We start from the raw sequence: 56488 nt of genomic DNA, 5'->3' as shown, positions 1-56488 counted from the left end.
GCTGGTTGCGGCATCGGCTATGACTTCTCGACCCTGCGCCCGCGCGGTGCCTTTGTCTCCGGTGCCGGTGCCTACACCTCCGGCCCGCTCTCCTTCATGGATATCTATGACAAGATGTGTTTCACCGTCTCGTCAGCCGGTGGCCGTCGCGGCGCCCAGATGGGCACCATGGATATCCGCCATCCCGATGTGATCGAGTTTATTCAGGCCAAGCGTGAAGATGGCCGCCTGCGTCAGTTCAACCTCTCCCTGCTTATCACCGAAGATTTCGTCAAGGCGGTGAAAGAGGATGCCCCCTGGTCGCTGATCTTCCCCTACACTGCCAAAGAGGTGGAGCAGGATGGTATTGCGCTGGACGATCCCGCTCAGGTGCTCTGGGCCGACTGGCCCAACAAGGAGGGGGTTGTCTTTAACGAGTTGGGGCAGGTCGCCTGCAAGGTCTACAAGACCCTGCCAGCCCGCAAGCTGTGGAATGTCATCATGACCTCCACCTATGACTATGCAGAGCCCGGTTTCATCCTGATCGACAAGGTCAACCAGATGAACAACAACTGGTTCTGTGAAGAGATCCGCGCGACCAACCCCTGTGGCGAGCAGCCGTTACCGCCTTACGGTGCCTGTCTGCTGGGTTCGGTCAATCTGACCAAGTTTGTGCGCGACCCGTTTACTGAAAACGCGGCGTTCGATTGGCAGGCGTTTCGCAAGGTGGTGGCCATCTTCACCCGCATGCTCGACAACGTGGTGGAGATCAACCAGCTGCCGCTGGCCAAGCAGCGCGAGGAGATTACAGCCAAGCGCCGTCACGGCATGGGTTTCCTGGGACTTGGTTCGACCCTGACCATGCTGCAGATCAAGTACGGTTCTGCCGCGTCCGTCGCTTTTACCGAGCAGGTATCCCAGGAGCTGGCGATGACCGGCTGGCAGGAGTCCCTGCGTCTGGCCAAGGAGAAAGGCTCTGCCCCCATCATGGAGCAGGAGTTTGAAGTGACTGGCAAGATGCTGCGTCTGCGCCCGGAAATGGCGGCTGATGGCATCAAGGTGGGTGACAAGGTGAAGGGCAAGGTGCTGCATGCGCGTTATAGCCGCTATATGCAGCAGGTTGCCGAAGTGGATCCTGCGCTGGTCGCCGAGCTGGCCGAAGTGGGTGGGCGTTTCACTCACCACAGCAGTATTGCGCCTACCGGCACCATCTCGCTGTCACTGGCCAACAACGCCAGCAACGGCATCGAGCCGAGCTTTGCTCACCACTACAGCCGCAACGTCATCAAGCCGGGCAAGAAGAGCAAGGAGAGCGTGGATGTCTACTCCTTCGAGCTGCTGGCCTATCGCGAGCTGGTGAATCCATCCGCCATGCCCTATGCCGATGATGAGGCGAGTCGTCTGCCGGACTACTTCATTACTGCTGATGACATCACCCCGGCGCAACATGTGGACATTCAGGCGGCGGCCCAGCGCTGGATCGACTCCTCCATCTCCAAGACTGCCAACGTGCCGACTGATTTCCCGTTCGAGCAGTTCAAGGACATCTACATCTATGCCTCGGACTCCGGCCTCAAGGGCTGCACCACCTTCCGCTTCAATCCGGAGGCCTTCCAGGGCGTGCTGGTGAAGGAGAAGGATCTGGAGAACACCCTGTACGATTTCACCCTGGAGGATGGCTCCGTCATCTCCGTCAAGGGGAACGAAGAGATTGAATACGATGGTGAGCTGCACACTGCCGCCAACCTCTACGACGCCTTGAAAGAAGGCTATTACGGTAAATTCTGAGAACGACATTATGGTCAAGAAGATCGACAAGAAAATCGTCGCCTACAAGGTGCGTACCAAGGATGAGCCGCAAGAAGAGCTGGCCCCGCAGGATGACGTGGTGCACATGCACGAAACCGTGTTGCGTCCGGAGCGACTGATGGGCACCACCTACAAGCTGAAGACGCCGGAACATGTCTCCGAGCACTCGCTGTTCATCACCATCAACGACATCATTCTCAACGAGGGCACGGTGCACGAAACCCGCCGTCCGTTCGAGATCTTCATCAACTCAAAGAGCCTGGAACACTACCAGTGGATCGTGGCGCTGACCCGCATTATCTCCGCCGTATTCCGCAAGGGTGGGGATGTCACTTTCCTGGTGGAGGAGCTGCGCTCGGTGTTTGATCCCAAGGGCGGATACTGGAACAAGGGCAAGTACGTTCCATCGCTGATCGCCGAAATTGGCAACGTGATCGAGAGCCATCTCACCGAGATAGGCATGCTCAAGGCGCCGGGGTTGGACGAGCATCAGCAGGCGTTTCTGGCCGAGAAGCAGGCCGAGTTGAAGGCGGCTCAGGAGGCTGAAGAGCAACAGACTGGCAGTGGTTTCCCGGCCAATGCCGCGCTCTGCTACAAGTGCCACACCAAGGCGCTGGTGCTGAAGGATGGCTGCATGACCTGCCTCAACTGTGGCGACTCCAAGTGCGGCTGACAAACATGCTCAAGTAGTTGAACGATAGAAAAAAGACCGGCCACAGTGCCGGTCTTTGTATTGCTGTTTTTATGCGCAATCAAATTAGGCGGCCAAGTGATTTGTTGCGCGATAGTAAAATCGGGCGTAGCGTTGAGGGTAATAAAACTGTCACGGCCGTGTGGTTTCAATGACATCTGAGATTCACACACGTGGCCCTTCAGTGCCAAGGAGGATGCTTATGGACAATACGGACCGAAAGCTGTTTATCCTGGATACCAACGTTCTGCTTCACGAACCCCTCGCTATCTACTCCTTCAAAGAGCACGACGTGCTCATCCCCATGACGGTGCTGGAAGAGCTCGATAACATCAAGGATCGCAACAAGGATGTCAGCCGCGACGCGCGGGTGGCCATTCGTGCGCTGGAAGATGTCTTCCGCGATGCAACCCCGGATCAGATCACCCAGGGCGTGCCGCTGGCTGGCGAAGCGAGCGGCAATATCTGCATCTTCAGCGATCACCATCTGCCGCAGGATGCCGAGGTGTTTACCGACAAGGAGGCCGACAACCGTATCATCAACGCGGCCCTCTATCTGCAAAAGCACGAGTTGAAGCGTCAGGTGGTGCTGGTCACCAAAGACATCAACATGCGCCTCAAAGCCAAAGGGGCCGGGCTTGCTCACGTTGAAGATTACCGTAGTGACCAGTTGATCGATGATATCCGCCTGCTGGCCAAGGGCTTTCAGGTGGTGCCCGGCAGCTTCTGGGAGCGGGTTGGGGAGTGCGAGAGCGAGACCCATGGCCGCGACACCATCCATGTGATCGATGCCAATCTGCTGGAAGGGGTTCACGTAAACCAGTATCTGGTGGATGAAGAGAATTTCTTCGCCGCCCGGGTGCTCAGCCATGATGGCAACAAGATCCGCATCAAGGATCTGGGGCGCGAGCGGCTGATGTCCCGCAAGGCGTGGGGTGTACATCCCAAGAACGTCTATCAGGGGATGGCGCTGGATGCTCTGCTGGATCCGCACATCGATCTGGTGATCCTGACTGGCCCGGCGGGTTGCGGCAAGACCTTGCTGGCCATGGCGGCGGCTTTGGAGCTGGTGATTGAGAAGGGCATTTACGAGAAGGTGATCGTCACTCGAAATACCCCGGAAATTGCCGAAAGCATCGGCTTCCTGCCCGGTACAGAGGAGGAGAAGATGATGCCCTGGCTGGCGGCGGTAACCGATACTCTGGAGGTGCTGCACAAGCAGGACGAGAACATGAGTGGCTCGCTCAGTTACATCATGGAGAAGGCCAATATCCAGTTCAAATCGGTCAACTTCATGCGCGGGCGCAGCATCCAGAACACCTTTGTGCTACTGGATGAGTGCCAGAACCTGACGGCTTCCCAGATCAAGACCATCATTACCCGTTGCGGGGAGGGCACCAAGATCGTCTGCTCTGGCAACCTGGCCCAAATCGACTCCAACTACCTGAGCCCGGTGACCTCGGGTCTCACCTACATCGTCGAGCGTTTCAAGGATTTCGACGGCAGTGCCAACATCTTCCTCAACGGGGTGGTGCGCAGCCGGTTGGCCTCCTTTGCCGAGGAGAACCTCTGATTTCATCCGATATGTTTGCATTAAAAGGGGAAGCCAATCGGCTTCCCCTTTTTGATCCCGGCGCAGTCTTGGGCCAAGGGCTATTGACCCAGATAGCGCAGCAGCCCCGGGTGGTTGCTGTTTTGCAGAATATCCGGCTTTCCCTGCAGGGCGATGCGCCCCTCGTCGACAAACAGCACCTGATCGGCAATCAGCTGGGCATCTTCCGGATTGTGAGAGACCATCAGTACGGTAATGCCCTGCTCGCAGGCGAGGCGGGCCACTTCCGTCAGCATCTCCCGACGCAGGGCGGGATCGAGGGCCGAGAAGGGTTCATCCAGCAGCAGCAGCGGTTTGCCCCGCACCAGCGCACGGGCCAGCCCGACCCGCTGCTGCTGGCCGCCGGAGAGCTGCTCCGGCAGGCGGCTTAGCATCTCGCCGAGGCCAACCCGCGTGGCGGCATCGATCACTTGTGCCCGCTGGGCGGCACTCAGGCGCAGACCCGGGTGAAGGCCGATGGCGATGTTGTCGAACACCGACAGGTGCAGGAACAGGTTGTGATCCTGAAACAGGGTGGTGACTGGTCGCTCGGCCGGGCCCAGCGGCAGCAAATCTTCGCCATCGAAGCTGAGACGGCCTGACTCCACCGGCACGAAACCGGCGATCATCCCGAGCAGGGTCGACTTGCCTGCGCCGCTTGGGCCAATCAGCGCTGTGATCTCCCCCTTGGTCAGCTTCGCGCTGAAGCTGACGCGCCAGTCGGGGTAGCTGGTTACCAGCGTATCAATGTTCAGCATGTTTTCCTCCAAGTCCCCGTTCAACCAGCCAGAACAGGGATAAACAGAGTGTCAGCAGCAGCAGGGCGGTGGCGGCCGCCTCGGTCAGCCGGTAACTGCCGAGCTGCTGGTAGAGCAGCCAGGGCAGAGTGGTGAGCTCCTGACTGCCAAACATGGCGATGGCGCCAAGATCCCCCAATGAGAGGATCATCGACAGTGCCATCGCCAGCGCCAACGGACGGCGCAGCAGCGGCCACTCCACCAGCCGCAGGCGATGCAGGCCGCGTACCCCCAGACTGTCCGCCAGCCGGTCATACTGACGCACCACCAGCTGCATGGGAGCGGAGAGGGTGCGCAGCACATAAGGTAGCGCCATCAGGGCGTTGACCAGCACCACCAGCCAGGGGCCGAGGGCGAACACATCGGCGAACGGCATAAACAAGATAAATAGACCGGTAGAGAGCACTACGGCCGGGATCATCAGGATCACCGAACCGCTGGCCTCCCACAGAGCGGCAGCCCGTCGCTTGCGAGCCCGTATCCGCAGATGACGGCTAGTGAGCAGCAGTGCGCCACCGAGCAGGGTCGCCAAGGTACCGGCAGCCAGCGCAATCAGCAGCGACTGGCCACTTGCTTGCCACAGCTTGATGGAGGTGAGTGCTGTCAGCAGGCCGGGGTGAAGGCCAGCCACCACGATAGCCAGCAACGGTGGCAGAAAGATGGCGAGGCCGATACAGAGCGAGAAGAGATCCACCACAGCCGTGCCCGGCTGATGGCGATCTGGCCGCAGGCAGGGGCGACGTGGGGTTACCCTGCTGGCCGGGGTACTCTGCAACTTGTGCTGCAGGGCGAGCAGGGCGGCGGTCAGGATCAGCTGCACCAGCGCCAGTCCGCCCGCGGTGGCGAGATCGAAGTCAAAGCGTAGCGCCTGATAGACGGCTACCTCCAGTGTGGTCGATTTGGGGCCGCCGCCCAGCGCCAGCACGGTAGTGAAGCTGGTGAAGCAGAGCATGAAGATAAGGCTGGCCAGCCCGGGCAATATGCCGCGGATCAGTGGCCACTCCAGCAGCCGGAAGATATGGGATGAGCGCATGCCGAGCTGGCTGGCGAGGCGCCAGCTCGATTCGGGGATGCTCTCTATGCTCTGCAGCATCAGGCGGGCCGCCAGCGGCATGTTGAAGAAGACGTGGGCCAGCAGGATGCCGAACAGGCCGTAGAGGTAGTTGCCGGGATCCAGCCCCAGTGACCGTAGCAGTTGCGGTAGCCACCCCTGTTTGCCGTGTACCGCCACGATACCGAAGATGGCGATGATGACCGGTAGTACCAGCGAGAGGCCAAACAACTTGATCAGCAGGGTTCGGCCAATGAAGCGCCGCCGTGCCAGCGCGCGAGCCATCGGAATGGCGAGCCCCAGGCTCAGCAGGGTGGAGAGCAGTGCCTGCCCCAGACTGAAGCCCAGCACATGGCGCAGATAGGGGTCTGCCAGCAAAGTGCGCGGGGCCAGCGAACCGGCCTGCCACAACAGTGCCACCAGCGGCCCGAGGGATAACAGCAGGATCAACAGGGTGGCTGCACTGCCCGGCAACCACCAGAGGGGACGAGCCTGTGGTTTCAGATGAAGGCTCACTGGGTGACGGCTTGCAGCCACTCGCGGATCCATCCTTTGCGATTGGCTGCCACCTCATCGCTGCTGAAGGCGAGCGGCTTGGCTACGGTGATCATCTGCTCGAAGCCCTTGGGTAGCGGCGTGTCGATCACCGGATACATCCAGTTGCCGGTCGGGATTTCCTGCTGGAAGGCGGGGCTCACCATAAATTGCAGGAACTGGTCAGCCAGCTTCTCCTGTTTGGCGCTCTTCAGCTTGGCAGCCACTTCTACCTGACGGTAGTGACCCTCCTCAAACGCCGCAGCCTGATACTGGGGCTTGTTCTCGGCTATCAGGTGATAGGCCGGAGAGGTGGTGTAGGAGAGCACCATGTCCGCTTCGCCATCGAGGAACATGCCATAGGCCTCTGACCAGCCCTTGGTGACGGTGACCGTCTTCTTGGCAAGCTCGGCCCAGGCTGCAGGCGCCTTGTCGCCGTAGACAGACTTCATCCACAGCATCAACCCCTGCCCCGGGGTGGAGGTACGGGGATCCTGATAGATCACCTTGAGATCGGGGCGCTCCACCAGCTCTTTCAGGCTTTTGGGCGGGGTCTTGAGCTGGCTCTTGTCGTAGACGAAGGCGAAGTAGCCACAGTCGTAGGGGACAAAGGTGTCGTCCTGCCAGCCACCTGGCACCTTGATGCCATCCAGCTTGGCGGGATGGGGGGCGAACAGGCCGCTCTGCTTGGCTTCGCTGATGAGGGCATCGTCGAGCCCCAGTACCAGATCGGCCTTGCTGTGGTTGCCCTCCAGCCGCAACCGGTTGAGGATGGCTACCCCATCTTCGAGGGGAACCAGATTGAGGGTGCAGCCGCACTCTTTCTCGAAGGCCTGTTTGATCTTGGGCCCGGGTCCCCACTCGGCAGTGAAGGAGCTGTAGGTGTAGACGGTGAGAGTATCGGCGGCGAACACATTGGCCGACAGCAGGCCGGTGGTGACCAGCAGCAGGGTCTTCATGGGTGGCACTCCCTATTACTTGTTAATAACGAGGTGCCAGCGGGTGAGGGCGCAAAAAATGAGCGCCATGCCTCAAATTCCTCCGCCAGCATTATCTGGATCAGGTACACGGGTATAATCTCAGCGGTAAACCGCACCCCGTTTGAGAAACGAACCGCATTGTATTAACGTTCTTTTGGGTAGACCAGCACAATTGTGCAATACCCATGAGATGACGCCCACCCAACAGAGGATGTTTGCGTGCTTACCAATACCAAGGAAAGGCGTGCCTTTGCGCGCATGGTCATCAATGCTCCGGTCACCGTCTATCAGCAGCAGCTGGAGCTGGAGGGGATCTGCCGGGATCTCAGTGCCAACGGCATGGGGATTGCGGTCTCTGAACACCAGCTCGACATCAATCAGCCCATCCGGATCAGTCTTGCCACCAACAACAACCTGTTGCCCCCCTTTGAAGCACATGCGCGTATTATACGGGTACTGGAGGAGGAGAGCGGGTTGCTGCTGGCGGTAGAGTTTCTGCCTCAGGGTTAATCCTCTCTCCCCATCGGCAGAGGGAGGGGATTACCCTTTCTCCTGAACCGGCTGCACGCTCAACTGCTTGCTATCGACCAGCGTTTTGCTGGTCGATGCTATTTGCCCCGCAGGCAAGGTGGCGGGGCCTGTGGGTTCGAGCAGCAGGTAGTTTTGCCCCTGCCAGTTGAGGGTTGCATCCCCCGGCTTGGCGGGCAGATCAACGGCCAGCAGGGCATGGCCCGGGACGAACACCATCGCCTGTTTCAGCTCGGGAAAGAGCTGGGCCAGCATGGCGGCCATCAGAGTCACCTTGCTGTCGCAATCGCCGCGGTTCTGTTCCAGTACCTGGCGGGGAGTGAGAAACCCCTTGCCCTGCCGGCCGTTCAGGCTATCGAGTTGTTGGTAGGGGATGCTCTGGATAAAGGTGAGCATATGGGCCACGGTCTTTTGCCTAGCTTCCGGTTCGCTGTTCCCTTGCTGTTTGAGCTGTTCTGCCAGCGGGGCCAGGCTGGCACGGCTCTCCAGGGCGATGCGCACATGATCCTGCTTGACGGCAAGCTTGCCGTCCGGCGGGGTAAAGTACTGAAAATAGTGTTGGTCCAGCCACTCTTGCTCAGCCTTGCTGCGTTGTGACTCCAGCCAGGCCATCGCCTCGCGCGCTTTGTCCTGGTTGCGGCTTTTCAGATGCAGCTCCAGCGAGGGCCGGGCGAGGGTGAACTGCACCTCGGGGTAGTTCTGGCGCACCTCTCGCAGCAACACCTGCAATATCTCTTCCTGCATCCTGGCTGGACGGTAGGCAATGAGGGGCGGCAGCTTGCCCTGTTCGAGCCGGTAGGTGAGCTGCTGTGGCTTGCCTTCGCTATCCAGCCAGCCGACGTTGATCTGGCCGAGGCTGTTGCTGAAGCCGGTTTGGCTGGCCCCCGCAGGCAGGGCAAGCAGCAGGGCACAGAGCAGAGGAATTGCTGTCGGTCTCTTCATCATCCTTTCCTGTAACGCGGACCAGTTCCGGTGGCCCAAAGTGGGAAGCGTAGCGGACAGTAAAACAGGGAGGCGAAGCTCCCTGTTGATTCTACTCGTTTTTTTGCAACTGGCGTGTTAAATCCAGCTCGGTTGCTTCGCCTCAAAGGCGCTGATGGCGGCCTCGTGCTGCAGGGTCAGACCGATGGCATCCAACCCGTTGAGCAGGCAGTAACGGCGGAACTCGTCGATCTCGAAACCGAAGCTGAGCTCACCGGCGCGCACCTGATTGGCCTCCAGATCCACCTCGATCTCGATGCCCGGCTTGGCGGCCACCAGCTGGAACAGGGCATCGACCTCCTCCTCCTTCAGGCGTACCGGCACCATGCCGTTGTTGATGGCGTTGCCGTAGAAAATGTCGGCAAAGCTCGGGGCAATGATGGTTTTGAAGCCGTAGTCCGCCAGCGCCCAAGGGGCGTGCTCGCGGCTCGAGCCGCAGCCGAAGTTCTCGCGGGCCAGCAGAATGCTGGCACCGGCGAATTGCGGTTGGTTGAGCACGAACTCGGGGTTGGGCTGCTGGCCGGCATCGTCCAGGAAGCGCCAGTCGTGGAACAGGTGCTTGCCAAAACCGATGCGGTTTACTTTTTGCAAAAACTGTTTGGGAATGATGGCGTCGGTGTCGACGTTGGCGCTGTCGAGGGGGACGACGATCCCTTTATGCTGTTTGAATCCTGTCATCATTGGTTCCTCTTACAGTGCACGAATGTCGGCGAAGCGGCCGGTGACGGCGGCGGCGGCGGCCATGGCCGGGCTCACCAGATGGGTGCGGCCGGCGCGGCCCTGACGTCCTTCGAAGTTGCGGTTGCTGGTGGAGGCGCAGCGCTCCCCCGGTTGCAGCCGGTCGTTGTTCATTGCCAGACACATGGAGCAGCCGGGCAGGCGCCACTCAAAACCGGCCTCGATGAAGATCTTGTCGAGCCCCTCGGCTTCGGCTTGTGCCTTCACCTGCTCGGAGCCAGGCACCACCAGCGCCTGCACGCCAGCGGCCACCTTGCGACCGCGGGCGATGGCGGCGGCAGCACGCAGATCCTCGATGCGGCTGTTGGTGCACGATCCGATAAACACCTTGTCGATGGCGACGTCGGAGAGCTTCTGACCAGGCTGCAGATCCATGTAGGCGAGTGCCTTGCGGGCGGATTGCTGCTCCATCAGGTCGCTGAAGGATTCCGGCGCCGGAATGGGTTCATTGACGGCGATCACCTGACCCGGATTGGTGCCCCAGGTGACCTGCGGGGCGATGTCGGCGGCGTCGAGCACTACCTCGGCATCGAAGTGGGCACCTTCGTCGCTCTTGAGGCTCTGCCAGTAGGCGATGGCCTGTTCCAGCGCCTCGCCCTTGGGAGCGAACTCCTTGCCACGGATGTAGTCGATGGTGGTCTGGTCGGGGGCGATCATGCCGGCCTTGGCGCCAAGCTCGATGGCCATGTTGCACACCGTCATCCGCCCTTCCATGGTGAGGCCTTCGATGGCCTCGCCAGCGAATTCCACCACATAGCCGGTACCGCCGGCGTGGCCGACCCGGCCTATAATGGCCAGCACCACGTCCTTGGCGCTGATGCCCTCGGCCAGTTTGCCGTTAACCGAAATGCGCATGGTCTTGGCGCGGCCCTGTTTCAGGGTCTGGGTGGCCATCACATGCTCCACCTCGGAGGTGCCGATGCCGAACGCCAGCGAGCCGAAGGCGCCGTGGGTGGCAGTGTGGGAGTCACCGCAGACGATGGTAGTGCCGGGCAGGGTAATGCCGAGCTCGGGGCCCATCACATGGACGATCCCCTGATATTTGTGGTTGAGATCGTAGAGGCGAACCCCGAACTCTTTACAGTTGTCGGCCAGCGTCTCCATCTGGATGCGGGCCATCTCGCCGGAGGCGGCGATGTCCTTGGTGGTGGTGGAGACGTTGTGATCCATGGTAGCCCAAGTCAGATCCGGGCGGCGCAGCTGGCGATTCATGGCGCGCAGGCCGTCGAATGCCTGCGGGCTGGTCACTTCATGCACCAGATGGCGGTCGATGTAGATGAGGGGGGTCTCCCCTTCCACTTCCCGTACCACGTGGGCGTCGAATACTTTCTGATAGAGGGTCTTGGCCATTGCTTCTCTCTTCCTTGTTCTCTGTTATGCGGCTCAGATCCGGGCGGCGATCTGGCTACCCATCTCGGACGTGCTCTGCACCGGATGGCGGGCGCTGGCCTGATGCAGGTCGGCGGTGAAGTAACCCTCGGCCAGGGTCTGGGCCACGGCCTGCTCAATGGCCTGGGCGGCAGCCTCTTGACCCAGGCTGTAGCGCAGCATCAGGGCGGCGGAGAGGATCTGGGCGATGGGGTTGGCAATCCCTTTGCCGGCGATATCCGGGGCCGAACCACCGGCCGGTTCGAACAGGCCGAAACCCGATTCGTTGAGGCTGGCGGAGGGGAGAAGTCCCATGGAGCCGGTGATCATGGCGCACTCGTCGGAGAGGATGTCACCGAACAGGTTGGAGCAGAGCAGCACGTCGAACTGGGACGGATCCTTGATGAGCTGCATAGTGGCGTTGTCGATATACATATGGTTCAGTTCGACATCGGGATAATCCTTGGCAACTTGCGTCACCACCTCACGCCACAGAATGGAGGAGGCGAGCACGTTGGCCTTGTCGATGGAGGTGACCTTGGCCTTGCGCACGCGGGCGGATTCGAAGGCTATCTTGGCGATGCGCTCGATCTCGAAGCGATGGTATACCTCGGTGTCGAATGCCTTCTCGGTGGGGCCTTCCCCTTCACGCCCCTTGGGCTGACCGAAGTAGATGCCGCCGGTCAGCTCGCGCACGCAGGCGATGTCAAAACCGCGATCGGAGATGTCGGCACGCAGCGGGGAGAACTGTTCCAGACCGGTATAGATACGGGCCGGACGCAGGTTGCAGAACAGCTTGAAGTGGGCGCGCAGGGGCAGCAGGGCGCCACGCTCAGGCTGATCGTTGGGGGGCAGATGTTCCCATTTCGGGCCGCCCACCGAGCCGAACAGCACGGCGTCGGCCGCTTCACAGCCAGCGATGGTGCTCTGCGGCAGCGGGGTGCCGTGGTTGTCGATGGCGATGCCGCCCACGTCGTGGCGATCATATTCGAAGGCAAAGCCGAACCTGGCCTGCACCTTTTCCAGCACCTTGACGGCCTCGGCCATCACTTCCGGGCCAATGCCGTCACCCGGCAATACTGCGATCCGATAACTGCTCATACACTCTCCATCCTGATATTGTCTTTGAGATCCCTCTGCCCGTTTTTCCCGACGCTGCGCGCGGTTCCCGGTTCAGACGTTCCCCGTCCTGATGTTGTCATTCCATGCCGTCTGTGTGGCTGCGAGTCCTGCTCAGACGGTTTCCGATTTGATGCTGTCATTCCATTCCGTCTGTTTGGTATCGAGTTCGGCTCAGACGGTTTCTGATTTGATGCTGTTATTGCGTTCCATCTGCTCGGCCACCTGATCGGCGCGCCAGATGCTGTTGATCACATGGAGCAGGGCATGGGCCGAGGATTCGATGATGTCGGTAGCCAGCCCCATGCCGTGGAATTTGCGCCCTTTGTACTCGGCGACGATATCGACCTGACCGAGGGCATCTTCCCCTTCGCCCTTGCTCTTGAGGGCATATTTATCGATGCGGATCTCATAGCCGGTGATGCGGTTGATGCACTGGTAGACCGCATCCACCGGGCCGTTGCCGGTGGCCGCTTCGCAAATCAGATCCTGACCCACCTTCAATTTGACCGAGGCGGTGGCCAGTACCGAACTGCCGCTCTGGACCCCGAGGTACTCCAGCTTGAAGTGCTCCGGCTCTTCGTGGATCTGGCTGAAGAAGGCCAGCGCTTCGAGGTCGTAGTCGAACACCTGCCCCTTCTTGTCGGCCAGGGTCAGGAACTTGGCGTAGAGGTGGTCGAGGTCGTAGCTGCTCTCGGCATACCCCATGGACTCCATCCGGTGCTTGATAACGTGACGGCCGGAGCGGGAGGTCATGTTGAGGTTGTTCTGGGTCAGGCCAATGCTCTCGGGAGTGATGATTTCGTAGGTATTTTTCGCCTTGAGCACCCCATCCTGATGGATGCCGGAGCTGTGGGAGAAGGCGTTGGCCCCGACGATCGCCTTGTTGGGCTGCACCGGCATATTGCACAGCTGGCTGACCAGCGTGCTGGTACGATGAATTTCGTTGTGGCGGATATTGGTTTGCACCCCGAGCAGGTCGGCGCGGGTTTTGAGGATCATCGCCACCTCTTCCAGCGAGCAGTTGCCCGCCCGCTCGCCGATGCCGTTGATGGTGCACTCGATCTGGCGGGCACCCATTTGCACCGCGCCGATGGAGTTGGCCACCGAGAGCCCCAGATCGTCGTGGCAGTGGACCGAGATGATCGCCTTGTCGATATTGGGGACCCGGTTGAACAGGGTGTGGATGATGCCGGAGAACTCGGTCGGTACCGTGTAGCCCACGGTATCGGGGATATTGATGGTACGGGCCCCCGCCTTGATGGCGGCCTCCACCATGCGGCAGAGATTATCGATCGGCGTGCGGCCCGCATCCTCGCAGGAGAACTCCACATCATCGGTGTAGCGCAGGGCGTGCTTGATGGCGCCGATCCCCATCTCCAGCACATCCTCGAAGCTCTTTTTCAGCTTGCTCTCCACATGGATGGAGGAGGTGGAGATAAAGGTATGGATGCGAAACGCCTCGGCGACCCGCAAGGCTTCGCCGGCGGCGTCGATATCCTTGGGCAAGGCGCGGGCGAGGGCGCAGACCCGGCTGTTTTTGATGTGGCGGGCGATGGTCTGCACCGATTGAAAATCGCCGGGAGAGGAGACTGGGAAGCCCACCTCCATGACGTCGACACCGAGTCGCTCCAGTGCCTGGGCGATCTGCAGCTTCTCCTTGACTGTCAAACTGGCCGCCAGGGCCTGCTCACCATCACGCAAGGTGGTGTCGAATATGATGACCCGATCTGACATGTGACTCCCCTCTTCCTAAGTTCGGTAACGTGCATCCTGCGGCGGCATAAAAAAACCCGTGCAGGGTGCACGGGTTTTTGTAAATTCCGGCTATGCCTTAGCCCGGCTACAAGGATCCCGCGCGAGTTAACGCGATTAGGGAGATTAGTAGTAGCGGGGTGGCGATACGCATGACGTTGTTATTCCTTCCAGTCGATAACGCTTTTACCAATATCGAGATTTTTATGCTGTGTCAACACGGAAGGTCAGGGGCAATCTGCTGACGTATTTAATCGGATTGTAAAGGATTGCAAATTTCCTTGTCCCATATTCGGCCCATGACCGATTATCTGGTCATTCCTGCTGTGCTCTATTCTCTGCACAACCAGATCGACTTATCAGCATTGGCTGAATTATCTGAGGTGTTAAATGGAAAAACGTAGACCTGGTCGTCCGGTCGGACGTTCTGACATTCGTGACAAGTTGCTTGCTGCCGCCCGTGAGCGTTTTCTCAATACTCCCTATAGCAAGGTAACTACACGCGAAATCGCGGAGCTGGCTGGCTCCAACTTGGCGATGATCCACTACTACTTCGGCAGTAAAGAGGGTCTTTACAAGGCGGTACTGGGTGATGTCGCCGAGCCTCTCGACCATGCCTGGCAAGATGAGCACAGCAATCACAGCTTGAACGAGCTGCTCAACACCTACTATCAGGTGATGTCGCCCAACAGCGAGTTGACCTCGGCTATCTCCAGTGCATTGTCGACCGAGAAGAGCCCGGGCCGGGATTTTGTGCTGAGCCGTCTGCTGGAGCGTCAGCTGCCGCAGTTTGATGCCCTGCTGGAAACCATGAAGTCCAACGGCGAGCTGGGGGACGATCTGGACCCCGAGATGTTGAAGATCTCCTTCCTCAGCATGATGTGGCAGCCGTTTGTGATGAAAGATCTCTACGAGCAGGTGTTTGGCCTGAAAGTGGATGAGCACTTCATGGCCCGTCTGGCGGATCACAACTGTCGTCTGATGGAGACCGGCTTGCGCGGCAACCACTGATTTTGCCGCAACATCGAAATTTAAAAGGGCCATTAGGCCCTTTTTTCATAAATCTGTTATCCCTTGTTCAACGTCCTGTCATCCCGCCTTCCTACTCTGCAAGCAGAATTCAGGGAAGGAGGAGATATGAACAAGATCCAGCAATGGGACCTTCAGGTGTGCCGGGTCTGCCTGCTTCACGGTTACAACCGGCAGCAGGCGAGGGTGAGTCGTCTCATTTCCCGCACCGGTGATGGCCCGCTTTACGCCGTGCTGGCCGCCTTGCTCTGGTGGCTGGGGGAGGCAGAGCGTGAACTGGTTCGACTGGCGCTGCTTGCCTTCGCCATCGAACTGCCCCTCTATCTGCTGCTGAAAAACAGCCTGAAACGGCAACGGCCAGTCGGTTTGCCGGTCTTTATCACCCCTTCCGATCGCTACAGCCTTCCCTCCGGCCATACCGCCGCAGCCTTTCTGATGGCCACCATACTGGCCACCGGTTTTCCGCTCTGGGCACCCCTGCTGTTTGGCTGGGCGGCACTGGTGGGGGCATCCCGGTTGCTGCTCGGGGTACACTACCTGAGCGATCTGGTAGCCGGTGCTCTGCTGGGGGGCGCTTGCGCCGTGCTGGCGCTCGGCTGGAGCCACTCATGAGGATACTGTTCGGGGTGCAGGGCACCGGCAACGGCCACATCAGTCGCAGTCGCACCCTGGCGCGGGCGCTGCGCACGGCAGGGGTCGAGGTGGATTATCTCTTTAGCGGCCGCTCCGCCGACTGCTACTTCGACATGGAGGAGTTTGGCGCCTACCGCGCCTTTCCCGGCCTCACTTTTGTCAGTCACGAGGGGCGAGTTTCTCCGTGGCGCACCCTGCAAGCCGCCTCGCCGCTCACCTTCTGGCGGGATCTGCGGTCTCTCGACTGCAGCGAATACGATCTGGTGGTGAGCGACTTTGAGCCGCTGACCGCCCACGCCGCCCGCCGCTATGGCAAGCCAAGCCTCACCGTCAGCCATCAGGCCAGCTTCAACTGGCCCATCCCGCGCTGGGGGGAGAATGGGATCAGCCGTCAGCTGATGCGCCACTTTGCCCCAGTGGATCAGCCGCTCGGGCTGCACTGGTTTCACTTCGGCCACCCCTTGCTACCACCGGTGATCGACCCCATCGCCGCCGCGCCGGATAACGGCGAGATCCTGGTCTATCTGCCGTTCGAGCAGAGCGAGGCGATCGCAGCCCTGTTGTCGCGCTTTGGTCAGCAGCGCTTCGTCTGCTTTCATCCCGCCATTCGCACCCCGAGCCAGTGGCGCAACCTGCGCTTCGAACCGCCGTCGCGGCAAGGATTTATCGCCGTGCTGGCCGGTTGTCGCGGCGTCATCTCCAACGCGGGTTTCGAGCTCGCTTCCGAGGCGCTCACCCTTGGCAAGAAGCTGCTGGTCAAGCCCCTTGTCGGCCAGTTCGAGCAGCTGTCCAATGGCAAGACTCTGGAGATGATGGGGCTGGCGACCCTGATGGATGTGCTCGATGCCAATCTGGTGCGTACCTGGCTCGACAGCGCCTCGCCGGGTGCGGTCTGTTACCCCGATGTGGCGGGGGAGTTGGCCCGCTGGCTGGCTGCGGGTGCTGACGAGAGCGTGGCCTCTCTGTCTCGTCGGCTCTGGGCTCGCACCCTGTTTCCGGAGGAGGTGAGTGATCGCCTGAGCGAGCTGGATGGGGGAGAGCGTTTATCCGCTGGCTGGTTATCGCAAGTGAGCGTTGTTGACTAGACTGAAAGGCGACCCCACCAAGGAGAGGATGGAGCAAATGCGCTTTACCAATGAAAACGGCGAAGTCATGAACCTGGCTGACAATCTAACCCTGCACGAACTGCTCGATATGGGCGTCAGCATTTCTGTCAGTGAAGAGACAGATCCGGATCAGCAGATCTGGCTGGCAGAGCCGGATCAGGACAACTGAATCATCATCCGGCATCAAGCCCACCGCTGAACGGTGGGCTTTTTTGTGGCTGTTTTTCTCCTCTGCGGAATGATCCACTGGCCATTCCCCGACATCCTTCCCTTTTGTCTCATGGTCGCAGCGGCAAGTCATTGAATGTTAATAGCTGGTTGAAATGTATGACTGTTCTGGTCAGATAAAGCCGTGGACAAGCGTTATGAAGCGGGTTAAGTTGTTTTTTCACCCGATTTTCGGGTCAATGATGGAAAAATCCTTTTTTTCTACTGTCGACGGGGCTGAATTGGGCCGATCTGCATTCAGATAACAACAAGAAACGGATCGGGCCGTGCCGGGAAGCACGGCATCGTCGGCGGGATTCGCTAAACGGAGCAAAGCCTGGAGGGCTTTATCATGGAGATGTTATCAGGCGCCCAGATGGTGGTTAGAGCGCTGGAAGATCAGGGAGTTGAGCACGTCTTCGGCTACCCTGGTGGCTCAGTGCTCGACATCTATGACGCTCTCTTCGAAAACGGCAAGATGGAGCATGTCTTGGTGCGGCATGAGCAAGCCGCGGTTCACATGGCGGACGGTTACGCCCGTTCCACCGGCAAGGTGGGGACTGTGCTGGTGACCTCGGGCCCGGGAGCGACCAACTGCATTACCGGTATTGCCACCGCCTATATGGATTCCATTCCGCTGGTGATCCTCTCCGGCCAGGTGCCGACCAGCATGATCGGGGAGGATGCGTTCCAGGAGACCGACATGATCGGTATCTCCCGTCCGGTGGTCAAGCACAGCTTCCTGTGCAAGAAGGCGAGCGATATTCCCGAGGCCATCAAGAAGGCCTACTACATTGCCGCCAGCGGCCGCCCGGGGCCGGTGGTGGTGGATCTGCCCAAAGATGTGCAGAACCCGAAAGAGAAATTCCCCTACCAATATCCCGAGACGGTCTCTCTGCGCTCCTACAATCCGACCAAATCCGGTCACAAGGGTCAGATCAAGCGAGCTGCCAAGCTGCTGGTGGATGCCCAGCGCCCGGTGATGTACGTGGGCGGCGGTGCCATCAATGCCAACGCGGATCATCTGGTGACCAAGCTGGCGGAGCTGCTGAATCTGCCGGTGACCACCACCCTGATGGGGTTGGGGGCCTTCCCCGGCACCCATCCGCAATTTATCGGCATGCTGGGGATGCACGGTACCTTCGAAGCCAACAAGACCATGCACAATGCGGATCTTATCTTCGCCGTGGGGGCCCGCTTCGATGACCGCGTAACCAACAACGTGGCCAAGTTCTGCCCCGATGCCACCGTGGTCCATATCGACATCGATCCCACCTCCATCTCCAAGACGGTACAGGCCCATGTGCCCATCGTCGGTTCGGTGGAAACCGTGCTTGAGCAGATGCTGGAAGTGGTCCGCGAGTGTGGCTTCGATAACGACAAGGAGGCGCTGGCGGACTGGTGGAACCAGATCAACCAGTGGCGCTCCCGTCACTGCCTGGCTTACGAAAAATCGTCCACCCAGATCAAGCCACAGCAGGTGATCGAGACCCTCTACAAGGTGACTCAGGGTGAGGCGTTCGTCGCCTCTGACGTCGGCCAGCACCAGATGTTTGCTGCCCTCTACTACCCGTTTGCCAAACCGCGCCAGTGGATCAACTCCGGTGGCCTCGGCACCATGGGCTTCGGTATTCCGGCCGCCATGGGGGCCCAGTTTGCCAACCCGGATGCGGTGGTCTGCTGCGTCACCGGCGACGGCTCGGTGCAGATGAACATTCAGGAGCTCTCTACCTGCATGCAGTACGGGGTGCCCATCAAGATCATCTCCATCAACAACCGTGCGCTGGGCATGGTCAAGCAGTGGCAGAAGATGTTCTACGGCGGCCGTCACAGCCACTCCTACATGGAGTCCCTGCCGGACTTCGTCAAATTGGCGGAAGCCTACGGCCACGTCGGTATCGCGGTGAGCGATCCGGCCGAGCTGGAGAGCGCCATGGAGAAAGCCTTCGCCATGAAGGATCGGCTGGTGTTCATGGATATCTCGGTCGACCCGGATGAGCACGTCTATCCGATGCAGATCAAGTTTGGTGCCATGGATGAGATGTGGCTGAGCAAGACGGAGAGAACCTGACGATGGAACATATTATTTCGGTCGTGCTCAAGGAGCTCAAGTTTGGTTCCATCAAGGACGAGATGTGGCTGAGCAAGGCGGGGGAAATATCATGAGGCATATCATTTCGGTACTGCTGGAGAACGAATCCGGCGCCCTGAGCCGCGTGGTGGGTCTCTTCTCCCAGCGCGGCTACAACATCGAGACCCTGACGGTGGCGCCGACCGAGGATCCCACCCTGTCGCGCATGACTATCGTCACCATGGGGGACGAGCGGGTGCTGGAGCAGATCCAGAAGCAGCTGCACAAGCTGGTGGATGTGCTCAAGGTGTGCGACCTGAGCGAAGGGGAGCATATCGAGCGGGAGATCGCGCTGGTCAAGGCGCGCGCCGCCGGTGGGGCCCGTGACGAGCTGAAACGGCTGGCGGATATCTTCCGTGGCCAGATCGTCGACGTCACCCCCGAGCAGTACACGGTACAGCTGGTGGGCACCAGCGAGAAGCTGGATGCCTTTATCAAGACTGCCGCCCAGACCAACGAGATCATCGAAGTGGTGCGCTCCGGCGTCTGCGGCATCTCGCGGGCGGACAAGGCGCTGCGGCCCTGATGGCTGGCGGGACAGCTGATGATGCGTCAGCTGCCACAGAGTGAAAGAAAAGAGGGCTCTGCGGAGCCCTTTTTGTTTGGTTTTTCTTTACGAGGGGAGGGGGGATGTTCGGTATTCATGATCTTGCACTGTTTATGGTCTCGGGGTTGCTGCTCAATATCATGCCGGGGCCCGACTCCCTGCTGGTCATGCTGCGCAGCGGCTCGCAAGGGTGGCGTGCCGGTTCGGTCGCGACGTTGGGCATTGGCACCGGTGTCATGGTGCATGTGCTGGCGGCGGCCCTCGGTCTGTCGGCCCTGCTTAGCGCCTCGGCCGAACTGTTTGCCCTTATCAAGCTGGCTGGCGCCATCTACCTCATCTATCTGGGGTTCTCCCTGCTGCGCCAGCAGGCTACGGGTGCAATGGAGAGAGGGGCCACCCTGCCAGCCCTCTCCTATGGTCAGATTTACCGGCAGGGGGTGCTGACCAATGTGCTCAACCCCAAGGTGGCGCTCTTTTTCCTCGCCTTCGTGCCTCAGTTCATCGCACCGGATGCCCCCGACAAGGCGTTCGCCTTTATCCTGCTCGGTTGCATCTTCAATCTGGGCGGTATCATCTGGTGTCACCTGCTGGTCTTTACCACCGTCTATGCCAGCCACAGGGTGCGGTTGTCACAGCGTCTCGGTCGCTGGCTCAATCGGGGCATCGGCACCCTGTTTGTCGGGCTCGGGATCAAGCTCGCCAGCGACTAGCGCGCGGCTTTCTGACCTGGGGCAGATTATCATGCGCCGCGCTGTGATATGGTCGGCAGTCAGCTGCGGGGCCAGCCCCGCTCTCTCTTTTTCAGGTCAGCCCCACTGGCCGCAGCAGCGAGATCCCTTGCCCAGATGAACATCGCCCGGCTCAAGAACTTTACCGAGATTGTGAAGAACAACTTCAACATCTCGGCGACGGCGGAGAAGCTCTACACCTCCCAGCCAACCCTCAGCAAGCAGATGAAGATGCTGGAAGATGAGCTGGGGCTCGCCCTCTTTACCCGCAAGGGGAAGAATCTGGTCGGCTTGACCAGCGCAGGCGAGCAGGTGATGGAGCTGGCCAAGGGGGTAGTGGCGCAGGTGGAGCAGATCAACCAGCTGTCGCTCGGGGAGCAACTGGCTACCAGCGGGGTGCTGCGTATCGCCACCACCCACACCCAGGCGCGCTACAAGCTGCCAGCGGTGATTACCGAGTTCAGCCGTCGTTATCCCGATGTGGCGATCCAGCTCCATCAGGGGGCACCTGCCCAACTGGCTCAGATGGTGCAAAGCGGCGATGTGGATATGGCGATCGCCACCGAGTCCATGTATTTGTTCGACGAGCTGGCCGCCGTCCCCTGTTATCGCTGGGGGCGCAGCGTGGTGGTGCCCCATGGTCATCCGTTGATCGACTGTCAGCCGCTCTCGATGGCCGATCTGGCCCGCTACCCCCTCATCACCTATGTGTTCGGCTTTACCGGCCGCTCCAAGATGGACAAGGCTTTCAGCCGCCACGGTCTGTCGCCGAAAATCGTGCTGACCGCCACCGATACCGACGTGATCAAGCATTACGTCCGGCTCGGGATGGGGGTCGGGGTGATTGCCAGCGTGGCCTTCGATGAGGGGGACAGGGAGGATCTGGTGAGCCTCAATATCGATCACCTGATCGCTTCGAGCGCCACCCATATTTGTTTGCGCAAACATGCTCACCTGCGCGACTACATGTATGACTTTATCCACCTCTACGCCCCCCATATCAGCCGGGAGACGGTGCAGCTGCACCTTATCAACCAGCCGCCCGCCGCCAATATGGGGGAGTTGCCGTGGCTCTAGCCGCGGGTTGTTATCGTACACAGAGCAAAAATACAGAGACAAAAAAAGAGAGGCCGTGGCCTCTCTTCTGTTTTTTCAGGATGCGTGATTAAGCGCTGCGGGTCGCCAGATTGATAAAGATCTGGGCTCCGACCAGCAGGCAGTCGTCATCGAGGTAGTAGGGGTTGGCATGCAGATAGTTGCAGATCCCCTTGGCCTGACAGCCGCTGCCGAGGAAGAACATGGCACCCTTGCGGCCACGGCAGGCGTTGACCATGTAGCTGAAATCCTCGCTGCCGGTCATCGGCTGACCCTGAGCATTGATCCCCTCAGAGGGCAATACGTCGGCGGCTGCTTGCAGCAGGCGGGCGCAGGCATCGGCGTGGTTCTCGACCGCTGGATACCCTGCATAGACCATCTTGGTCTTGAAGCCGCGCAGTTCGCTCTGGGCCACGATCTCCTTGAAGCTGTTCTTCAGGATCTGGTCGGTTTCGGCATCCATGGCACGGATGGTGCCGCGCGCCTGCACATGGTCGGCGATGGCGTTGGGGATGGTGCCGCCGTTGATCATGCCGCAGCCAAATACGGCCGGGCTGAACGGACTGGTGCGCTTGGCGACGATGTAGTCCATATCCTCGATGATCCGCACCGCTTCGCGGATGGCATCCAGCCCCTTGTGGGGGGTGGAACCGTGGGCGGAGATGCCATGCACATCCAGCGTCCAGGCGGAGCCCCAGGAGGACATCACACCGTGGTTGAACTTGATGGTGCCGGTCTCCATGGCGCCGTCGTTATGGAGGGCATAGACCTCGTCCACCCCCTTCATGCAGCCCAGTTCGACCATCTTCTCGGCGCCCGGTACCCGCATATCCTCTTCCGCCATCTGAAAGATAAAGCGGACGTTGTACTGCAGGCGATCGCGGTTGGCTGCCAGAAACCTGGCTGCGGTCAGGGAGATCGCCATATGGGAGTCGTGACCACAGTTGTGAGCCATTCCCTCGTGGGTCGACTTGAACGCAACGTCGCTCATGTCGTGCATCTCGAGGCCATCCATGTCGGCACGGAAGGCGATGGTCGGCAGCACAGGGTCAACCACCAGATCGCCGTGGAAACCGGTGAAGCCCGGGTAGTCGGTGAGACGGTAGCCAAAGCCTGCCATCAGCTCGCGGCAGTAGGCCGAGGTCTTGAACTCGACGCCGGAGGCTTCCGGAATGGTGTGCAGATGGTGGCGCACTTCCTGACTGAAGTCGCGCAGGGCCAGCAGGGCCGGTTCAATGTGGATGTTGTTCATCAGATGATCCCTTGGATGGAGAAGCCGAGCTGGGCCACCAGCGAGGCGCCGAAGAAGCAGCAGGTGGAGACGATCATGAAGATCAGGATCACTTTCCAGGACATCTTCTTCAGCTCTTCCAGTTGACCGCCCACCGAGAGACCGGCAAAGGCCAGCAGCGGTACGCAGCAGGAGAGGAAGGAGATCTTGGCTACGGCGTCGATAAAGAGGCCGCGCACCGGGGTCTCCGGCAGGCAGATGAGAATGCCGATGATGGTGGCATAGGCAAACGCCGGCAGGGAGGAGGGCAGATAGCGCTTGGCAATCAGCGAAGCGAACACCACCAGCGACATGGCGACGAAGCTGTCACCCATCAGCCAGAGCGGGGTGCCGGTGGTCAGGGTCTGGGTGAACATGGCCAGCAGGATCGCCAGAAAGACGAACCGCATATCCATTACGATGCTTTTCATGCTTTCTCTCCTTTGGCAGTCAGGGCATAGATTTTTTCAGCGAGCGGCAGACCCAGATAGGTAAGGGAGAGGGCGCCGAGGGCAGACGAGAGCAGATTCGAGGCTGCCGCGATACTCAGCACCTGCTGAGCCAGTGCTTCGTCGAGACCGTTGATCAGGGCGCCGGAAGCGGCACTCAGCATGGATCCTGAGCCCACGCCGGAACCGGCGGCCAGTGCCAGCGGGTGCAGGCCGGTGAGCGGGGCGATACTGCCCAGCACGCTGAACCAGAGGGTGCCGATGACGGAGCCGCACAGGTAGATGGCCAGCACACCGATGTACTCCTGAGAGCCGGTGCCGAACTTGCCCTGAATTACCGCAACGGACGGCTCACGGCTGATGGAGGAGCAGGCCCCGATGGCGCGGCGGCCAAAGCCGAACTTCACCGCCAGCGGAATGGCGATCAGGATCGGCAGCAGGTTGCCAATCTCCTGCAGGAACAGCGGCACGCCGACGCTCAGGATCATCTTCAGGTTGGGGATGATCATCCCCGCGTACTGGGTACCCAGGATCAGCAGGCTGAAGCCCACCATCTTGCCGCAGAAGCCCTCTTCTTTTTCGGTGAAGAGCTGCTTCCAGCCGGGGATGCGATCCTTGACCGGTTTGGCGGAGACAATCATGCCGATGATCACGGCAAAGAGCATCGGCAGGATCGGGATGATGGCGATGCCGATCTTGATCTCCTGTTTGCCTATCAGGTACTGGGCCACAAAGATCAGCATGGCGGTTGCCAATATGCTGACCGTGACCGTCTTGAGGGGGCTGGTTTGCTGCATGGTCTTTTCTCTTGTTATTCGTGAGTGTTCCACTTTGGTGGCATCGCCAACTTGACGGGCTGGCAGATGATGGGGGGATGATAGGGGGCAAGAGGAGGGAGGAATGTGACCTTTATCAAGCTGGCCATATGGCATTTTTTCATGGGGTATGCCCTTTAACCCTATGGATACCAAGGGTTAAATGTTGTTAACAGATGGTCAGCATTAGCAGGATAAAAGCGGCAAACAGTAGGGAAAATGATGACACCGCCCCGGGGCGGTGTCTCTCATCAGGCGGGGGTTTTGAGCCGTGCGCTGCGCAGCAGCAGGGGAAGCTGGTAGAGCACCAGCGCGCCGAGCACCAGTCCAGCACCGGCCAGTTTGGCGCCACCAAGGGGTTCGCTATAGAAGAGGGTGCTCAGGATCAGCGTCCAGACCGGTTCCAGCAGCATCATCAGGGCGGCGTGGGCGGTGGTCATCTTGCTCAATGCATGGGTGAGCAGCCAGTAGCGCAATGTGGTGGCGATCAAGACGCTCGCCGCAAACCAGCCCCAGATGCCGTGGTTGACCCCGGCCTCGGGCCACTGTTCAGTCAGCAGGGAGAGCAGGGTGCCGAGCAGGCCGGTCATCGCCAGCTGGATGCAGGTGAGCCAGGTCGGTGCAATGGATTGGGCGAAGTGGCGATGGACGGCAAGCTGGATGCCAAGGGTGGTGGCCGCCGCCAGAAACCAGAACAGTGAGAGCGACACGCCCCAGTGGGTACTGCTGGAGAGCAGCAATAGACCCGCGATGGCGATGGGCAGGGTGAGCCAGTAGTGGCGGCCGGGTTTGGCCCGAAAGGCTGCCCATGCGGCCAGTGGGGCCATCAGGGTAGCGACGCTCATGATAAAGGCGCCGCTGCCGAGCGCATCGCTCTGGCTGATGGCGGTGACCCACAGCAGCAGGCTGGCACCGAGCAATGTGCCGCAACCGGCTGCGCGCACCATTTGGGCTCGGGTTGGTGGTGGCTCGCGCAACCAGGCCAAGGGGAGCAAAAGCAGGGCGGCCAGCAGAAAGCGGCTGCCTATAAAAGCGGCGGGCGGCAGTTCGCGGATCGCCTCTTTCGAGAAGAGCCAGCCAGCGGCAGCCAGCAGGGTGACCAGTACCATCAGCAGCAGGGGCGTGCGGTTCATAGCGCTTGTAGTAGGGAAGTGAGAAGGGGAGCATAAAGAAAGGCGCCGGGTATTGCTACCCGGCGCCTTTCATCTTTGCCCTGTTCCGCTTGTGCGGCATCAGGCCAGCAATCAGTTCATGCCGTAACGCTTGAGCTTCTTGCGCAGGGTGCCACGGTTGATACCCATCATCACGGCTGCGCGAGTCTGGTTACCACGGGTGTACTGCATGATCACGTCCAGCATCGGCGCTTCGACTTCGGAGAGAACCATATCGTACAGATCAATCACTTCCTGACCGTTCAACTGGGCCAAGTAGTTACGCAGGGCCTGTTGCACAGAGTCACGCAGGGGGCGCTGGGTCGGCTCGGCAGCGTGATTGTGAGTAGTTGTTACCAATGCATCAGAAGTCAGGGTTTGTTCGAACATATTCGGTCGGCTCTTTAGTTATCTTGTTAACCTAATCCATCGAAATACGCTTCGAGTGCTTCTAGTTGTGCGTCAGCACAATCCAGGGCATTGAAGTGCTTACGGAATTCTCGGCCCGTCTCTTCTTCATCCAGATACCAGCCCACGTGTTTACGGGCGATGCGCGCTCCCAGATATGCACCATAAAACCGGTGCAGGTTGGTGACATGCTCGTTCATCAGGGTGCGAACCTCTTCCCTCTCGGGAGGTGGCAGCTTGGTGCCCGTCTCAAGAAAATGACGGATTTCCCGGAAAATCCAGGGTCGTCCTTGCGCAGCGCGGCCGATCATCACGGCGTCCACACCGGTATAGTCGAGGACATACCGGGCTTTCTCCGGGCTGTTGATGTCGCCATTGGCGACAACAGGAATCGATACGGCCTGCTTAATCGCCTTAATCGTGTCGTACTCCGCTTCGCCCTTGTAGAGGCAGGCACGGGTACGACCGTGCACGGCAAGGGCCGCGATACCGCAATCTTCGGCGATTCGGGCGATCTCCACGCCATTGCGGTTATCCGGATCCCATCCTGTGCGGATCTTCAAGGTGACAGGTACTTCCACTGCATCCACCACGGTCCGGCAAATTGCTTTGACCTGATCGGGGTAACGCAGCAGGGCTGAACCTGCCAGCTTCTTATTCACTTTTTTTGCCGGGCAGCCCATGTTGATGTCGACGATCTGTGCGCCCTGCTCCACGTTGTAGCGGGCAGCAAACGCCATCATCTCGGGGTCGGCCCCGGCAATCTGGACCGATCGCAAACCGCCTTCTGCAGAGTGATCCATCCTCATCCTGGTTTTCTGGGTATCCCAGACATCCGGGTTGGCCAGCAGCATCTCGGAAACGGCCATGCCGGCACCCAGCCGCAAACAAAGTTCACGGAATGGTCGGTCTGTTACACCGGCCATGGGCGCCACAATCAGGGGAGTTTCAAGCGTGTGGGGACCTATCTGCATTCCACGGTTACCATCGGCTTAGGGCGGCGTATATTACGCATTTTTTAGGCAGGAGAAAAGGTTAGTATTTGAGCGTCAGCCATTTTTTTCTGAAAAAAACGTCGAGCCAAGGCTTGCAAATTCAGGAGTTATTGAAAAACAGCCAGATTGACTGGTCAGGAGTGCTGTACCATTCGGGTCACCTCCTTGCTCAATTGTCAGTCCACTTGTCAGTCCCGTTTGCGTTATGATGGCTGGCTTATGTGAGCAAAAGCTCCAAACATTTTTGCAACAGTGCGAATCGGGGTTCTATGACGTCAAGGTTCATTACATCACTCTGGCCGTGTCTGCTGGGGGCCGTGCTGGGGTCTGCGCAGGCGCAGACCATCAGCTTCGGCGAGGCCTGGACCCGGGTCATCCAGCAGGATGAGGAGCTGGCTGCCGAGCAGGCCGGGGTCGATCGGGCCAAGCAACTGCGTGAGGCCGCCAAATCCATGTATCTGCCCAAGGTGGATGTGGGAGCCAGTTATACCCATCTTGATCAGCCGATTGAACTCGATGCCCTCGATCTCAATCCGCTGGCCAAGCAGAAAGATCTGATCCTGGCGCTCGGCAGTCTGTTCGGGGTCGGGGCCAACGCATTTGTCACTCCCCTGACCAAGCAGAATGTGGTGACCAGCTCGGTCAAGATGCTCTGGCCGCTGTTTGCCGGTGGCCGCATTGATGCGGCTCAGGATATCCGTCAGGCGCAGGTGAGCGAGGCGCAGCAACTGCTGGTGCTCAAACAGCAGTCTGCCTTCGAGAGCCTCTCCCAGACCTATTTCGGCGTGGTACTGGCTGCTCAGGTGGTGCAGACCAGGCAGGAGATTGAGGACGGGCTGGCCCACCATCTGGATCATGCCAAGAAGCTCGAAGCGCAGGGTCAGATTGCCCGGGTGGAGCGTCTCTCCGCCCAGTCGGCCTATGACAGAGCGCGCATCGATACCCAGAAGGCCCGTCGCAGCCTCGAGATCGCCGAGCTGGCCCTCGGCCGCATGCTGAAGCTGCCGGATGCCCAGCCGGGCAATGGTCTGTTCGTCAACAAGGAGCTACCGCGTCTTGAGGGGTTGGTAAGCCAGACCCTGGAAGTGCACCCCGGCCTCAAGTTGCTAAACGCCAAGAAGGAGCAGGCCAAGGGGCTGATCCGGGTCGAACAGGGCAAATATGCCCCCGAGGTATTCCTGTTCGGTAATTACAACCTCTATGAAGATGATTCGATCGCTTCCAAGACCACGCCGGACTGGCTGGTGGGGGTGGGGGTCAGCATGCCGCTGGTGAGCCGCGATGGCCGCTCCGAGACGGTGCAGGCGGCGAAGAGCGCCGAACTTCAGGTTAATCTGCTGCAGGCCAAGACCCGCGAGGATCTGAAACTGTTGGTCGAGAAGACCTGGCGCGAAGCAGCACAGGGGCTTGAAGAGTATCAATCACTCTCCTCCACCCAGGCGCTGGCCGAGGAGAATGTGCGGCTGCGGGACAAGGCGTTCGGGCAAGGGCTTTCTACCTCCCTTGATGTGGTGGATGCCCAGAACCAACTGGCAGGAGTCAAGACCCAACGTGCGGCGGCGGCTTATCAATATGTGGTGTCGCTGGCCCGCCTGCTGGCCCTCTCCGGCCAGATGAACAGTTTCAATCAATATCAGCACGGTCAGGTGATCGAGGTGAACTCATGATCACCATCCGGTTCGTGCCTTTTTCTATCTCTGTTTCGACCGCCAAGGGTCGCCCGTTTGTCGAGGTGAAGTGATGAGCCATCCCCCCATCAAAAAGAAGATGAGCCAGGGTAAACCGCTGTTGTTGCCGCTGGTGCTGGTGATCCTGGTGGTCTGGCTCGGCTGGCGCTTTTGGCTCGCCTATCAACCGGAGCCGGTGCATCTGCAAGGGCAGATTGAGGCTCAGCAGTATTCAGTCTCTTCCAAGGTGCCGGGGCGCATCGACGAAGTGCTGGTGAAAAAGGGCGATCAGCTGACCAAGGATCAGCTGGTCTTTACGCTGGCAAGCCCCGAGATTGAAGCCAAGCTGAGCCAGGCCAAGGCGGGTGAAGCCGCTGCAGGGGCGCTGGCGCAAGAGGCGGAGAAAGGGGCTCGTGCCCAACAGATCGCTGCCGCCAAGGATCAATGGCAAAAAGCCAAGGCTGCCGCCCAGCTGCGTGGCAAGACCTATGAGCGGGTGGCCAGCCTGCACCGCGATGGCGTGATACCGCTGCAAAAACGCGACGAGGCCTGGACTGCCTGGCAAGCCGCCCGCTACAGCGAAGGGATGGCGTGGCAGCAGTACCAGATGGCGTTGGAAGGGGCGCGGGAAGAGACCAAGATCGCCGCTCGCGAGAAGGCCAAGATGGCGGCCGGTTCCGTGGCCGAAGTAGAGGCCTATCTGGCCGACACCCGCATCACCAGCCCCCACTCAGGCGAGGTAAGCCAGGTGCTGCTGCGCAGCGGCGAGCTGGCGCCGCAAGGCTTCCCCGTAGTGACCCTGCTCGACATGAGCGATGCCTGGGCTCAGTTCCATGTTCGCGAGGATCTGCTGCCCCGCTTCCCGGTCGGTACCGAGTTCGATGCCCGCATCCCCGGCCTTGGCGATCAGATGGTGCGCTTCAAGGTGACCCATGTGGCCGTGATGGGGGATTTCGCCACCTGGCGTGCCACCGATACCCGTCAGGGCTTCGACATGAAGAGCTTCCAGGTGGAGGCTCGCCCGCTGCAACCGGTTGAGGGGCTGCGGGTTGGCATGAGTGTGCTGGTTGAACTCTGATGGGACGTGAATTTCGGCTGCTGTGGCAGGATCCGTTCAGCCGCGCCCTGATGAGCTGGGTACCGCTGCTGCTGATGGGGATCCTCTGCTGGATCTTCTCGGCAGGGCTGGCCCGCGACCTCAAGGTGGGGCTGGTGGATCTCGACCACAGCATGCTCTCGCGCCAGCTCGCCTTCTCGCTGGATGGCTCGGCCGGGCTCAAGGTCGCGCAACAGTTTGACTCCATCGATGCCGGGGCGCACGCCCTGCGCGGTGGCGATATCTATGCGCTGGTGGTGATCCCCAACCATCTGGAGCGGGATGCCCGTCAGGGCACCCAGCCGCAGGTGACGGTGTTCAACAACGGCCAGTTCATCCTGATCGCCAAGCTGGTCAACTCGGCGCTGGCGCAGGTGGTAGGTACCCTCAATGGTCAGGTGGGCGTGCTGGAGGCGATGGCCGATGGCAAGGCGCTGCCCGGCGCACTCGGGCAGTCGGTGCCCATCAGCAGTCAGGTCACTGCGCTCTATAACCTCAACTCCAGCTACGCCCAGTTTCTGCTGAGTGCCATTCTGCCCGCGGTGTGGCAGATCCTGGTGGTGCTGTTCGGCCTCAATGCGCTGGCCCGTACCGATCGGCTGGGGCTGGACTGGACTACTCGCGGTGTCTGGTTTGGTCTCTGGCGCACCCTGCTGCCCCACATGCTGATTGGCTGGGGGTGGGGAATTGTCTGGACACTGCTGCTGTTCAAGGGCTTCTCCTACCCCATGCACGGCAGCTGGCTGGTGCTGGTGGTGGGGCTGGGGCTCGCCTCGGCCGCCTGCGTTACCATGGGGGCCTTCTTTTACGGCATCATTCGGGATCCGGCCCGCGCCCTGTCGCTGGCGGGGGCTTACACGGCGCCCGGTTTTGCCTTTATGGGGGTCACCTTTCCGGTGAGCGCCATGGGGGATTTCGCCCGCTTCTGGCGCAGCCTGTTGCCGGTCTCTCACTATGTGGAGCTGCAGATTGGTCAGAGCAACTACGGTCTGCCGCTCGCATCGGCGCTGCCGCAACTGGGGGCGTTGCTGCTGTTTCTGCTCCCCTTGCTGCTGGTGGTACGCCGTTACAAGCAGCAGGCCGAGCTGGCCCGTCAATCAGCCGCAATGGCAGTCGCCGAAAAGGAGCCTGAGTGATGCTGGGATTTGTCGATCTGTTGCGCCTCGAGCTGCGCACCCTGCTGGCGGATCGCGCCATCATGCTGACCCTGTTTGGCGGGGTGATCTTCTACTCGTTTCTCTATCCCCAGCCCTATCTGCATCAGCTGCCGCGGGAAGAGGCAGTAGTGGTGGTCAACGACGATGGCAGTCAGTTGTCCCGTCAGCTGGAGTTTATGGCCGATGCCACGCCGCAGGTAAAGCTGGTGGCGCGAGCCAATTCGCTGGCCGAGGCGCGTCAGTTGATGATGGCTGGGGAGGCGAGCGGCATCCTGCATATCCCCAGCCACTTCTATCGGGATCTGATGCTGGGTAAGAGCGTCACCCTGAGCTATGCCGGTGATGCCTCCTACTTTCTGGTCTACGGCACCATTGCCGAAGGACTGGCGCAGGCCGGTGGCACTCTCGCCGCGCAGGTGAAGGTGGCGCGGCTGTTGAGCCACGGCGAGGCGCTGCCACAAGCGGCCATGGGCTGGAATGCGGTGGCCCTCAACGTGGTGCCGGTGTTCAACCCCACCATGGGCTATGTGAATTACGTGGTGCCGGCGGTGTTCGTGCTGATCCTCCATCAGGTGTTACTGATGGGGGCGGGGATCCTGGGGGCGACCCAGAACCAGCGCAGCTGTCGCGGCGAGCACGGTTACTGGCAAAGCGCGCCGGTGTTGCCGCTGCTGCTGGCCAGAACTCTGGTGCTGGCGGGGTTGTTCCTGCTGCCGGTGAGCTACTTCCTCGGCTTCTGCTTCGATCACTACAACATCGCCCGTCATGCCGATCCGCTGGAGTTGTGGCTGTTCGCCCTGCCGTTCCTGCTGGCGACCTGCTGGTTCGGGATTGTGCTGGGTGCCATCTTTACCCGGCGCGATCTGCCAACTCAGGTGGTACTCATCTCCTCCCTGCCGCTGGTCTTTCTGGCGGGCTTTATCTGGCCGCTGGAGCTGATCCCGGTCCCCCTCAACTGGCTGGCTCAGTGGGTGCCCACTATCCCCGGTATCGAGGGTTTTCTGCGCCTCAACCAGATGGGGGCTGACTTCGCGCAGGTTGCCCGCTACTGGTGGCAGCTATGGGGACTGGCGCTGCTCTACGGCGTGCTGGCTTGCCTGTTGCTGCGTTGGCGGCAGCAGTCACTGCCGGTGGCCAGTCAGCCGGTCGTACAGAGTGAGACGACTGCCGGTTAAGCGGGATGGCGCAAGCGTCCGTGAGATGGTGCAAGCGCCCGTGAGATAGCGTGTGCGGTAAAGCGAAAACGGTCAGCCCTTGGGCTGACCGTTTTGGTATGTGGTGGGTATGAGCGATTTTACTGCTGCTTTAGCCGCGCTGGAGCGTGGGATCCCCGATGGCGTAGATCTGCCCCACTGCCGTCTCATCCGCCAGCAGGCGCAGCCCTTGGGCGGCCACATCGGCGCGGCGTACCAGTCCGTGTACCTCCTTGCCCTGACTCAGCTCGGCGCGGCCGGTGGCGTCGCCATCCTGAAGGCCCGCCGGGCGCAGAATGGTCCATGCGAGGGCGCTGGTCTGCAGCCAGCTCTCCGCCAGACTCTTGAGACGCACTTCATGACCGAAGGCGGCGCGGGCCCGCTCCGGCAGATACTGCCAGCTGTCACCACAGCCGAGGGAGGTGACCAGCAGCAGTCGTTTCAGGCCAGCCTGCTCCATGGCATCGATTACATGGCGGTTGCCCTGATAGTCCACTGGCACTGTTTGGCGAAAGCTGCCGAGGGTGGAGACGACCTGTGCATCTTGCCCCGCTCGGGCGCACGCCTGCTGCACCGCAGCCGGATCCAGCGCATCCCCTTCGATGACGTCTACTCCCAGCGCCTCCAGTTCCGTGGCCATCTCGGGGCTGCGCACCAGCGCGACTACGCGGTGACCCTCAGCGAGAGCGTGGTGGGTAAAGGCACGGCCCAGCCCTCGGCTGGCTCCGAAAATCAGTGTGGTTGGCATAGCTGAGCTCCCTTGGCAAAAGGGACTAGCCTAGTGACTTGTTTGTGCGCTGTAAATGAGAGTTGTTTCTATTTGTGGGCAGGCAGGCAGGGAGGAGAGAGTGCGAGCCGCCAGCGACTCGCACTCGCTGAGAGGGGATCAGCCGTTGTAGTTGCCGATGCTGGGGCGACGGCTGGGGCCGCTCAGGTGGATATCCACCGGATTGAACGCCTTGATCGCCTCATAGCTGAAATCACCGATCGCCTGATGCAGGCTCTGGGGCGTGTGGTTGGTGATGATGATGACGCTCTTTGACAGGTTGCGACGGCGGCGCAGCAGGTGGCCGAGGAAGCTGGACTGGCTCTCCGCCATCTTGGCACGGTTGGCCGATACCTCGTCGATGATCAGCAGATCCACCTCTTCCAGCGCGCGGCGGTACTGGTTGCGCTCATCCTGGTCGGGGATGACGTTGAAGAACAGCCGATCGACGATGGAGGCCCACTGCTGGAAGATCACCGATTTCTGGTGACGGGCGATCAGCTCATGCGCCACCGCCCCCGCCAGGGTCGACTTGCCGGTGCCGTAGTCGCCGTAGATCAGCATGCAACCGCCACCGCTCTTCTCCCAGTGCTCGAAGCCGCTGATAAAGTAACGGGCGGTTTCGATGGGATATTGCAGCGCCGGGTCACCGGCATCCATCTTGTCGAATACCCAGTCAGGGTTGAGGTCGGCCTGGGCGATCAGCTTCTGGATCCGCTCCTGACGAGCCGCCTTCTGCAGCTCGCGCACCTCGGCGTTGGCCTTGGCGTCATACTCCTTGCGCAGGGTCTCGTAGTCATACTGGCCGCCACCTGTCTCTTGCTGCAGGCGACGAATGCGCTCCAGCAGGCCACCCACATGGCGGCTCAATTCCGGGTCGTGAATTCGGTGATCCTGCTTGGCCTTGGCGATCTTCTGGCGCTTGGCTTCGATCTCTTCCAGCTCCTGGCGCAGGGGATCTTGCGGGTCAGTCATGGAATGCTCCTTCTGCTCGATCAGGGATGGGTAGACAAGGGGTTGATTTTGCCTGCAGGCGGGGGCCGCTATCAATCATTATCCGGCTCCTGCTGCTGTGCGGGTTCTTGCGTCTGCTGTTGTGCCAGTCTCTTGGCTTCTTCAATCATCTGTTGGGCCCGTTTGCTCGGGCCTGACTCTGCCGGAGCCGGCGTCACCTGCTGGTAGCCTTGCACCTCCATCGGTTTGCGACGAGTGTAGCGGCGGGTCTTGAGGGCGCGAATAAACTTGAGCATCCATTGATGCTGGGAGTCGAACACCTCGGGGCGCCCCAGCCAGTAGGCGATAAACTCCCCCAGATCCTCTTCGCTGTAGCTGGCATCGATCACTCCGCACAGACGGGCGAGGGCGGGCAGCTCTTCGTCCGGGCGCCATTGCAGATGCATCTGGAAGGGGCGTTCCGGCAGCGGGCTCCGCAATTTCTGGGTGAGCAGTGGCAACTGAAAAGGGCACTGATGGTAGTGCTCACTCTCTGGCTGAGCCTCGACCTGCAGCAGGCCCGCCTCCATCAGTTCATCGAACAACTCGGTGAGCTGGCGGGCATTGACCTGAAACGAGAAGCCGCAGGGATCACCAGGATCGACCACCGCCAGCGCCCGACCCAGCTCGGGATAGTTGAGCCGGGCCGCCTGATTTTCCAGCACCAGTCGGCGCAGCTGCAGGGTATAGAGGCTGCGTGCCGGATGGGACAATCTGGGATGGGCAAGGGCGTTGTATTCGGCTGGAGTCATGATCTTCTTCACGGGCTGGAGTGGGTGGCATTATCCCCTATGGTGCTCTCCTGCACAATTCGTCACACTGCAAGTGAGTGCACTGCATGGTCGGGGGAGTGAAAATAGAGCGTACCGCGGGGTGTTGAGCAGGGGGCGCGGGATTATGTCGACAATCCAGCAGCTTGCACTACTTTGGTATGCAGATTAGCCAATCCGGCTGTTTTTGACGCAAGGCGCGCGGCATTTCTGCTGATTTGGGCTAGTCTTATTACTTAAATAAACAATTGACTCATAAGGTTTTTGTCAACATGCCAAAACCCGGACTGCGGATCCTGGTGGTGGAAGACGAAGCGGTTTTTCGCCACTCGTTAGTGAGTTACCTCGCGCGGGACGGGGCAACGGTGTTTCAGGCTGAGGATGGAATTGAAGGGTTGTCAGCCGCAGCTATTTATCATCCCGACGTGGTTCTGTGCGATCTGAATATGCCCAATATGGATGGCCGCGAGGTAATTGCCTGCCTCTCTGCCCGTTACCCCCATATGCCGGTTATCGTCATTTCGGCACAGAACTCCATGGAGGCGGTCGCCAGTGCCTTGCGTGCCGGTGCACGGGACTACCTGCTCAAGCCCCTCGAGAACTTCGCACTGGTCGATCGCAGTATTGACCAGTGCCTTAACGGTGGGAGCACTCGAGCCCAGCAGCTGGAATTGATGGCGCATATGGATTACTTCAGTGCCCATGATCGAGCTGCCAGCCGTTTGCTGGCTGGGCTGAAGCCGCCGGGATTGCAGGAGTGGGGCCCCTGGCAGGTCACTTTCAAGGGGCTGGGCCATCTCTTTATTCCCGATACCTTCAAAGTGGAAGAAAAGCTGCTGGTGTTGGTGATGGAGCTACCCATCATGGGGACAGATGCGGCATTTTGCGGGGCACTGGTGCGCTCCCTGATGAACGTCCCCTACCGACAGTTCCAGCAGAACGAGAGCCGGTTACTGAGCCAGCCACACCGGTTGCTCGACTACCTCAACCATCAGCTGATGGCGTCCGGGCTTCGCCACTCTTTTGCCATGGCGGCGCTGCTTTTTGATCAGCACGATGGGTTGGTATTTGCAAATGCTGGACTCACGTCTCCCCACTGGTTGATGCGTTCCGGCGGTTTACCTCTGGGGTTGATGCGCAATAGTCACTATGCTCTGCACAAGCGCAGTTGGCATGAACCATTCGATCTGCAGTTTCGCAGTGACAGTGGCTGTGCGCTCGATGTGCAGGTGCGTCATCATTGATGCTGCCTACGGAAGGCAAAAGCAAACAGGGCACCCATAGGGTGCCCTGTTTGCTTTTGACAATCCTGACCGTTTAAACGGCAGCGGACTGCAACTTCTTGTCTTGCACGTGTGGCTCTTTGGCAGGGCCTTCGGCACCGTGCATCCAGTAGACCAGGCGGTTGGCCATGGCCAGCAGGATCAGGGCGCAGATGACTGCAGACAGTGCGATACCGCCGAAGATGGCGATTGGGCCAGCTTCACCCACGAAGGAGCCAATCAAGCCGGCGACATAGTTGGCCACGGCAGTGAAACCGAACCAGGCGCCCATCATCAGGGATACCAGACGCAGCGGAGCCAGTTTGGTTACCATGGACATACCGATGGGCGAGAGGCAGAGTTCGCCCAGGGTGTGGAACAGGTAAGCGCCAACCAGCCAGAACATGGAGGTCTTGACGGTCTGATCTCCGCCCTGTTGCAGCACAGCACCCACCATGAACAGGAAGCCTACGGCCAGGAACAGCAGACCCATGGCGAATTTCACCGGAGAGTTCGGCTCCTTCTTGCCGAGCTTGATCCAGATGGCGGCGACGATCGGGGCCAGGGTGATGATAAAGAAGGGGTTCAGAGACTGGAACCAGGCAGTCGGTACCTCGAAGTCACCGATCATGCGGTCAGTATACTGCTGGGCATACAGATTCATCAGACCACCGGCTTGTTCAAAGCCAGCCCAGAAGATGATGGTGAACAGACCCAGCATCAGGATAACTTTGATGCGATCCACTTCCTGCTTGGTCAACGGAGCCTTCTGCTCCTTGTTGCGCTGTTCGGCGGCGCGCTGAGCTGCCGGTACGCGGCCGATGTCACCGAGGAAACGCTGGGCCATGGTGGCTTGAACTACCAGGGAGAGCAGCATACCAATACCGGCACTGACGAAGGCGGCTTGCCAGCCGTATGCCGTGGCAGCTGCGCCACAGATCACGCCGGCCAGCAGGGAACCCAGGTTGATACCCATGTAGAAGATGGTGAAGGCACCATCACGGCGGTGATCGCCCTCTTGATAGAGGTCACCCACCATGGTGGAGATGTTCGGTTTGAACAGGCCGTTACCCAGGATCAGCAAGCCGAGACCCGCATAGAAGACGTTAATGACCATATCAGGGAACATGGCGTGGGGCAGGGCAAGAGTGAACTGGCCAGCAGCCATGAGGATCGCACCAAACAGCACGGCACGGCGTTGGCCGAGGAAATTGTCAGCCAGCCAGCCGCCGATCAGCGGAGTGATATAAACCAGACCGGTATAGATACCGTAGAGTTTGAGGGCATCTGCCTGAGTCCAGCCCAGACCGCCGTTGGCAGTCAGGTCGGTCAGATAGAGCACCAGTACGGCACGCATGCCGTAATAGGAGAATCGCTCCCAGAGTTCGGTACTAAAGAGCAAAAAAAGCCCTTTAGGGTGACCTAGAAAGGTCCCTTTTGACGGGTTATTCATTGGAACTTCCACCTGTGTTTTATATTTTTTTGAGTTTTTTATGCAAGGGCGAGAAACACGCCTCAACCCTTATAGAACATGCGTGAATAAATTACAACATTATGATTTGCTGAGAGTTTATTTATTCTTGATTGATTTTTTGTTGCAAAAATGAAAAAGGAGCATCATTTGATGCTCCTCGAATACCTCTATACAAAACAGATTTTTTAGTGATTACAACTGTTTGACGAACTGCTTCAACCAACCGATAAATTCGCCGTTCAGCTCCTGATGGCGTACTGCATATTCCACATTGGCTTTCATATAGCCGAGTTTGCTGCCGCAATCGTGGCTCTTGCCTTTCATAAAGTAGGCGTTGACCTGCTCCTGCTCCATCAGCATGGCGATGGCATCGGTCAGCTGGATTTCGTCACCGGCACCGGCCGGGGTTTTTTCCAGCAGCGGCCAGATATTGGAGGAGAGCACGTAACGACCCACCACCGCCAGATTGGAGGGCGCTTCGTCACGAGGCGGTTTCTCGACAATGGCCTGCATCGGCAGGGACATCCCCTCGGTCAGCGCCTCACCCTTGATGTCGGCGATGCCGTACTTGTCTACTTCGCTCTCGGGTACCGCTTCTACCATGATCTGGCTGATCTGCTCCTCTTCAAACAGATGCACCATTTCGGCCAGGTTGTCTTTTTTCGGGTCGCTGGCTACGTCATCGATCAGTACGTCCGGCAGCAGCACGGCGAAGGGGTTGTCACCGATCAGCGGTCGTGCGCAGAGGACTGCATGGCCCAGCCCTTTGGCCTCCCCCTGGCGGACGTGCATGATGGTGACGTCTTTCGGGCAGATCTGTTGCACCTCTTCCAGCAGTTGGCGCTTGACCCGCTTCTCGAGGGTCGCTTCCAGCTCGAAGCTCTTGTCGAAGTGGTTTTCGATGGAGTTTTTACTGGAGTGGGTGACCAGAATGATCTCCTTGATCCCGGCGGCGATAGCTTCGCGCACTACATACTGGATCAGAGGCTTGTCGACCACCGGCAGCATCTCTTTCGGGATGGCCTTGGTGGCGGGCAGCATACGGGTACCCAGACCGGCTACCGGAAGCACGGCCTTGCGAACAATGAGAGGGGTCTTTTTCATGGAAAACTATCCAGCGGGATTGAAGTGCGGCCATGATACTCCAAGAAAAACGGGGCAGCCACAGCCAGCCCCGTTTGCATATGCAGTGCTCGGACGTTATTTGACGATGATCATGTCACGGTTTGCCTCCAGAGTGGCCGGGCCAATGCCACTCACATCTGCCAGCTGGTCGACCGAGGTGAATTTGCCCTGTTTCTCGCGATAGTCGACGATGGCTTGTGCCTTTTTGTCACCAATCCCCTTGAGGTTAGTGAGCTCGGCAAGGGTTGCCGTATTGATATCCATTTTGCCACTCTCCTGCTTGGCGGCAACCGTGGTGGCCTGCTTGGGGGCGACCTTGTCTGCAGCCTGCGAGGGCAGGGTGAACAATGGGAGGGCGGACAGCAACATGATGATGGACAAGCTGTTTTTACGCATTTCACACTTCCTTGTGGTAGGGGATTCGTATGGATGATTAACCAGATTTGGAAGATGTGACGGCTGTCATTTTTTACAGGTATTGAGTGCGATTTGCTTTGCTATAAGAGATGGCAATTTTCGAATAACAATAAGATATATAAAGACTTTTATTGCCAAATACCAAATGGAAAGTCTTGTGTGACAGGGAGCATAGCCTCATAACGCACTCACACTTTTATCTGTCTGATCCTGAATCTTCGGCTGCTTATGCTGCCTGCAGAAAAGTTCCCAACAAAAAAGGCTGCTCACCTGGGGTGAGCAGCCTTTGTGATCGGTTTTTTCAGGCGGATGCTGATTAAGCTTGTGCGTCAGCCTGAGCAGCCTGGATACCGGTCAGGGCGATGGTGTAGACGATGTCGTCAACCAGAGCGCCACGGGAGAGGTCGTTGACCGGCTTGCGCATGCCTTGCAGCATCGGGCCGATGGAGACCAGGTCAGCGGAACGCTGCACCGCTTTGTAAGTGGTGTTACCGGTGTTCAGGTCAGGGAAGACGAACACGGTGGCTTTACCGGCAACCGGTGAGTTCGGTGCCTTGGACTTGGCCACGTTCTCCATGATGGCCGCGTCGTACTGCAGCGGGCCATCGATGATGAGGTCGGGGCGCTTGGCCTTGGCCAGCTCGGTCGCTTCACGCACTTTCTCTACATCGGCACCGGCGCCGGAGGTGCCGGTAGAGTAGGAGATCATGGCGACGCGCGGCTCGATGCCGAAAGCGGCTGCGGAGTCGGCTGACTGGATGGCGATCTCGGCCAGCTGCTCGGCAGTCGGATCCGGGTTGATCGCGCAGTCACCGTAGACCAGCACCTGGTCAGGCAGCAGCATGAAGAAGATGGAGGAGATCAGGGAAGAGCCTGGAGCAGTCTTGATGATCTGCATCGGCGGACGGATGGTGTTGGCAGTGGTGTGTACCGCGCCGGATACCAGGCCGTCAACTTCATTGCGCTCCAGCATCATGGTACCCAGTACCACGTTATCTTCCAGCTGCTCGCGGGCAACCACTTCGGTCATGCCCTTGTTCTTGCGCAGCTCGACCAGACGCGGCACATAGCGCTCGCGCACAACGGCCGGATCGATGATCTCGACGCGATCGGTCAGAACAACACCCTGCTGTTCGGCAACGCGACGGATCTCTTCCGGGTTACCCAGCAGCACCGGACGGGCAATGCCACGCTCGGCACAGATTGCGGCAGCCTTGATGGTGCGCGGCTCGTCGCCTTCCGGCAGCACGACACGCTTGTTGGCCTGACGGGCCAGCTCGGTCAGCTGATAACGGAATGCCGGCGGGCTCAGACGACGGGAACGGGTAGAGCTGACAGTCAGCGACTCGATCCAGTGTTTGTCGATGTGGCCAGCGACGTAGTCCTGTACCAGCTCGATACGCTCGCGGTCATCTTCCGGAATATCTACGTTGAAGTTCTGCAGGCTGACGGCGGTCTGCCAGGTGTTGGTACCGGTCATCATGATCGGCAGGCCGGTGGCCATGGCCTGTTGGCACAGCGCCATTACCTGCGGCTCCGGATGATAGTTACCGGTCAGCAGCAGGGCGCCCAGCTTGACGCCATTCATGGCGGAGAGGCAGGCAGAGACGATGACGTCAGAGCGGTCTCCGGAGGTCACCAGCAGGCTGCCCGGACGGAAGTGCTCAACCATGTTGTGGATGGAGCGGGCACAGAAGGTCACGGTCTGCAGGCGGCGGCTGTCCAGCTCGCCCTTGTGCAGGATCTTGGCAGCCAGATGCTTGGCGAGATCCTTGGCGCGCGGGGCGATCAGCTGGGTGTTCCAGGGGATGCAACCCAGGATGCGCAGCGGGCTCTTGCCAAACACTTGCAGCACTTCCAGGTTGTGGGCAGCGTCAGAAGCGTGGTGATGGGCTTCGAACATCTCGGTCAGGTCAGGGCGGGTTACGCCATGCTCGTCAACCGGTGCGCCAACCTTGTTGATCACGCAACCAACGATACGGGGGTTGTTGACACCACCGAAGTTGGAGCAGGCCAGCTCAATGCGCTCTTTCAGCTTCTGGCTGGAGTCATGGCCCGGGTGGGTCACGAATACCATGTCAGCGTCCAGCGCCTTGGCGACGTCGTAGTTCAGCTTGTTGGCAAAGGGCTGCTTGTCGGTCGGCACCATACCTTCGACAACCAGCACTTCGGCACCACTGGATTTCACGTGCTCTTCGAAGCGGGCAACGATCTCTTCCAGCAGGATGTCGGTGTTGCTGGAGCTGATCATGTTCTCGGCGTAGGAGAGGGTGAACGGCTCGGGTGGGTTGATGTTGGCAGCAGCGCGGATAACGGCGGTTGAGCGCTCGGCACCGGTTTCACCCGGACGCGGCTGGGCAACCGGTTTGAAGAAGCTGACATTGACACCGTGACGCTCCATGGCGCGAACAACGCCCAGACTCACGGAAGTTACGCCGACACCAGTGCCGACCGGGATAAGCATAATAGTGCGTGCCACTTTATACCCCTTGTTCATTTTTTGGGATCAGGAAAAGGCCGCCCTGTGGGCGGCCTCGAGTTACTGCGTCAATTAAGCGCCGACCAGTTCCAGCGCGTCGTGGGCGATAACCCACTCTTCGTTGGTCGGGATAACCAGGGCCTTGGTAGAACCAGCCTTGGTGATCTCGCCACCCTTGCCGAAACGAGCCTTCAGGTTGGCGTCGTGATCAACGTCAAAGCCCAGCAGACCCAGCTTGTTCAGGGTGATTTCACGGATCGGGGCGGAGTTTTCACCGATACCACCGGTGAAAACAACGGCGTCCAGACGACCGTCCATGGCGGCAGCGTAGGCGCCGATGTACTTGGCCAGGCGATAGCAGTAAACGTCCATAGCACGCTTGGCTTCTTCTTTGCTGTCGTAGTTGTCTTCAACGAAACGGCAGTCGGAGGTGACTTCGGTCAGACCCTGCAGGCCGGACTCTTTGGTCAGCATGGTGTTGATATCGGCAACGCTCATGCCCAGCTTGTCGTGCAGGAAGAAGATGATGGCCGGGTCCAGATCGCCGGAGCGGGTACCCATCACCAGACCTTCCAGCGGGGTCAGGCCCATGGAGGTATCAACAGATTTGCCGTTCTTGATGGCGCAGACGGAACCGCCGTTGCCCAAGTGGCAGTTGATGATGTTCAGCTCTTCAACCGGCTTGTTCAGCTGCTTGGCAGCTTCCAGGCTGATGTAGTAGTGGCTGGTGCCGTGAGCGCCGTAGCGACGGATGCCGTTCTCTTTGTAGAGTTTGTACGGCAGGGCGTACAGGAAGGCTTCTTCCGGCATGGTCTGGTGGAACGCTGTATCGAATACGGCCACGTTCTTGTCAGCCAGCGCCGGGAATACGCGACGAGCTTCACGGATACCGATCAGGTGAGCCGGGTTGTGCAGCGGTGCGTACGGAACAGCAGCTTCGATGCCGGCGATCACGTCTTCGCAGATAACGACGGAAGAGGTGAAGCGCTCGCCGCCGTGAACAACACGGTGACCGATGGCGATCAGGTTCTTGGACAGTTCCGGATTGAGCGGCAGGATCTTGTTGACGATGAAGTCCAGCGCTTCCTGGTGAGCGGCACCCGCGCCCAGATCGGCACTGCCTTTCTCGCCATTCAGTTTCCACTTGATGCGGGCGTCGTCGAGGTTGAAGCACTCGGCCAGGCCGGACAGCAGGTCATCACCGGTGGTTGCGTCAATGACGGCAAACTTCAGGGAAGAGCTGCCACAGTTAAGAACAAGAACCAGCTTACTCATGAATAAATCCTATCGCAGATTGGGTTGTGTAGGCGGATGCGTTGGACGCGGTGCGACCAAAAACTTTCAACTTATCCTTATGAGGGTTGGCAATCTGTTGCTTGCCCCTTGTATAGTGATACAAGACCCGAAATCCAGACGTCCCTGACAGGTCAATAGCAAGAAGCTTTTGACGCAAAAATGGGCGTACAAAGGATAACCCGATTGTTGAAAAATAACAAAGTCATCCTCAACCTTTGTTACTTTGCATCAAATTTTGTCGAGGTTTTGCCGTTAGTACGTTCAAAAAGCGCTCGGAGGTAGTATGAGCATGAACATTTTTGGAACTAAGTTACAGCAAGGCCGCCATTATATGACGCTTTGGCCGCGCCGTCCCGAGCTCAATTCGATGTTTCCTGAAAATCGGGTGATCAAGGCGACCGAGTTCGCCCTCAAGGTGATCCCCGCGCTGGCGGTGCTGAGCGTGATGTTGCAGTTCCAGTTTGGGGAGCAGCACTACTGGCCTTCAGTCATCACTTCCGTGCTGTTTCTGCTCAGTTTGCCGCTGCAAGGTTATTACTGGCTCGGCCAGCGCGCCGACACCCGCTTGCCCCCGTCGCTGGCGAGCTGGTATCGGGAGATCAACGGCAAGATGAACGAGCAGGGTGGCCGTCGTCAGCTGGTGTCACAGCCGCGCTATGAAGAGCTGGCCGATACCCTCAAGGCCGCCTTCCAGCAGCTCGATAAATCCTTTCTCTACGAATAACCCGTATCAGATGCAAAAAGGCGCCAGTGGCGCCTTTTTGTTGCGGTCGGTGTGTGGATCAGGCCGCCAGCACCTTGCGGATCTCCTGGATGGAGAGCTTGTACTGACGTGGACACTGACGCCACACCTGCAGCATCCGCTGGTACTTGTCGCGCATGGCGATGTCGCTGGAGAGCTCGTCGCACGGGCACTTGAGCTCGGGGAAGCGCTTGTCCACCTCCAGCAGGAAGCAGACGTAGTCAGCCAGCTCACGCTCTTGGCTGCGGCTGTAGCCGTTGAACTCCAGCCGACTGGCGTTGATCTCGCCCTGATCGTCTACATCCAGATTGCCCCATGAGATGGCCAGTGCGTGGTGCAGCTCCAGGGTGTCGATTACCTCTTGGCAGGTCGCCAGATCCAGATGGCCGAAGCTCTTCTCCAGCTCGAGGATCTGCAGGCAGTAGCCGCGCTCGATGATGGTGCTTGCGCGCTGGTAGGCGTCCGCTTTCTCCGGATTGAGTTTCGCCAGAATTTCGTACTGGTTGCTCAGGATCAAACGTTCTGTGTTGCTCATGTTCATGGGATATCTCGCTGGAAGATGATTCTGGGGTCACGTTAACCCATATATAAAATGAATTTTTTGATCTGGGCGGGGGAGTTGGTGAGAAAAATCCACTGGCAAGGGCTTGCTGGCCAGACAAAAAAGGCCTGCATGGCAGGCCTTTCAATGACGCAGGGGAGGGTTATCCCTTGAGGAAATCCAGTACCACCTGATGGTGATCGCTGGTTTTGAACTTGTCGAAGTGATGGGCAATCTTGCCCTCTTCGTCGATGAGGAAGCTCTGGCGGTGAATGCCATCATACTCCTTGCCCATAAATTTCTTCGGGCCCCAGACGCCAAAGGCATCTGCCACTGCGTGGTCTTCATCGGCCAGCAGGGTGAAGTTGAGCTGGTCCCGCTCTTCGAACTTTTTCAGCCGTTTGGCCGGATCCGGGCTGATGCCAAGCACCACCACATTGAGGGCGGCCAGCTCGGCGTTCACATCGCGCAGACTGCAGGCCTGGGTGGTGCAGCCCGGGGTCATTGCCTTGGGATAGAAATAGACCAGCACCTTCCTGCCGCGCAGGCCAGCGAGGCTGACCTGATTACCATTCTGGTCGGGCAGGGAGAAATCGGGGGCGGGGCTGCCAGCTTGTAGTGGTTGCATGGGGTCTCCTCGGGTAAAACGCCCTCAGGCGTGTTTGCGATTGACGATAAACTCGAACGATTCGGCACCCAGTTGACGACAGAATTCGGCGAAGGCGGTTTGCGAACCTTCCACTTCACCCTCTCTGGCCAGATTGAGCTGAAAACTGATCTTCAGCAGGTTGAATGGCTGCTGCTCCAGGGTCATGGATTGCATCGCCTGAATGTTCCAGCCATGTTCGCTGAAGAACTGGGTGCACTGGCTTACGATGCCGGGCTCGTCGCGGATCAACAGGTCGGCACTGGCGCGGACGTCATACTGCAGGGACTGGTGGCGCTCGGTGCGTTTCATCATGGTGATGAGATCCCACTCCTGGCTACGCAGGGGCAGGCTGATTTCGAGTTGCATCATGCTGTTCCAGTCGCCCGAGAGCAGCATGATAAAGGTAAATTCATTGCCGAAGATGCCAAGGCGGCTGTCCACAATGTTGCAACCACAGCCACTGACGTGGCGGGTCACTTCATTGACGATGCCAGGCCTGTCCGTGCCGATGGCCGTTACGACCAGGTAGTGAGTCATAAATCTTCTCTCGTCCGTTATTTCGTTGCGAAAGCCGCGCTGGCAAGCCAACCCTCCGGCCCTGATGACCACTCCCTGAGGGACGCTGCCGACTTTCGTCCATTACTTTTTGTTCCGGATGGTATCACGGCTTGCCCCCTCTCTCCCTTGTTTTTCAAAGGGGTCAGCTTTACCATTACGCCCCTGAAAATCGGGAGAAAAGTCCATGTTACGCGGTAGTATTGTTGCGCTCGTTACCCCCATGCTGGCTTCAGGTGAAGTCGATTGGGCCAGTCTGGCCAAACTGGTCGACTATCATGTCAGCGCCGGGACCTGCGCCATTGTTGCGGTGGGTACCACAGGGGAATCGGTGACCCTGAGCGAGCAGGAGCATATCGCCGTCGTTGAAAAGACCGTTGAGTATGCCGCCGGACGCATTCCCGTCATCGCCGGTTGCGGCTCCAACAATACTGCCCATGCCATTGAATTGGCAAAGCGACTGGCCAAAACCGGCGTGGTGGCGGGTCTCTCGGTGACTCCTTACTACAACAAGCCCACTCAGGAAGGTCTCTATCGCCACTATTGTGCGATCGCCGAGGCTAGTGGTCTGCCCCAAATTCTTTATAATGTGCCCGGTCGCACCTGTTGCGATCTCAAACCGGAGACCGTGGCCCGTCTGGCCAAGGTTCCCGGCATTATCGGTTTGAAAGAGGCAACCGGCGATTTGAGCCGCACCCCGCTGCTGCGCGAGCTGTGCGGGCCGGAGTTTGCTCTCTACAGTGGCGACGATGCCACTGGTTGTGATTTTATGCTGCAAGGTGGCGATGGCGTGATTTCGGTCACCACCAATATTGCAGCGGCCCAGATGGCCGACATGTGTCGTGCTGCGCTGGCCGGTGATGCCGGGCAGGCGCATGACATCAACAATCTCTTGATGCCGTTGCACAAGACTCTGTTCTGCGAACCGAGCCCCACCCCGGTGAAATGGGCCTGTGCCCAACTGGGGTTGATTGCAACAGCCACCTTGCGCCTGCCGCTGGTTGACCTCACCCCCGAGGGCGAGCAGCTGATGGCGCGAGCACTGACCACAGCGGAGTTGATGGCGAGTGTTTAAATCTAATGGAAAGGGAAATAGAGCCCGTCTGGTGCTGAGCGTTGCGACTGTGGCCGTCTTGGCCGGTTGCAGCACCCCCCAGGATCGCAAAATGGCCAACCGCGACTTCGGTTATGAAGATGCCCGCCTCGAGGGCCGCGCGTTCTTGATCCCCGCAGGATTGAGTGCCCCCACCTTCAACAGCCAGTACGACATCCCGCCGCTGCCCGAGAGCAGCCGTGAAGGTGCCCTCGGCGCCCAGGTCGATGTGCGTCCACCCGCCCAGCTGCTGACCGTGGTACCGGGCAGTCAGGTGGTGCAGAGTGCAACCGAACCGACCGTTGCCTTCTATGCCCTGAGCACCAGCCAGAGCGTGGAGCGCGATACCTGGTCGTTCCTGATGAACTTCCTGGCCAAATACAAGGTCACCACCGAGAAGCTGGATCAGCAGGATGGCGTATTGCAGACCGGCTGGTTTGACAACACTGTTGCCCTCGATGGCTGGGGTGAAGATGACGAAGACTTCAAAATCCGTCAGCGTTACCAGTTCACCGTGCGCAACGATGCCCAGCGCCACGCCGTCAATATGTCGGTCCGGGTACTGGATCACGAAGAGACCATCGACGGCGAGACCAGCAACAAGCTGACCCCTGCCGATGCCCAGCGCTATGCCGCGCGAGTGCTGAACCAGTTCTCTCTCTATTACGACAGCCAGCTGAAAGCCCGCGAGCAGCACAAGTCCAACGATGGCATGGGTCTGCAACTGGGTCTGGACAACAACGAGCTGAGCGCCTGGATTGCCGAAGGTTCCTTTGATCAGGTGTGGCGTCGCCTTAATCAGGTACTGCCTGCTTACGGTTTCACCATCAAGGATACCCAGCAGTCTCTGGGCTGGATCGACGTCGAGTACGAAGAGCCGGGTGCCGAGTTCTGGAAGGCGAAAGGGAGCGAGCCGTTCAAACTGGAGGAGGAGAAATACCGCTTCCAGCTTGGCGAAATGGCGGGAGGCAAGACCTCCATCACCCTGTTCGACAAGGACAAGAAGCCGGTATCGTCCGGGGTTATCTCCCAGATGTATATCAGCCTGTCCGAGGCGTTCGCCAAGGGGCTGGCCGATCAGGCAGCAGCAAAAGCAGAATAAATACAGGGGCCTTGTGCCCCTGTTTTGTTATCAAAATCCCCCTGAAAACGCGGGGATTCCGAGCGGTTTTCGATGATGCGAGCCCCCTTGCCAGTCCGTTGCAAACAGAGCGCGCGGGTGAGGGACTCGCGATGTTTACCCCCCACAAACAGGAAGTGTTATTAGCCATGAGTCTTGCAGATCAAGTATTGGCGGTGAATGACGATTTGCCGATCCGTACCGATAAACCTGTCCATTCCGGCAAAGTGCGCAGCGTCTACTGGTTGACCCCCGAAGACAGTGCCCGGCTCATAAAAGAGAAAGGCTATGATGTGCCGGCCGATGCGCCCCTCGCCCTCATGGTGATCAGCGATCGCATCTCGGCCTTCGATTGCATCTGGCAAGGTGTGGATGGCCTGAACGGCGTACCGGGCAAAGGGGCTGCGCTTAATGCCATCTCTAGCCACTGGTTCAAGCTGTTCAAGGAGAAGGGACTGGCCGACAGCCACATTCTGGATATTCCGCACCCCTTCGTTTGGATCGTGCAAAAAGCTCGTCCGGTGATGATCGAGGCGATTGCCCGTCAGTACATCACCGGCTCCATGTGGCGTGCCTACAAGGATGGCGAGCGCGAGTTCTGCGGCATCACCCTGCCGGAAGGGCTCAAAAAGGATCAGAAGCTGCCGGAAATTCTCATCACTCCCTCCACCAAGGGCGTGCTGAAAGGGCTGGATGGCGTGCCGGAAGCTGATGACGTCAACGTTTCCCGTGCCGATATCGAGCGCCACTACAAGGGCTTCAACTTCAGCAAACCGGCTGACATCGACCGTTACGAAGTGCTGCTCAAAGAGGGCTTCAACGTCATCAGCGACGCGCTGGCCGGGCTGGATCAGATCTTCGTCGATACCAAGTTCGAGTTTGGCTACGTCCACGATGCCGCCGGCAACGAAAAGCTCATCTACATGGATGAAGTGGGCACCCCCGACAGCTCCCGTATCTGGGATGGCGCGGCCCTGCGCGACGGTCAGATTGTCGAGAAGTCGAAAGAGGGTTTCCGTCAGTGGCTGCTCAACCACTTCCCGGATCCGGACATCCTGCTCAACAAGAACCGCATGCCGGAACGTTTCGCCCTGGCCCGCGACAACAAGCTGCCGACCGAAGTAATGATGGACATATCCAACACCTACGTCGGGATCGCCGAGAAGATCATCGGCCACAAGCTGGCGCGTTCTGCCAATCCCAAGCAGGAGATCATCGAGGTGCTGCGTGATCAGTACGGTCTGATCGACTAAGGGTTGCTCTTTTTTTGTCGCCTATAAACAAACGTTTGCTGGTGGTGAAAGATAGAGGCAAATAAACAGACGGGCCCCATTGCGGGGCCCGTTTTTATTGCTGGTCTGGCGGCAAGCGAGCGGCGATCAGCCGTTGACCCTGAACACCTGACCGGTCTGGATGCCCAACACCGACTTCTTGTAAGCCTGCGCTACCTTGGCGGCAGGCACCGGCAAGAACCCCGGGAAGAAGTCAGCGTATTTGTCCATCGACTCCGCCAGCACGGTGGGGCTCACCACGTTGATGCGAAGGCCCCTTGGCAGCTCGCAGGCGGCCGCTTTCACAAAGTGCTCGATGGCGCCGTTGACTGTGCTGGCGCTCACGCCCCAGTTGATCGGCTCTTCGCTCAGGATGCCGCTGATCAGGGTGATGGAACCTTTGTCGCTCAGGTGGGGGATAGCGGCACGGGTCAGGTTGATCTGGCCCATCAGCTTGCTCTGAAGCCCCACCTGCCACTGCTCGTCGGTCATCTCGGTCAGGCCGTTGAAGGCCACGTTGCCGCTGGCGACGACCAGAGCATCGAACTGCCCCAGCTTGGCAAACAGCGCCTTGATGGAGGCGGGATCGCGCATGTCGACCGTGGCATCGCCACGGCTGTGGCCGACCCGGATCACCTGATGATCTTTGGCAAGCAGTTCACTGACCGCGGAGCCGACGGTGCCGGAGGCACCCACAATCACAATTTTCATCTGCATCACTCCTGGTTGGGATGTATCGATTCTAGCGCAACAGAAAATGCGAAAAAGCGCGTAAAATAAACCCATTGTTTCCATATTGGAGCTAATGATGGATATCGCCCATCTGGCCAGCTTTTACGAGGTGGTGCTGCGCGGCAGTTTCTCGGCTGCGGCCGATACGCTGGGGGTCAGCAAGGGGATGTTGAGCCGCCACGTCAGCGCGCTGGAGACTTCCCTCAATGCGCAACTGTTGCAGCGCACCACCCGCCGCCTCAGTCTGACCGAGGCGGGCAAGACCCTCTACCAGCAGGCGGGGGAGATCTTCGCGCTGGCTCGGCAGGCGGAGCAGGATATTCAGGCGCTGACCGAAGAGGATTGCGGACGACTGCGTTTTACCTGCCCGGTCAGCACCGGCGATCGGATGGTGAGCGAGCTGCTGACCAGCTTTGCCGCGCTCTGCCCGGGAGTGGAGGTGGAGCTCAACTTCACCAACCAGATGGTCGACATGAGCCAGGGAGAGAACGACATCGCCCTGCGCGCCATGAGCGAAGTGCCGGATAATCTGGTGGCCCTGCCGCTGGGGCGGCTCAAGGATGTGGTGGTGGCGAGCCCCGCACTGGTGGCGCGAGAGGGGCGTCCCGCCACTCCCTATGAGCTGAGCGGGCGCAGCTGCCTGTTGCAGGGGCACAATCCGGCCTGGGAGCAGTGGCACTTTATCCATGAGGGGGAAGAGGCACACATTCTGGTGCAGGGCAAGGTGCGGGCCAACCACTACAGCACAGTGTTGCAACTGGCGCGCGCTGGTATGGGCTATGCCAAGTGCCCGCTGATGCTGGTGGAATCGCTGCTGATGGCGGGGGAGCTGGTGACCGTGCTTGACGAGTGGCAGAGCGGTCTGCATCAGCTTCATGTGCTGCATGCCCAGCAGCGGCGGGTACCGCGCAAGATCCGGCTGTTCAAGCAAGTGCTGGCCCAGTGGTTTGCCGAGCGACCCAACTACCTGCTCTGAGCGGCGTTATTTTTCTGTCATCTTCGGCTGCTACCCTGCGCCCATCATCGGCATCAGGAAGATCAGCGGGAATGAAGAGCAATAGAGGGTTGACCGGGTTTGTGCTGCTCTGTGCAGTCTTGGGGGCTGGCAGTGCGCAGGCCATGGTGGAAGTGAAGGTGCCGGAGAATTTCCGCATCCTCGCGGTGAGCAACGGCACCTTGCAGGATGAGCAGCATGCCACCCTGGCGGATGGCGAACAGCAACTGTTGGTGCGCTTCGAGGGGGTGATCCCCAGTCGCAGCAGCAGCGAGAATGATCGGCAGGTACGCTCCGAGCCACAGGTGGTGCGCTATCAGGGCAGCAATCAGCATTTGCAGCTGACGGCCAGCGTACCGGCCGATGAGCGGGGGATGCAGGCGTATGCAAAGGCTCCTGTGGTGGCGTTGCAGGAGAATGGTCGCGCGCTGGCTATCCAGCAGGATGCGCTGGTGACCAGTGGTATGCTGCTTGGGGTGGATTGGAATGGCAAACTGGCTGAATACAACCGCAGCGGTGGCAAGGCGGCGCTGACGGCAGTCGCTGTTGCTGCGCCGCCAGTGGCTATGCCCGCCAGCGGGGCGCAACCCGGTGTGGCTGCCAGCGAGCTGGAAGGGCAGTTGCAGCAGTTGTTCCTCCGGGCCGATCCGGCTTTGCGCAAGCGCTTTATCGGTTGGGCCGTGCCACAGCTTTAAGTTTTTCGCCCGTTGCAGTAACGTGGGCCCTCCCTTTTGGATGCCCTCTTCATCTTACTCAACGAGGTGTTCATGTTTGAACTGCATTCACGCCTGCAGGCGGATACCTGCTGGCTCGGCGATCTGCCGCTTTGTCGAGTTCTGCTGGCCAAAGATAGTCAGTACCCCTGGCTCATTCTGGTGCCGCGTGTGGCCAATTTGCGCGAGATCCATCACCTGGCACCGGAGCAGCAGCAGCAGCTGATGCAGGAGTCTTGTGCCATCGCAGCCCTGATGGAACACTCCCTCAGCCCGGACAAGATCAACATAGGGGCGCTGGGTAATCTGGTACCGCAGTTGCATATTCACCATGTTGCCCGTTTCGCCACAGACCCCGCTTGGCCCGGTCCCATCTGGGGGGCTCATCCAGCCGTACCTTATGAATTAGACCTCCTGGTGCAGCAGGCCGACAGATGGCGTGATCGGCTCGCCAAGCTGAGTGGTTTCACCCCTGCGGCTACTGACAACGGCGTCAACTGAGAGCTGTGTCGCTATTTCAGTCTGTGGGCCGCGCCATCTGTTAGAGTTATGGTATAGATCATCCCATTTTCGATGTGCAGGAAGGTCCCATGATAGTGACAAGAGCCGACGATGATGCCGTATTGACCACAGAGGATGTATTACTGAGTCTGTGTCATTCGGTAACGGATGTATTGAGTGCGGCCACCCAGAGTCAGGTGCGTTTTTCCGGTATGGTGCAGCGCATAAGCAAAACCTGCCTCAAGCCGGATATTGGCTGCTTCGTGCTGTTCGATGGCGGCTTCTCGGGGTTGGTGGTGATCAATTTCTCTGCCGCTTCCGCCATGGAGCTTTATGAGAGCTACATGCTGAGCATGGGGCTCTCCAAGGAGGATCTTGCCATCTCCCATACTTCTGACGAGGTGAGCAACGTGATGGGCGAGCTGATGAACCAGATCGTTGGCAGCTTTACCGTCAAGGTGGGCCGTGATCTGCAGACTCACATCACCCAGAACCAGCCCAAGATGCTGGCCCTCAACAAGCAGGTGATGCTGAGCGTCGATACCAATCTCGACAGTCCGGAGTCCCGACGCGTGACCTTCTTCACCGCCCGCAACAACATCTTCTATCTGGAGCTGGCGATGGACAAGACCGAGTTCATCCGCATCCACAATGAGGGGATGGAGCATGAGGAGCTGGATCCTGATGCCCTGATCGCTCAGGCCAAACAGGAGGCGACCAAACCGGCACCGGCAGCCGCTGCACCTGCCAGTAATGATCACGATGATCTGCTCGACTCCCTCGGGATCTGACGGGCGACAAGCAGATAGCAACAAGGCCACTCAGGTGGCCTTGTTCTTTTCCAGTGGGTGGCGGGTTAGAAGTTGTAGAGCAGACCGGTATTGAACACCATGGATTCGGAGTCGTAGAAGTCGATATCTGAATCGGATTTGGCATAGCCAGCGGTAAAGGTTGCCGAGAGCGGCGCGATACCGAACAGGCGGTGCCAGAAGAAGGTGCCGGTCAGGGCAAACTCGTCGGAGTCGGCATTTTGGTCAAAGATCGGGTTGGCCTCATCATATTTGGTCTGACCCAGATAGAGGTTGCTGACGAAGGACCATTGGGATGCCCGCTTGCCGTAGGTCAACTGGAGGCCGTTGCTCTTGTAGCTCTGGGCGCTGCCGTCCAGATCGGCCTGACGGTGAATGAAAGCCGGTTCCAGCACCTGGCCGGGTGCCAGCTGCCATTTGTAGGAGAAATCCAGGGCGTGGATCTTGCCGTTGCGATCCAGCTTGGCCGCCGTGTCGGCGCCATACTGGCTGCCACTGCGTTCCTCATCGACTTCAATGTTGCGGGTGGTCAGGCTGCCATTGAAGTTGCTACCCCAGATGTTGTCCCAGGCGAAGCGAACTCCTTTTGACTTGATATCGGTGGATTGGCGATCGACGCCTACGGCGAAAGGATCGCTCCACTGTTCGGTTGGCATGGCATTGAAGACCACGGAGCCAGCCACGATACCCTTGTCGCTCATCTCCTGGCGGATACCGAGCTGCTGGGTGAAGTCGAAACGGATGGCATCCTGGATCAGGTTACCGAGGAATACCTGGGTGCGGGTATCGGCAAAGGTATAACGGATATCAGCGTTGAGCAGCGGGGCGACGGCGGAACTGCTCTCGGCACTGCCCAGTCCGCCCAGTCGACGGTTTTCGTCATCACCGCTGTAAAAGTTGGATTCGTAATTGATGACATTGACTCCGCCAAGCAGGAAACCAGACCAGCCCGATTCGTTGGGAATGGTTCCCAAATCCGCATATGCACTATTTGCAGCCAGCAGGCCCAGACCAAGCAGGGTGGTGTTGCGCATCAGATAACTCCTGAATTAAACGTGTTTAAATTGACGGGTGGATGATTATAGGGGGCCACCCTTAATGGCAACTGACAGAATTTCATCAAATATCCTAACTCACTCATTTTACACGGCGAATCGTTAATTAATTGTGCGAGATAAGAAGAGTTCAATTCTCTGTGCTGGTATTCTGTTCGCGAATATCGGGGAGAAAATAACAAGATGAAGCAGATTAAATCCTGGGCGCAATATTACGTCGACCTGATGACCAAGCTGGGACTGGTGCGATTCAGCATGTTTCTGGCGGCCGGCATCATAGTGCTGGCGGTCGCCATCCAGATGGGGGTAACCCTGTTTCTGCGCGGCAATATCGATGTGATCGACTTCGTGCGTTCGGTCTTCTTTGGCCTGTTGGTGACCCCCTGGGCGGTCTATTTTCTCTCCATCGTGGTGGATCAGCTGGAGGATTCCCGTCAGCGACTGAGCCGGATGGTGCGCAAGCTGCAAGATATGCGTGAGCGGGATCTGGAGCTTAACAGCCAGTTGCAGGAGAACATCAGTCGCCTCAATGCCCAGATTGCCGAGACCAACCGGGCCGAGAGCCTGCGTTTGCAGGCCATTGAAGATCTCGAAAACGAGGTGTTCCAGCGGGAGAAAGCTCAGCTCCATCTGGGGGAGCGTACCGCTCTGCTGCGCTCTTTTATCGACTGTTCCCCGGATCTGGTCTACTACCGCAACGAGGATGAGCAATTCTCTGGCTGTAACCGCGCCATGGAGGAGCTGACTGGTAAGGCGGAGAGCGAGCTGATCGGTCTGACCCCGTTCGATGTTTATAAGCAGGAGATTGCCAACAAGGTGGTGGAGACCGACAAGCAGGTCTTTGCCAGCAACGAACCGCTCACCTACGAGCAGTGGCTGGAGTATCCCGATGGCCGCAAGGCCTACTTCGAGCTGCGCAAGGTGCCCTTCTTCGATCGCTTCGGCAAGCGGCTCGGTCTGCTCGGCTTTGGTCGCGACATCACCGAGCGCAAGCAGTATCAGGACAAACTGGAGAAGGCGAGTCGCGACAAGACCACCTTTATCTCCACCATCAGCCACGAGCTGCGGACCCCGCTCAACGGCATCGTGGGGTTGAGCCGGATGCTGATGGATACCCCCCTCGACCCGACCCAGCGCCAACAGCTCAAGACCATTCACCTGAGTGCGGTGACCCTGGGCAATATATTCAATGACATCATCGACTTGGACAAGCTCGACCGACGCCGTCTCGAGATAGCACCGACCCGTATCGACCTGCCCGCCTTCCTCGATGAGCTTGAGACCCTATCGCGCATCCAGGCTGAGCAGAAGGGGCTCTATTTGCACTTCGATCGTGATGGCGAGATGCCACAATTTGTGATGGCCGACGGCACCCGGCTGCGTCAGGTGCTGTGGAATCTGGTGGGTAATGCGGTCAAGTTTACCGATGAGGGCGGCGTCACCGTGCGCTGCCTCTCTCACCCAGCCGACGAGCCCGGCAAGCTGGCCCTGCACTTCGAGGTGGAGGATACCGGTGTTGGTATCCCGCGTGCCCAGCAGGAGAAAATCTTCGCCATGTACTATCAGGTGCAGGGCAAGAAGCACGCCACCGGCACCGGCATTGGTCTTGCGGTCTCCCGTCAGCTGGTGCAGGCGATGGGCGGGCAGCTCTATGTGGACAGCGATCCGGGCGAAGGTTCCTGCTTCACCGCCGAGCTGGAGGTCGCTTGCGCCGAACCTGTGTTGCCGGAGCAAGAGGAGGAGATGCCATCCCTCGATATCCTGCTGGTGGAGGATGTGGAGCTCAACGTGACGGTGGCGTGTGCCCTGCTCAACAAGCTGGGTCATCAGGTGCAGGTGGCACGTGATGGTGCGCAGGCGCTGGCGATGGCCAATCCGGATGATTTTGACCTCATTTTGCTCGACATCCAGCTGCCGGACATGACCGGTTTCGATGTGGCTGAAAAGCTGCTGGCGCGTTATGGCGACAGCCTGCCGCCCATGGTGGCGCTCACCGCCAACTCCACCGGTGATCGCCAGTACTACCGGGATCACGGCATGCAGGATGTGATCAACAAGCCACTTGGCTCCAAAGCGGTGCGGGAGGTGATTGGTCACCTGTTTGCCGATCTCGCCGAGGATGAGGCGGATGAGCAGGCGGATGCGGGCAATCAGGATGCCCTGCTGGATATCCCCTTCCTCACTGATTATGCCGATACAGTGGGCAAGCCGGTGCTGCTCTCCAGCGTCGATCTGTTCGAGAAGATGATGCCGGACTACATGGCGGTGCTCGACTCCAACATGATTGCCAAGGATCAGGCGGGGGTGGTGGAGGAGGCCCACAAGATAAAAGGGGCGGCAGGCTCCATCGGCCTGCGCCGACTGCAGCAGACGGCCCAGCTGATCCAGAGCCCGGATCATCCCGCCTGGTGGGAAAACGTGGAAGACTGGATTGAGACGCTGCGCCGCGAATATCCCGGCGATATCGCCCGTCTGCGGCGCTGGTTGTTGTCTTGAGACTGGTGGTTGTCTTGAGTCTGAGGGAAGTTGCTGGCAAGGAGCTGCAAGATGTATAGCCGTTTGATTACCCCCGCGCGCATCCACTCCTGGGGGGATGAGGAGCTGCTGGAGGCGACCGAGCAGGATCGCGCCCGTATCGTGCAGGCCGCACCGGTGCGCCGGTTGCAGCAGAAGACCCAGGTCTTTCCACTCGATGTGAAGGCCTCGGTGCGCAGTCGCCTCACCCACTCGCTGGAGGTACAGGAGACTGGCCGCCAGATCAGTCGCCGCATTCTGGCTGCCTTGCCTGCAGGTATGGTCTGTGAAGGCGCTTTTATCAATCTGGTGGAGATGTCCTGCCTGCTTCATGACGTGGGCAACCCGCCGTTTGGTCATTTTGGCGAGCAGGTGATGAGCCAGTGGCTCGGCGAGATGCTCGATCCCCTCTATCAGCAGGCGCTGGCGCAGCCCCCCTCGGCCCAGTGGGCTGAATTACGTCAGGATCTGCAGCTGTTTGATGGCAACGCCCAGAGTCTTCGGCTGGTGCACAGCCTGCACGAGCTCAACCTGACGCTCGGACAACTGGCGGCACTCTGCAAATACCCGCAGCAGCCCCAGCCCGGGGTGAGCTATGGCCAGCATCATGGCTGGAGCAGCAAACGAGGTATCTTCTTTAGCGAGCAGCCGCTCTACCGCGCCCTCGGCCAGAGTCTGGGGCTGGCCCCCGGCTGTCGCCATCCGCTGGTCTACATCATGGAGGCGGCAGACGACATCTCCTACTGCATCGCCGATCTGGAAGATGCGGTGGATAGGCGGATCCTGACTCAGGGTGAATTGCTGGCGGCGCTGCGAGCAGCTGACCAGAGTGACTACATGGGTACCTTGCTGGGTGACGCGCTTGCCAGTGGTCGAGGCTTTTTCCCCCATTTTCGCCAGCAGCTGACCCGGGATCTGGTGGCGCTGGCGGCGCAGAGCTATGTCAGCGAACATCAGGCAATTTTGCAGGGATCCTATCCGCAAGCGCTGCTGCACGGCCAGGCGCCGGCGGCGCGGGT

At 59.3% G+C, this 56488-nt stretch carries 54 protein-coding genes and 1 riboswitch (2 of these 55 cut by a window edge); of the genes, 27 read left to right on the top strand and 27 right to left on the bottom strand.

Features of this window, described 5'->3' with window-relative positions:
* From G5367_RS18725 to G5367_RS18715, 3 genes are all read left to right on the top strand, one after another.
* Positions 1–1767 carry the 3' portion of an adenosylcobalamin-dependent ribonucleoside-diphosphate reductase gene (locus G5367_RS18725; protein ID WP_421244838.1) on the top strand. 381 nt of this gene lie to the left of the window's left edge, so 1767 of the gene's 2148 nt are visible here — the last part of the coding sequence; its start codon lies beyond the left edge, outside the window; its stop codon occupies positions 1765–1767.
* Between the two features lie 10 nt (positions 1768–1777).
* Positions 1778–2461, top strand: a complete 684-nt coding sequence (locus G5367_RS18720; protein WP_201906604.1) for an NrdJb — start codon at positions 1778–1780, stop codon at positions 2459–2461.
* Between the two features lie 220 nt (positions 2462–2681).
* Positions 2682–4052 (top strand): PhoH family protein, encoded by a 1371-nt coding sequence (locus tag G5367_RS18715; RefSeq protein WP_005358170.1) that lies wholly within the window; start codon positions 2682–2684, stop codon positions 4050–4052.
* A gap of 80 nt (positions 4053–4132) precedes the next feature.
* Here the strand turns inward: G5367_RS18715 and thiQ are convergent, their stop codons facing one another.
* From thiQ to thiB, 3 genes are read right to left on the bottom strand one after another with little or no spacing between them, the layout of a single operon-like run.
* Positions 4133–4828 carry a thiamine ABC transporter ATP-binding protein gene (gene thiQ, locus G5367_RS18710; protein WP_421244837.1) on the bottom strand — a complete coding sequence of 232 codons (696 nt, stop codon included), beginning with the start codon at positions 4826–4828 and terminating at the stop codon, positions 4133–4135.
* Entirely contained in the window at positions 4815–6467 is a 1653-nt protein-coding gene (gene thiP, locus G5367_RS18705; protein ID WP_421244836.1) for a thiamine/thiamine pyrophosphate ABC transporter permease, read from the bottom strand. The genes thiQ and thiP overlap by 14 nt, the downstream gene beginning before the upstream one ends.
* Entirely contained in the window at positions 6431–7411 is a 981-nt protein-coding gene (gene thiB, locus G5367_RS18700) for a thiamine ABC transporter substrate binding subunit (RefSeq protein ID WP_421244835.1), read from the bottom strand. The genes thiP and thiB overlap by 37 nt, the downstream gene beginning before the upstream one ends.
* A gap of 60 nt (positions 7412–7471) precedes the next feature.
* Positions 7472–7562, bottom strand: a riboswitch (TPP riboswitch).
* Between the two features lie 89 nt (positions 7563–7651).
* Here thiB and G5367_RS18695 point away from each other — a divergent pair.
* Complete coding sequence (locus G5367_RS18695) at positions 7652–7942, top strand: PilZ domain-containing protein (protein WP_216952900.1); 291 nt, start codon at positions 7652–7654, stop codon at positions 7940–7942.
* Between the two features lie 30 nt (positions 7943–7972).
* Here the strand turns inward: G5367_RS18695 and G5367_RS18690 are convergent, their stop codons facing one another.
* From G5367_RS18690 to leuA, 5 genes are all read right to left on the bottom strand, one after another.
* Positions 7973–8902, bottom strand: a complete 930-nt coding sequence (locus tag G5367_RS18690; protein WP_421244841.1) for a transglutaminase domain-containing protein — start codon at positions 8900–8902, stop codon at positions 7973–7975.
* Between the two features lie 117 nt (positions 8903–9019).
* Positions 9020–9619, bottom strand: coding sequence for a 3-isopropylmalate dehydratase small subunit (gene leuD / locus G5367_RS18685; RefSeq protein ID WP_042031829.1), 600 nt, complete (start codon positions 9617–9619; stop codon positions 9020–9022).
* Between the two features lie 12 nt (positions 9620–9631).
* Positions 9632–11029 (bottom strand): 3-isopropylmalate dehydratase large subunit, encoded by a 1398-nt coding sequence (gene leuC / locus G5367_RS18680; protein ID WP_182938880.1) that lies wholly within the window; start codon positions 11027–11029, stop codon positions 9632–9634.
* Positions 11030–11062: 33 nt separating this feature from the next.
* A complete protein-coding gene (leuB, locus tag G5367_RS18675) occupies positions 11063–12148 on the bottom strand; it encodes a 3-isopropylmalate dehydrogenase (RefSeq protein ID WP_288728110.1) in 1086 nt (361 codons plus the stop codon).
* 192 nt (positions 12149–12340) lie between these two features.
* Entirely contained in the window at positions 12341–13903 is a 1563-nt protein-coding gene (leuA, locus tag G5367_RS18670) for a 2-isopropylmalate synthase (RefSeq protein ID WP_288728112.1), read from the bottom strand.
* Positions 13904–14311: 408 nt separating this feature from the next.
* On the opposite strand from leuA, the gene G5367_RS18665 reads away from it, so the two are divergent.
* The 8 genes from G5367_RS18665 to G5367_RS18630 all read left to right on the top strand — a co-directional run bounded on the left by G5367_RS18665 (position 14312) and on the right by G5367_RS18630 (position 21379).
* Entirely contained in the window at positions 14312–14932 is a 621-nt protein-coding gene (locus tag G5367_RS18665) for a TetR/AcrR family transcriptional regulator (RefSeq protein WP_236348182.1), read from the top strand.
* 126 nt (positions 14933–15058) lie between these two features.
* Positions 15059–15562 carry a phosphatase PAP2 family protein gene (locus tag G5367_RS18660; protein WP_042052499.1) on the top strand — a complete coding sequence of 168 codons (504 nt, stop codon included), beginning with the start codon at positions 15059–15061 and terminating at the stop codon, positions 15560–15562.
* Positions 15559–16668: an MJ1255/VC2487 family glycosyltransferase gene (locus G5367_RS18655; RefSeq protein ID WP_421222433.1), complete on the top strand. Its 1110-nt coding sequence runs from the start codon at positions 15559–15561 to the stop codon at positions 16666–16668. The genes G5367_RS18660 and G5367_RS18655 overlap by 4 nt, the downstream gene beginning before the upstream one ends.
* A 37-nt stretch (positions 16669–16705) precedes the next feature.
* Positions 16706–16858, top strand: coding sequence for a hypothetical protein (locus tag G5367_RS18650; RefSeq protein WP_005341188.1), 153 nt, complete (start codon positions 16706–16708; stop codon positions 16856–16858).
* 390 nt (positions 16859–17248) lie between these two features.
* Positions 17249–18967, top strand: a complete 1719-nt coding sequence (locus tag G5367_RS18645; RefSeq protein ID WP_421244834.1) for an acetolactate synthase 3 large subunit — start codon at positions 17249–17251, stop codon at positions 18965–18967.
* A gap of 91 nt (positions 18968–19058) precedes the next feature.
* Positions 19059–19553, top strand: coding sequence for an acetolactate synthase small subunit (ilvN, locus tag G5367_RS18640; RefSeq protein ID WP_005311605.1), 495 nt, complete (start codon positions 19059–19061; stop codon positions 19551–19553).
* Positions 19554–19657: 104 nt separating this feature from the next.
* On the top strand, positions 19658–20284 hold the full coding sequence (locus G5367_RS18635) for a LysE family translocator (protein ID WP_139394086.1): 627 nt from the start codon (positions 19658–19660) through the stop codon (positions 20282–20284).
* A 135-nt stretch (positions 20285–20419) separates the two neighbouring features.
* The gene (locus G5367_RS18630; RefSeq protein WP_421244833.1) at positions 20420–21379 is read left to right on the top strand and encodes a LysR substrate-binding domain-containing protein; all 960 of its coding nucleotides are present in this window, start codon (positions 20420–20422) and stop codon (positions 21377–21379) included.
* Between the two features lie 88 nt (positions 21380–21467).
* On the opposite strand, the gene G5367_RS18625 is transcribed toward G5367_RS18630, so the two are convergent.
* The 6 genes from G5367_RS18625 to dusB form a co-directional block, all read right to left on the bottom strand.
* The gene (locus G5367_RS18625; RefSeq protein ID WP_421244832.1) at positions 21468–22649 is read right to left on the bottom strand and encodes a M20 metallopeptidase family protein; all 1182 of its coding nucleotides are present in this window, start codon (positions 22647–22649) and stop codon (positions 21468–21470) included.
* Positions 22649–23098, bottom strand: coding sequence for a hypothetical protein (locus G5367_RS18620; RefSeq protein ID WP_005349183.1), 450 nt, complete (start codon positions 23096–23098; stop codon positions 22649–22651). The genes G5367_RS18625 and G5367_RS18620 overlap by 1 nt, the downstream gene beginning before the upstream one ends.
* A complete protein-coding gene (locus G5367_RS18615) occupies positions 23095–23913 on the bottom strand; it encodes a DUF3100 domain-containing protein (RefSeq protein ID WP_005339140.1) in 819 nt (272 codons plus the stop codon). The genes G5367_RS18620 and G5367_RS18615 overlap by 4 nt, the downstream gene beginning before the upstream one ends.
* 269 nt (positions 23914–24182) lie before the next feature.
* The gene (locus G5367_RS18610; protein ID WP_421244831.1) at positions 24183–25064 is read right to left on the bottom strand and encodes a DMT family transporter; all 882 of its coding nucleotides are present in this window, start codon (positions 25062–25064) and stop codon (positions 24183–24185) included.
* A 111-nt stretch (positions 25065–25175) separates the two neighbouring features.
* Positions 25176–25472 carry a DNA-binding transcriptional regulator Fis gene (gene fis, locus G5367_RS18605; protein WP_005309538.1) on the bottom strand — a complete coding sequence of 99 codons (297 nt, stop codon included), beginning with the start codon at positions 25470–25472 and terminating at the stop codon, positions 25176–25178.
* Positions 25473–25498: 26 nt separating this feature from the next.
* Complete coding sequence (dusB, locus tag G5367_RS18600; RefSeq protein WP_005341156.1) at positions 25499–26464, bottom strand: tRNA dihydrouridine synthase DusB; 966 nt, start codon at positions 26462–26464, stop codon at positions 25499–25501.
* A 290-nt stretch (positions 26465–26754) separates the two neighbouring features.
* Here dusB and G5367_RS18595 point away from each other — a divergent pair, with 290 nt between their 5' ends.
* From G5367_RS18595 to G5367_RS18580, 4 genes are all read left to right on the top strand, one after another.
* Positions 26755–28152, top strand: coding sequence for a TolC family protein (locus G5367_RS18595; protein WP_421244830.1), 1398 nt, complete (start codon positions 26755–26757; stop codon positions 28150–28152).
* A gap of 73 nt (positions 28153–28225) precedes the next feature.
* Positions 28226–29230, top strand: a complete 1005-nt coding sequence (locus tag G5367_RS18590) for an HlyD family secretion protein (protein ID WP_421244829.1) — start codon at positions 28226–28228, stop codon at positions 29228–29230.
* Entirely contained in the window at positions 29230–30384 is a 1155-nt protein-coding gene (locus tag G5367_RS18585; RefSeq protein WP_421244828.1) for an ABC transporter permease, read from the top strand. Before G5367_RS18590 ends, G5367_RS18585 begins: the two co-directional genes overlap by 1 nt.
* A complete protein-coding gene (locus G5367_RS18580) occupies positions 30384–31580 on the top strand; it encodes an ABC transporter permease (protein ID WP_319919756.1) in 1197 nt (398 codons plus the stop codon). Before G5367_RS18585 ends, G5367_RS18580 begins: the two co-directional genes overlap by 1 nt.
* Positions 31581–31710: 130 nt before the next feature.
* Here G5367_RS18580 and G5367_RS18575 read toward each other — a convergent pair whose 3' ends face one another.
* The 3 genes from G5367_RS18575 to G5367_RS18565 all read right to left on the bottom strand — a co-directional run bounded on the left by G5367_RS18575 (position 31711) and on the right by G5367_RS18565 (position 34109).
* Complete coding sequence (locus tag G5367_RS18575; protein WP_421244827.1) at positions 31711–32346, bottom strand: SDR family oxidoreductase; 636 nt, start codon at positions 32344–32346, stop codon at positions 31711–31713.
* Between the two features lie 138 nt (positions 32347–32484).
* Positions 32485–33339 carry a DnaA ATPase domain-containing protein gene (locus tag G5367_RS18570; protein ID WP_005349200.1) on the bottom strand — a complete coding sequence of 285 codons (855 nt, stop codon included), beginning with the start codon at positions 33337–33339 and terminating at the stop codon, positions 32485–32487.
* Positions 33340–33410: 71 nt separating this feature from the next.
* Positions 33411–34109, bottom strand: coding sequence for a DnaT-like ssDNA-binding domain-containing protein (locus G5367_RS18565; RefSeq protein ID WP_421244826.1), 699 nt, complete (start codon positions 34107–34109; stop codon positions 33411–33413).
* Positions 34110–34399: 290 nt separating this feature from the next.
* On the opposite strand from G5367_RS18565, the gene G5367_RS18560 reads away from it, so the two are divergent.
* Positions 34400–35371, top strand: coding sequence for a response regulator (locus G5367_RS18560; RefSeq protein ID WP_216980159.1), 972 nt, complete (start codon positions 34400–34402; stop codon positions 35369–35371).
* A gap of 73 nt (positions 35372–35444) precedes the next feature.
* Here the strand turns inward: G5367_RS18560 and G5367_RS18555 are convergent, their stop codons facing one another.
* From G5367_RS18555 to G5367_RS18535, 5 genes are all read right to left on the bottom strand, one after another.
* A complete protein-coding gene (locus tag G5367_RS18555; RefSeq protein WP_005341137.1) occupies positions 35445–36842 on the bottom strand; it encodes a peptide MFS transporter in 1398 nt (465 codons plus the stop codon).
* A 213-nt stretch (positions 36843–37055) separates the two neighbouring features.
* Positions 37056–37967, bottom strand: coding sequence for a UTP--glucose-1-phosphate uridylyltransferase GalU (gene galU, locus G5367_RS18550; protein WP_005341135.1), 912 nt, complete (start codon positions 37965–37967; stop codon positions 37056–37058).
* A 96-nt stretch (positions 37968–38063) separates the two neighbouring features.
* Positions 38064–38384: a ComEA family DNA-binding protein gene (locus G5367_RS18545; protein ID WP_421244825.1), complete on the bottom strand. Its 321-nt coding sequence runs from the start codon at positions 38382–38384 to the stop codon at positions 38064–38066.
* 337 nt (positions 38385–38721) lie between these two features.
* A complete protein-coding gene (gene pta, locus G5367_RS18540; protein WP_005341131.1) occupies positions 38722–40902 on the bottom strand; it encodes a phosphate acetyltransferase in 2181 nt (726 codons plus the stop codon).
* A 54-nt stretch (positions 40903–40956) separates the two neighbouring features.
* Positions 40957–42159, bottom strand: a complete 1203-nt coding sequence (locus tag G5367_RS18535) for an acetate kinase (protein WP_005349210.1) — start codon at positions 42157–42159, stop codon at positions 40957–40959.
* Positions 42160–42463: 304 nt separating this feature from the next.
* Between G5367_RS18535 and yfbV the strand changes: the two genes are divergently transcribed.
* The gene (gene yfbV / locus G5367_RS18530; protein ID WP_043851809.1) at positions 42464–42904 is read left to right on the top strand and encodes a terminus macrodomain insulation protein YfbV; all 441 of its coding nucleotides are present in this window, start codon (positions 42464–42466) and stop codon (positions 42902–42904) included.
* Between the two features lie 58 nt (positions 42905–42962).
* On the opposite strand, the gene G5367_RS18525 is transcribed toward yfbV, so the two are convergent.
* The 3 genes from G5367_RS18525 to G5367_RS18515 all read right to left on the bottom strand — a co-directional run bounded on the left by G5367_RS18525 (position 42963) and on the right by G5367_RS18515 (position 44649).
* Positions 42963–43463 carry a YfbU family protein gene (locus G5367_RS18525; protein ID WP_421244824.1) on the bottom strand — a complete coding sequence of 167 codons (501 nt, stop codon included), beginning with the start codon at positions 43461–43463 and terminating at the stop codon, positions 42963–42965.
* A 163-nt stretch (positions 43464–43626) separates the two neighbouring features.
* The gene (bcp, locus tag G5367_RS18520) at positions 43627–44091 is read right to left on the bottom strand and encodes a thioredoxin-dependent thiol peroxidase (protein WP_421244823.1); all 465 of its coding nucleotides are present in this window, start codon (positions 44089–44091) and stop codon (positions 43627–43629) included.
* Between the two features lie 24 nt (positions 44092–44115).
* Positions 44116–44649 (bottom strand): glycine cleavage system protein R, encoded by a 534-nt coding sequence (locus G5367_RS18515; RefSeq protein ID WP_005349229.1) that lies wholly within the window; start codon positions 44647–44649, stop codon positions 44116–44118.
* A 205-nt stretch (positions 44650–44854) separates the two neighbouring features.
* Between G5367_RS18515 and dapA the strand changes: the two genes are divergently transcribed.
* From dapA to G5367_RS18500, 3 genes are all read left to right on the top strand, one after another.
* Positions 44855–45742, top strand: a complete 888-nt coding sequence (gene dapA, locus G5367_RS18510) for a 4-hydroxy-tetrahydrodipicolinate synthase (protein ID WP_139410839.1) — start codon at positions 44855–44857, stop codon at positions 45740–45742.
* Entirely contained in the window at positions 45735–46862 is a 1128-nt protein-coding gene (gene bamC, locus G5367_RS18505; RefSeq protein ID WP_005349235.1) for an outer membrane protein assembly factor BamC, read from the top strand. Before dapA ends, bamC begins: the two co-directional genes overlap by 8 nt.
* 167 nt (positions 46863–47029) lie before the next feature.
* Positions 47030–48133, top strand: coding sequence for a phosphoribosylaminoimidazolesuccinocarboxamide synthase (locus G5367_RS18500; RefSeq protein WP_040065098.1), 1104 nt, complete (start codon positions 47030–47032; stop codon positions 48131–48133).
* 126 nt (positions 48134–48259) lie between these two features.
* On the opposite strand, the gene G5367_RS18495 is transcribed toward G5367_RS18500, so the two are convergent.
* A complete protein-coding gene (locus G5367_RS18495; RefSeq protein ID WP_421244822.1) occupies positions 48260–48862 on the bottom strand; it encodes a short chain dehydrogenase in 603 nt (200 codons plus the stop codon).
* Positions 48863–48959: 97 nt separating this feature from the next.
* On the opposite strand from G5367_RS18495, the gene G5367_RS18490 reads away from it, so the two are divergent.
* The 4 genes from G5367_RS18490 (at position 48960) to G5367_RS18475 (ending at position 51882) form a co-directional block, all read left to right on the top strand.
* Positions 48960–49859 carry a LysR family transcriptional regulator gene (locus G5367_RS18490; protein WP_421244840.1) on the top strand — a complete coding sequence of 300 codons (900 nt, stop codon included), beginning with the start codon at positions 48960–48962 and terminating at the stop codon, positions 49857–49859.
* 71 nt (positions 49860–49930) lie between these two features.
* A complete protein-coding gene (locus tag G5367_RS18485; RefSeq protein ID WP_421244821.1) occupies positions 49931–50572 on the top strand; it encodes a DUF2057 domain-containing protein in 642 nt (213 codons plus the stop codon).
* Between the two features lie 72 nt (positions 50573–50644).
* Positions 50645–51091 (top strand): HIT domain-containing protein, encoded by a 447-nt coding sequence (locus G5367_RS18480; protein ID WP_005341106.1) that lies wholly within the window; start codon positions 50645–50647, stop codon positions 51089–51091.
* An 89-nt stretch (positions 51092–51180) separates the two neighbouring features.
* Positions 51181–51882 carry a DUF3334 family protein gene (locus G5367_RS18475; protein WP_421244820.1) on the top strand — a complete coding sequence of 234 codons (702 nt, stop codon included), beginning with the start codon at positions 51181–51183 and terminating at the stop codon, positions 51880–51882.
* A gap of 65 nt (positions 51883–51947) precedes the next feature.
* On the opposite strand, the gene G5367_RS18470 is transcribed toward G5367_RS18475, so the two are convergent.
* Complete coding sequence (locus tag G5367_RS18470) at positions 51948–52934, bottom strand: DUF2860 family protein (RefSeq protein ID WP_421244819.1); 987 nt, start codon at positions 52932–52934, stop codon at positions 51948–51950.
* Between the two features lie 204 nt (positions 52935–53138).
* Between G5367_RS18470 and arcB the strand changes: the two genes are divergently transcribed.
* Positions 53139–55451 carry an aerobic respiration two-component sensor histidine kinase ArcB gene (arcB, locus tag G5367_RS18465; protein ID WP_216980168.1) on the top strand — a complete coding sequence of 771 codons (2313 nt, stop codon included), beginning with the start codon at positions 53139–53141 and terminating at the stop codon, positions 55449–55451.
* A 51-nt stretch (positions 55452–55502) separates the two neighbouring features.
* Positions 55503–56488 carry the 5' portion of a dGTPase gene (gene dgt / locus G5367_RS18460; protein ID WP_216980169.1) on the top strand. It continues 379 nt past the right edge of the window, so only the first 986 of its 1365 coding nucleotides appear in the window; the start codon lies at positions 55503–55505; its stop codon lies beyond the right edge, outside the window.

This window comes from Aeromonas sp. 604282 (genome assembly GCF_049170575.1).
GTDB lineage: Bacteria > Pseudomonadota > Gammaproteobacteria > Enterobacterales > Aeromonadaceae > Aeromonas > Aeromonas veronii_A.
This window is presented reverse-complemented; position numbering and strand designations above follow the sequence as displayed.

Coding starts and splice junctions, on each gene's coding strand:
- dapA (WP_139410839.1), top strand. CDS start 44,855: ATGTTACGCGGTAGTATTGTTGCGCTCGTTACCCCCATGCTGGCTTCA.
- G5367_RS18650 (WP_005341188.1), top strand. CDS start 16,706: ATGCGCTTTACCAATGAAAACGGCGAAGTCATGAACCTGGCTGACAAT.
- G5367_RS18720 (WP_201906604.1), top strand. CDS start 1,778: ATGGTCAAGAAGATCGACAAGAAAATCGTCGCCTACAAGGTGCGTACC.
- G5367_RS18470 (WP_421244819.1), bottom strand. CDS start 52,934: ATGCGCAACACCACCCTGCTTGGTCTGGGCCTGCTGGCTGCAAATAGT.
- G5367_RS18615 (WP_005339140.1), bottom strand. CDS start 23,913: ATGCAGCAAACCAGCCCCCTCAAGACGGTCACGGTCAGCATATTGGCA.
- G5367_RS18490 (WP_421244840.1), top strand. CDS start 48,960: ATGGATATCGCCCATCTGGCCAGCTTTTACGAGGTGGTGCTGCGCGGC.
- G5367_RS18665 (WP_236348182.1), top strand. CDS start 14,312: ATGGAAAAACGTAGACCTGGTCGTCCGGTCGGACGTTCTGACATTCGT.
- G5367_RS18625 (WP_421244832.1), bottom strand. CDS start 22,649: ATGAACAACATCCACATTGAACCGGCCCTGCTGGCCCTGCGCGACTTC.
- G5367_RS18480 (WP_005341106.1), top strand. CDS start 50,645: ATGTTTGAACTGCATTCACGCCTGCAGGCGGATACCTGCTGGCTCGGC.
- G5367_RS18575 (WP_421244827.1), bottom strand. CDS start 32,346: ATGCCAACCACACTGATTTTCGGAGCCAGCCGAGGGCTGGGCCGTGCC.
- G5367_RS18610 (WP_421244831.1), bottom strand. CDS start 25,064: ATGAACCGCACGCCCCTGCTGCTGATGGTACTGGTCACCCTGCTGGCT.
- G5367_RS18495 (WP_421244822.1), bottom strand. CDS start 48,862: ATGAAAATTGTGATTGTGGGTGCCTCCGGCACCGTCGGCTCCGCGGTC.
- G5367_RS18565 (WP_421244826.1), bottom strand. CDS start 34,109: ATGACTCCAGCCGAATACAACGCCCTTGCCCATCCCAGATTGTCCCAT.
- leuC (WP_182938880.1), bottom strand. CDS start 11,029: ATGGCCAAGACCCTCTATCAGAAAGTATTCGACGCCCACGTGGTACGG.
- G5367_RS18475 (WP_421244820.1), top strand. CDS start 51,181: ATGATAGTGACAAGAGCCGACGATGATGCCGTATTGACCACAGAGGAT.
- G5367_RS18500 (WP_040065098.1), top strand. CDS start 47,030: ATGAGTCTTGCAGATCAAGTATTGGCGGTGAATGACGATTTGCCGATC.
- dusB (WP_005341156.1), bottom strand. CDS start 26,464: ATGCAGATAGGTCCCCACACGCTTGAAACTCCCCTGATTGTGGCGCCC.
- leuB (WP_288728110.1), bottom strand. CDS start 12,148: ATGAGCAGTTATCGGATCGCAGTATTGCCGGGTGACGGCATTGGCCCG.
- G5367_RS18715 (WP_005358170.1), top strand. CDS start 2,682: ATGGACAATACGGACCGAAAGCTGTTTATCCTGGATACCAACGTTCTG.
- G5367_RS18485 (WP_421244821.1), top strand. CDS start 49,931: ATGAAGAGCAATAGAGGGTTGACCGGGTTTGTGCTGCTCTGTGCAGTC.
- G5367_RS18635 (WP_139394086.1), top strand. CDS start 19,658: ATGTTCGGTATTCATGATCTTGCACTGTTTATGGTCTCGGGGTTGCTG.
- G5367_RS18630 (WP_421244833.1), top strand. CDS start 20,420: ATGAACATCGCCCGGCTCAAGAACTTTACCGAGATTGTGAAGAACAAC.
- arcB (WP_216980168.1), top strand. CDS start 53,139: ATGAAGCAGATTAAATCCTGGGCGCAATATTACGTCGACCTGATGACC.
- galU (WP_005341135.1), bottom strand. CDS start 37,967: ATGAAAAAGACCCCTCTCATTGTTCGCAAGGCCGTGCTTCCGGTAGCC.
- thiP (WP_421244836.1), bottom strand. CDS start 6,467: ATGGATCCGCGAGTGGCTGCAAGCCGTCACCCAGTGAGCCTTCATCTG.
- G5367_RS18580 (WP_319919756.1), top strand. CDS start 30,384: ATGCTGGGATTTGTCGATCTGTTGCGCCTCGAGCTGCGCACCCTGCTG.
- pta (WP_005341131.1), bottom strand. CDS start 40,902: ATGAACAAGGGGTATAAAGTGGCACGCACTATTATGCTTATCCCGGTC.
- G5367_RS18690 (WP_421244841.1), bottom strand. CDS start 8,902: ATGAAGAGACCGACAGCAATTCCTCTGCTCTGTGCCCTGCTGCTTGCC.
- G5367_RS18555 (WP_005341137.1), bottom strand. CDS start 36,842: ATGAATAACCCGTCAAAAGGGACCTTTCTAGGTCACCCTAAAGGGCTT.
- G5367_RS18515 (WP_005349229.1), bottom strand. CDS start 44,649: ATGACTCACTACCTGGTCGTAACGGCCATCGGCACGGACAGGCCTGGC.
- G5367_RS18590 (WP_421244829.1), top strand. CDS start 28,226: ATGAGCCATCCCCCCATCAAAAAGAAGATGAGCCAGGGTAAACCGCTG.
- leuA (WP_288728112.1), bottom strand. CDS start 13,903: ATGTCAGATCGGGTCATCATATTCGACACCACCTTGCGTGATGGTGAG.
- G5367_RS18595 (WP_421244830.1), top strand. CDS start 26,755: ATGACGTCAAGGTTCATTACATCACTCTGGCCGTGTCTGCTGGGGGCC.
- yfbV (WP_043851809.1), top strand. CDS start 42,464: ATGAGCATGAACATTTTTGGAACTAAGTTACAGCAAGGCCGCCATTAT.
- G5367_RS18525 (WP_421244824.1), bottom strand. CDS start 43,463: ATGAACATGAGCAACACAGAACGTTTGATCCTGAGCAACCAGTACGAA.
- G5367_RS18535 (WP_005349210.1), bottom strand. CDS start 42,159: ATGAGTAAGCTGGTTCTTGTTCTTAACTGTGGCAGCTCTTCCCTGAAG.
- G5367_RS18545 (WP_421244825.1), bottom strand. CDS start 38,384: ATGCGTAAAAACAGCTTGTCCATCATCATGTTGCTGTCCGCCCTCCCA.
- leuD (WP_042031829.1), bottom strand. CDS start 9,619: ATGACAGGATTCAAACAGCATAAAGGGATCGTCGTCCCCCTCGACAGC.
- G5367_RS18570 (WP_005349200.1), bottom strand. CDS start 33,339: ATGACTGACCCGCAAGATCCCCTGCGCCAGGAGCTGGAAGAGATCGAA.
- G5367_RS18660 (WP_042052499.1), top strand. CDS start 15,059: ATGAACAAGATCCAGCAATGGGACCTTCAGGTGTGCCGGGTCTGCCTG.
- bcp (WP_421244823.1), bottom strand. CDS start 44,091: ATGCAACCACTACAAGCTGGCAGCCCCGCCCCCGATTTCTCCCTGCCC.
- G5367_RS18620 (WP_005349183.1), bottom strand. CDS start 23,098: ATGAAAAGCATCGTAATGGATATGCGGTTCGTCTTTCTGGCGATCCTG.
- G5367_RS18655 (WP_421222433.1), top strand. CDS start 15,559: ATGAGGATACTGTTCGGGGTGCAGGGCACCGGCAACGGCCACATCAGT.
- ilvN (WP_005311605.1), top strand. CDS start 19,059: ATGAGGCATATCATTTCGGTACTGCTGGAGAACGAATCCGGCGCCCTG.
- G5367_RS18645 (WP_421244834.1), top strand. CDS start 17,249: ATGGAGATGTTATCAGGCGCCCAGATGGTGGTTAGAGCGCTGGAAGAT.
- thiB (WP_421244835.1), bottom strand. CDS start 7,411: ATGAAGACCCTGCTGCTGGTCACCACCGGCCTGCTGTCGGCCAATGTG.
- fis (WP_005309538.1), bottom strand. CDS start 25,472: ATGTTCGAACAAACCCTGACTTCTGATGCATTGGTAACAACTACTCAC.
- thiQ (WP_421244837.1), bottom strand. CDS start 4,828: ATGCTGAACATTGATACGCTGGTAACCAGCTACCCCGACTGGCGCGTC.
- G5367_RS18560 (WP_216980159.1), top strand. CDS start 34,400: ATGCCAAAACCCGGACTGCGGATCCTGGTGGTGGAAGACGAAGCGGTT.
- G5367_RS18585 (WP_421244828.1), top strand. CDS start 29,230: ATGGGACGTGAATTTCGGCTGCTGTGGCAGGATCCGTTCAGCCGCGCC.